This is a genomic window from Bacillus sp. FSL P4-0334 (assembly GCF_038004825.1).
GTDB classification, from domain to species: Bacteria; Bacillota; Bacilli; order Bacillales; family Bacillaceae; genus Bacillus; species Bacillus velezensis.
On sequence record NZ_JBBORX010000001.1, the window covers coordinates 804132 to 861802 of the forward strand.

51 protein-coding genes and 2 pseudogenes (1 of these 53 only partly in view) are annotated in these 57671 nt (G+C 46.5%); 13 read left to right on the top strand and 40 right to left on the bottom strand.

What is annotated here, in order from left to right; genetic code table 11:
• Nucleotides 1-18 carry the end of a NupC/NupG family nucleoside CNT transporter gene (locus tag NSQ37_RS04130; RefSeq protein ID WP_007407776.1) on the top strand. It extends 1176 nt beyond the left edge of the window, so 18 of the gene's 1194 nt are visible here — the last part of the coding sequence; its start codon lies beyond the left edge, outside the window; it ends in the stop codon at nucleotides 16-18.
• 47 nt (nucleotides 19-65) lie between these two features.
• Here the strand turns inward: NSQ37_RS04130 and NSQ37_RS04135 are convergent, their stop codons facing one another.
• From NSQ37_RS04135 to NSQ37_RS04145, 3 genes are all read right to left on the bottom strand, one after another.
• Nucleotides 66-740: a DUF3298 and DUF4163 domain-containing protein gene (locus tag NSQ37_RS04135; RefSeq protein WP_341123265.1), complete on the bottom strand. Its 675-nt coding sequence runs from the start codon at nucleotides 738-740 to the stop codon at nucleotides 66-68.
• Nucleotides 741-880: 140 nt separating this feature from the next.
• Nucleotides 881-1189: a hypothetical protein gene (locus NSQ37_RS04140; protein ID WP_038456400.1), complete on the bottom strand. Its 309-nt coding sequence runs from the start codon at nucleotides 1187-1189 to the stop codon at nucleotides 881-883.
• Nucleotides 1190-1437: 248 nt separating this feature from the next.
• On the bottom strand, nucleotides 1438-3489 hold the full coding sequence (locus NSQ37_RS04145; protein ID WP_136396722.1) for a catalase: 2052 nt from the start codon (nucleotides 3487-3489) through the stop codon (nucleotides 1438-1440).
• Nucleotides 3490-3689: 200 nt separating this feature from the next.
• Here NSQ37_RS04145 and citH point away from each other — a divergent pair, with 200 nt between their 5' ends.
• Nucleotides 3690-4970 carry a citrate transporter CitH gene (gene citH, locus NSQ37_RS04150; protein WP_025285499.1) on the top strand — a complete coding sequence of 427 codons (1281 nt, stop codon included), beginning with the start codon at nucleotides 3690-3692 and terminating at the stop codon, nucleotides 4968-4970.
• Nucleotides 4971-5011: 41 nt separating this feature from the next.
• Here citH and bglS read toward each other — a convergent pair whose 3' ends face one another.
• Together bglS and licT are read right to left on the bottom strand one after the other, a co-directional pair.
• A complete protein-coding gene (bglS, locus tag NSQ37_RS04155) occupies nucleotides 5012-5743 on the bottom strand; it encodes a beta-glucanase (RefSeq protein WP_007407782.1) in 732 nt (243 codons plus the stop codon).
• A gap of 235 nt (nucleotides 5744-5978) precedes the next feature.
• Nucleotides 5979-6806, bottom strand: coding sequence for a BglG family transcription antiterminator LicT (gene licT / locus NSQ37_RS04160; protein ID WP_025285501.1), 828 nt, complete (start codon nucleotides 6804-6806; stop codon nucleotides 5979-5981).
• 171 nt (nucleotides 6807-6977) lie between these two features.
• Here licT and NSQ37_RS04165 point away from each other — a divergent pair, with 171 nt between their 5' ends.
• Entirely contained in the window at nucleotides 6978-8228 is a 1251-nt protein-coding gene (locus NSQ37_RS04165) for an MFS transporter (RefSeq protein WP_341123267.1), read from the top strand.
• Nucleotides 8229-8258: 30 nt separating this feature from the next.
• Here the strand turns inward: NSQ37_RS04165 and NSQ37_RS04170 are convergent, their stop codons facing one another.
• The 18 genes and pseudogenes from NSQ37_RS04170 to NSQ37_RS04250 all read right to left on the bottom strand — a co-directional run bounded on the left by NSQ37_RS04170 (nucleotide 8259) and on the right by NSQ37_RS04250 (nucleotide 28183).
• Nucleotides 8259-9698 (bottom strand): DEAD/DEAH box helicase, encoded by a 1440-nt coding sequence (locus NSQ37_RS04170; RefSeq protein ID WP_209783574.1) that lies wholly within the window; start codon nucleotides 9696-9698, stop codon nucleotides 8259-8261.
• Between the two features lie 54 nt (nucleotides 9699-9752).
• Nucleotides 9753-10124, bottom strand: a complete 372-nt coding sequence (locus NSQ37_RS04175) for a hypothetical protein (protein ID WP_341123270.1) — start codon at nucleotides 10122-10124, stop codon at nucleotides 9753-9755.
• A complete protein-coding gene (locus tag NSQ37_RS04180; protein ID WP_015240866.1) occupies nucleotides 10105-10440 on the bottom strand; it encodes a hypothetical protein in 336 nt (111 codons plus the stop codon). Before NSQ37_RS04180 ends, NSQ37_RS04175 begins: the two co-directional genes overlap by 20 nt.
• On the bottom strand, nucleotides 10427-10687 hold the full coding sequence (locus NSQ37_RS04185) for an SMI1/KNR4 family protein (RefSeq protein WP_236658288.1): 261 nt from the start codon (nucleotides 10685-10687) through the stop codon (nucleotides 10427-10429). Before NSQ37_RS04185 ends, NSQ37_RS04180 begins: the two co-directional genes overlap by 14 nt.
• Nucleotides 10630-10791 carry a hypothetical protein gene (locus NSQ37_RS04190; RefSeq protein ID WP_341123272.1) on the bottom strand — a complete coding sequence of 54 codons (162 nt, stop codon included), beginning with the start codon at nucleotides 10789-10791 and terminating at the stop codon, nucleotides 10630-10632. Before NSQ37_RS04190 ends, NSQ37_RS04185 begins: the two co-directional genes overlap by 58 nt.
• Nucleotides 10792-10841: 50 nt before the next feature.
• Nucleotides 10842-11303 carry a DUF2716 domain-containing protein gene (locus NSQ37_RS04195; RefSeq protein WP_032869350.1) on the bottom strand — a complete coding sequence of 154 codons (462 nt, stop codon included), beginning with the start codon at nucleotides 11301-11303 and terminating at the stop codon, nucleotides 10842-10844.
• A 136-nt stretch (nucleotides 11304-11439) separates the two neighbouring features.
• Nucleotides 11440-11727: pseudogene (locus NSQ37_RS04200) on the bottom strand (hypothetical protein); the annotation flags it as partial.
• On the bottom strand, nucleotides 11709-11867 hold the full coding sequence (locus NSQ37_RS21210; protein ID WP_434787602.1) for a YxiF family protein: 159 nt from the start codon (nucleotides 11865-11867) through the stop codon (nucleotides 11709-11711). The gene NSQ37_RS21210 and the pseudogene NSQ37_RS04200, both read right to left, overlap by 19 nt.
• A gap of 211 nt (nucleotides 11868-12078) precedes the next feature.
• A complete protein-coding gene (locus NSQ37_RS04205; protein ID WP_057080330.1) occupies nucleotides 12079-12528 on the bottom strand; it encodes a hypothetical protein in 450 nt (149 codons plus the stop codon).
• Nucleotides 12529-12602: 74 nt separating this feature from the next.
• Nucleotides 12603-13361 carry an Imm26 family immunity protein gene (locus tag NSQ37_RS04210; RefSeq protein WP_047476017.1) on the bottom strand — a complete coding sequence of 253 codons (759 nt, stop codon included), beginning with the start codon at nucleotides 13359-13361 and terminating at the stop codon, nucleotides 12603-12605.
• Nucleotides 13362-13463: 102 nt separating this feature from the next.
• On the bottom strand, nucleotides 13464-14138 hold the full coding sequence (locus NSQ37_RS04215; protein ID WP_047476019.1) for a DUF7003 family protein: 675 nt from the start codon (nucleotides 14136-14138) through the stop codon (nucleotides 13464-13466).
• 103 nt (nucleotides 14139-14241) lie between these two features.
• The gene (locus NSQ37_RS04220) at nucleotides 14242-14934 is read right to left on the bottom strand and encodes a DUF7003 family protein (RefSeq protein ID WP_052941795.1); all 693 of its coding nucleotides are present in this window, start codon (nucleotides 14932-14934) and stop codon (nucleotides 14242-14244) included.
• Nucleotides 14935-14939: 5 nt separating this feature from the next.
• The gene (locus tag NSQ37_RS04225; RefSeq protein ID WP_341123276.1) at nucleotides 14940-21977 is read right to left on the bottom strand and encodes a DNRLRE domain-containing protein; all 7038 of its coding nucleotides are present in this window, start codon (nucleotides 21975-21977) and stop codon (nucleotides 14940-14942) included.
• Nucleotides 21978-22138: 161 nt separating this feature from the next.
• Entirely contained in the window at nucleotides 22139-23203 is a 1065-nt protein-coding gene (locus NSQ37_RS04230; RefSeq protein WP_160223359.1) for a polysaccharide lyase family 1 protein, read from the bottom strand.
• 141 nt (nucleotides 23204-23344) lie between these two features.
• Complete coding sequence (locus tag NSQ37_RS04235; RefSeq protein WP_043020892.1) at nucleotides 23345-24256, bottom strand: DMT family transporter; 912 nt, start codon at nucleotides 24254-24256, stop codon at nucleotides 23345-23347.
• 147 nt (nucleotides 24257-24403) lie between these two features.
• A complete protein-coding gene (locus NSQ37_RS04240; RefSeq protein ID WP_007407802.1) occupies nucleotides 24404-24850 on the bottom strand; it encodes a universal stress protein in 447 nt (148 codons plus the stop codon).
• Nucleotides 24851-24931: 81 nt separating this feature from the next.
• On the bottom strand, nucleotides 24932-26329 hold the full coding sequence (locus tag NSQ37_RS04245) for a 6-phospho-beta-glucosidase (RefSeq protein WP_015240882.1): 1398 nt from the start codon (nucleotides 26327-26329) through the stop codon (nucleotides 24932-24934).
• A gap of 18 nt (nucleotides 26330-26347) precedes the next feature.
• Nucleotides 26348-28183, bottom strand: a complete 1836-nt coding sequence (locus tag NSQ37_RS04250; RefSeq protein WP_043020890.1) for a beta-glucoside-specific PTS transporter subunit IIABC — start codon at nucleotides 28181-28183, stop codon at nucleotides 26348-26350.
• 671 nt (nucleotides 28184-28854) lie between these two features.
• On the opposite strand from NSQ37_RS04250, the gene NSQ37_RS04255 reads away from it, so the two are divergent.
• On the top strand, nucleotides 28855-31986 hold the full coding sequence (locus NSQ37_RS04255) for a DUF3427 domain-containing protein (protein WP_341123281.1): 3132 nt from the start codon (nucleotides 28855-28857) through the stop codon (nucleotides 31984-31986).
• Here the strand turns inward: NSQ37_RS04255 and NSQ37_RS04260 are convergent.
• Entirely contained in the window at nucleotides 31975-32364 is a 390-nt protein-coding gene (locus tag NSQ37_RS04260) for a (deoxy)nucleoside triphosphate pyrophosphohydrolase (RefSeq protein WP_021494688.1), read from the bottom strand. The two genes, NSQ37_RS04255 and NSQ37_RS04260, sit on opposite strands and share 12 nt — an antisense overlap.
• A 179-nt stretch (nucleotides 32365-32543) precedes the next feature.
• Nucleotides 32544-33950, bottom strand: coding sequence for a glycoside hydrolase family 43 protein (locus tag NSQ37_RS04265; RefSeq protein ID WP_341123283.1), 1407 nt, complete (start codon nucleotides 33948-33950; stop codon nucleotides 32544-32546).
• A gap of 241 nt (nucleotides 33951-34191) precedes the next feature.
• Here NSQ37_RS04265 and hutP point away from each other — a divergent pair, with 241 nt between their 5' ends.
• The 6 genes from hutP (at nucleotide 34192) to NSQ37_RS04295 (ending at nucleotide 41649) form a co-directional block, all read left to right on the top strand.
• Entirely contained in the window at nucleotides 34192-34638 is a 447-nt protein-coding gene (gene hutP / locus NSQ37_RS04270) for a hut operon transcriptional regulator HutP (RefSeq protein ID WP_004393292.1), read from the top strand.
• 112 nt (nucleotides 34639-34750) lie between these two features.
• Nucleotides 34751-36289, top strand: coding sequence for a histidine ammonia-lyase (gene hutH / locus NSQ37_RS04275; protein ID WP_039063838.1), 1539 nt, complete (start codon nucleotides 34751-34753; stop codon nucleotides 36287-36289).
• Nucleotides 36286-37950, top strand: coding sequence for a urocanate hydratase (gene hutU / locus NSQ37_RS04280; protein ID WP_025285522.1), 1665 nt, complete (start codon nucleotides 36286-36288; stop codon nucleotides 37948-37950). Before hutH ends, hutU begins: the two co-directional genes overlap by 4 nt.
• 1 nt (nucleotide 37951) lies before the next feature.
• Nucleotides 37952-39217, top strand: a complete 1266-nt coding sequence (hutI, locus tag NSQ37_RS04285) for an imidazolonepropionase (protein ID WP_341123289.1) — start codon at nucleotides 37952-37954, stop codon at nucleotides 39215-39217.
• Nucleotides 39210-40160 carry a formimidoylglutamase gene (gene hutG / locus NSQ37_RS04290; protein WP_132106566.1) on the top strand — a complete coding sequence of 317 codons (951 nt, stop codon included), beginning with the start codon at nucleotides 39210-39212 and terminating at the stop codon, nucleotides 40158-40160. The genes hutI and hutG overlap by 8 nt, the downstream gene beginning before the upstream one ends.
• Before the next feature lie 70 nt (nucleotides 40161-40230).
• On the top strand, nucleotides 40231-41649 hold the full coding sequence (locus NSQ37_RS04295; RefSeq protein ID WP_007407815.1) for an amino acid permease: 1419 nt from the start codon (nucleotides 40231-40233) through the stop codon (nucleotides 41647-41649).
• A 39-nt stretch (nucleotides 41650-41688) separates the two neighbouring features.
• On the opposite strand, the gene NSQ37_RS04300 is transcribed toward NSQ37_RS04295, so the two are convergent.
• The 7 genes from NSQ37_RS04300 to NSQ37_RS04330 all read right to left on the bottom strand — a co-directional run bounded on the left by NSQ37_RS04300 (nucleotide 41689) and on the right by NSQ37_RS04330 (nucleotide 47877).
• Complete coding sequence (locus tag NSQ37_RS04300) at nucleotides 41689-42990, bottom strand: pyrimidine-nucleoside phosphorylase (RefSeq protein ID WP_007614811.1); 1302 nt, start codon at nucleotides 42988-42990, stop codon at nucleotides 41689-41691.
• Nucleotides 42991-43017: 27 nt separating this feature from the next.
• Entirely contained in the window at nucleotides 43018-44199 is a 1182-nt protein-coding gene (locus NSQ37_RS04305) for a NupC/NupG family nucleoside CNT transporter (RefSeq protein WP_004393280.1), read from the bottom strand.
• A gap of 92 nt (nucleotides 44200-44291) precedes the next feature.
• The gene (gene deoC, locus NSQ37_RS04310; RefSeq protein WP_004393277.1) at nucleotides 44292-44960 is read right to left on the bottom strand and encodes a deoxyribose-phosphate aldolase; all 669 of its coding nucleotides are present in this window, start codon (nucleotides 44958-44960) and stop codon (nucleotides 44292-44294) included.
• Nucleotides 44961-45050: 90 nt separating this feature from the next.
• Entirely contained in the window at nucleotides 45051-45992 is a 942-nt protein-coding gene (locus NSQ37_RS04315; protein WP_007407818.1) for a sugar-binding transcriptional regulator, read from the bottom strand.
• Between the two features lie 70 nt (nucleotides 45993-46062).
• Nucleotides 46063-46875 carry a sugar-phosphatase gene (gene yidA, locus NSQ37_RS04320; protein WP_122504288.1) on the bottom strand — a complete coding sequence of 271 codons (813 nt, stop codon included), beginning with the start codon at nucleotides 46873-46875 and terminating at the stop codon, nucleotides 46063-46065.
• A gap of 68 nt (nucleotides 46876-46943) precedes the next feature.
• Entirely contained in the window at nucleotides 46944-47468 is a 525-nt protein-coding gene (locus NSQ37_RS04325; RefSeq protein ID WP_032867905.1) for a hypothetical protein, read from the bottom strand.
• Complete coding sequence (locus NSQ37_RS04330) at nucleotides 47458-47877, bottom strand: lipocalin family protein (RefSeq protein WP_025285528.1); 420 nt, start codon at nucleotides 47875-47877, stop codon at nucleotides 47458-47460. Before NSQ37_RS04330 ends, NSQ37_RS04325 begins: the two co-directional genes overlap by 11 nt.
• Nucleotides 47878-47987: 110 nt before the next feature.
• Between NSQ37_RS04330 and NSQ37_RS04335 the strand changes: the two genes are divergently transcribed.
• Together NSQ37_RS04335 and NSQ37_RS04340 are read left to right on the top strand one after the other, a co-directional pair.
• Nucleotides 47988-48374 carry a hypothetical protein gene (locus NSQ37_RS04335; protein ID WP_032867907.1) on the top strand — a complete coding sequence of 129 codons (387 nt, stop codon included), beginning with the start codon at nucleotides 47988-47990 and terminating at the stop codon, nucleotides 48372-48374.
• A 160-nt stretch (nucleotides 48375-48534) separates the two neighbouring features.
• Complete coding sequence (locus NSQ37_RS04340) at nucleotides 48535-48897, top strand: hypothetical protein (RefSeq protein ID WP_007407823.1); 363 nt, start codon at nucleotides 48535-48537, stop codon at nucleotides 48895-48897.
• Between the two features lie 50 nt (nucleotides 48898-48947).
• On the opposite strand, the pseudogene NSQ37_RS04345 reads toward NSQ37_RS04340, so the two are convergent.
• A pseudogene (locus NSQ37_RS04345) lies at nucleotides 48948-49339 on the bottom strand (hypothetical protein).
• Between the two features lie 129 nt (nucleotides 49340-49468).
• On the opposite strand from NSQ37_RS04345, the gene NSQ37_RS04350 reads away from it, so the two are divergent.
• Nucleotides 49469-50431 (top strand): iron-hydroxamate ABC transporter substrate-binding protein, encoded by a 963-nt coding sequence (locus tag NSQ37_RS04350; protein WP_043020879.1) that lies wholly within the window; start codon nucleotides 49469-49471, stop codon nucleotides 50429-50431.
• A 40-nt stretch (nucleotides 50432-50471) separates the two neighbouring features.
• Here NSQ37_RS04350 and NSQ37_RS04355 read toward each other — a convergent pair whose 3' ends face one another.
• The 7 genes from NSQ37_RS04355 to NSQ37_RS04385 form a co-directional block, all read right to left on the bottom strand.
• The gene (locus NSQ37_RS04355) at nucleotides 50472-50819 is read right to left on the bottom strand and encodes a YxeA family protein (RefSeq protein WP_012118831.1); all 348 of its coding nucleotides are present in this window, start codon (nucleotides 50817-50819) and stop codon (nucleotides 50472-50474) included.
• A 13-nt stretch (nucleotides 50820-50832) separates the two neighbouring features.
• Complete coding sequence (gene yxdM, locus NSQ37_RS04360) at nucleotides 50833-52701, bottom strand: ABC transporter permease YxdM (protein WP_341123292.1); 1869 nt, start codon at nucleotides 52699-52701, stop codon at nucleotides 50833-50835.
• Entirely contained in the window at nucleotides 52676-53449 is a 774-nt protein-coding gene (yxdL, locus tag NSQ37_RS04365; RefSeq protein ID WP_007614823.1) for an ABC transporter ATP-binding protein YxdL, read from the bottom strand. Before yxdL ends, yxdM begins: the two co-directional genes overlap by 26 nt.
• Before the next feature lie 143 nt (nucleotides 53450-53592).
• The gene (gene yxdK, locus NSQ37_RS04370; RefSeq protein WP_015418563.1) at nucleotides 53593-54570 is read right to left on the bottom strand and encodes a two-component system sensor histidine kinase YxdK; all 978 of its coding nucleotides are present in this window, start codon (nucleotides 54568-54570) and stop codon (nucleotides 53593-53595) included.
• Nucleotides 54567-55256 carry a two-component system response regulator YxdJ gene (yxdJ, locus tag NSQ37_RS04375; RefSeq protein ID WP_004393241.1) on the bottom strand — a complete coding sequence of 230 codons (690 nt, stop codon included), beginning with the start codon at nucleotides 55254-55256 and terminating at the stop codon, nucleotides 54567-54569. The genes yxdK and yxdJ overlap by 4 nt, the downstream gene beginning before the upstream one ends.
• Nucleotides 55257-55405: 149 nt before the next feature.
• Nucleotides 55406-56845 (bottom strand): sensor histidine kinase, encoded by a 1440-nt coding sequence (locus NSQ37_RS04380; RefSeq protein ID WP_012118835.1) that lies wholly within the window; start codon nucleotides 56843-56845, stop codon nucleotides 55406-55408.
• Nucleotides 56842-57564, bottom strand: a complete 723-nt coding sequence (locus NSQ37_RS04385) for a response regulator transcription factor (RefSeq protein WP_012118836.1) — start codon at nucleotides 57562-57564, stop codon at nucleotides 56842-56844. The genes NSQ37_RS04380 and NSQ37_RS04385 overlap by 4 nt, the downstream gene beginning before the upstream one ends.
• Nucleotides 57565-57671: the final 107 nt, after the last annotated feature.

Below are 57671 nucleotides of genomic sequence, written 5' to 3' on the forward strand. Positions count from 1 at the left end.
GGATTGTTTGTCTGGTAAAAGAAAAAAAGCGATACCGCTCCATTTTGGAGTGATATCGCTTTTTTTTATTGATAGACGGATGCAGGTACGAAAACGTCCCGGATTCCTGCCGCGTAAGGTCCGAGATCATATTGTCCGAACACAACGGCAATGCCGTTTTTCGTAAAGAAGAAAGGTCTTTCGCTATTCAGGATGATCTCTTGTTTTTTGACGTCCTGGTCAAACAGATCGTCATGTTTCTTGATGTAGCCGTAAAGATAGTCTCTCGTTTTGTTAGCTTTCGTTTTTGTATTCAGCACATTATCGAGTGTGACCCGTTTTTTCGCGGCCAGGTCGTAATTAAAGGTCTGAACGGATGTCAGCCCGTGTGCGCCGCCTGTGTAACTGTAGTCTTCCGTCTGAATGCTGAGTTTGCCGTCTTGATTATACTTCACCTTGAAATTTGTTTGGTATTCCGCTTTGTAGCCTTGTTTTTCACCGTCTTTTTTGTTTTTCACATATTCTTTGTACGATTGTTCAATATAGCGCTTGAAGTCCTGATTGACTTTCTTTTCAAAAGATGCGTTTCCCGTATTTGTGACCTCGGGGTATGTCAGCTGCTTTACATGCTTATACGTATGGCTTTTGACAACGGGCTTTGCGGTTTGCGCGGCCTCGGCTGAAGGCGCGAAACCTCCGAACGGCGCGGCTGTCAGCACGGTTAAGAGCACGGCTGCCATCATTTTGAATGCCTTTTTCATCACAACTCCTCCTTTTCATTACCGTTCCCTTTTTGAAAACGGGTTACACTCTATAGACAGCGCGGATCAGCAAATTGTTTCTGGGCCTTCTTTCACATTTTCTCCATGAAAAAAAGAGACATGGAAAATCCACGCCTCTTTTACCGTGAAGGTCTTTGCGCAATGGCTTCATAAACGGCTTCCGCCAAATCGGAGTTGCCGAACATCTCCAAAACGCCGATGACGGTTTGATCAGGAATCGGTTCTGATTCCTCCTTCGGCACGACAAGCTCTTCAGCCGTTTTTTGCAGCTCTTCGTTTAAAGGCTGTCCGGGATAAGCCTTGCTGTAAATGGCCATCGGATCAAGGTCATGATTGACGCACCATTGGGCAAACACCAAAATCATCATGTTTTCGTCACGCCGGTAATATTCTTCAAGTTGTTTTTCGGTAAACGGCTTCACTATCATTCGCTCCTCCAGAAAATCTACCCCTAAGATACACAAACACAGAGCGGAAGTAAACCAAAGATTATTTCACCATCAGTCAGAACCCTTTAAATAATGCAATGCCCTGACTCTCTAAAACTGTTGTCTGAATGTCCCGGACGGATTTGCACGGAAGCCATTTTCGTTTTCTCCCAATATTAATGCTTCGTTCAGATATTTCACTTTCACAAGAAAAAAGCGCCCCTCTCATAAAAGGCGCTTTTTCATTCTTATATGTTTCTGTCCCAATGCCGATGCTCAGCCACGGCCTTCAGAAATTGTTCATGGTTCCCGTCCGGAACAAGGCCGGGGCCGCTTTCGGTTCCGGCGGCGAGGGCGAGAAGTTCTTTTCCTTCACCGGAGGCGCCGATCGCTTTGTAATGGCTGAAAGCTTCGCTGACGAAGTCTTTAGCCGATTTTTGGGCTTTGAGGCTGTCTGTGCTTTGTTTTCCGCCCGGAATGAAAACAGCGTCGTACAGGACGGAATCCGCTGTCAGGAAAGTGGCTGACGCTTTCAGCTCCGTACCGTTTTCTCCCTTGACAGTTCCCAGCGCGGGGCTGATGATATCGGCTCTGACTCCCGCCTGTTTGCATGCGTCAAGCACTTGTTTGACTTTCTCATCAGAAAACCCGTGGTCGGTTAAAACCGCGACCTGCCTTGTCGCTGCCGTCTTCACCGTGTTTTCCTGGCTTAAGGCCGGGGAAGTGAACGTTTCATCAGATTCACGGTCCTTCGGCGGCGGGTTCACGCCGATTCCTTTCGCAACACGCTCGGCAAGCCCGGCGTCGACGTGACTGAAGACATCCACCACCTGCTGCTGCACGTCCTTGCTGTTCACTTTTCCGACTTCAAAACAGAACGCGGAGATGATATGTTCTTTCTCGGCGGGAGACATGCTGTTCCAGAACATCTTGGCCTGAGAAAAATAGTCATTGAAGCTCTCACTGCGCTGGCGGATTTTTCTGCCTTCTACTTTTTCCTGGTAATGAACGTATCCGCCTTCTTCTTCTGAGGCCGGCGACGGATCATTGTTCTGCAGGGAATTTTTATGATAGGCGACGGGGCCCTTATTAATCGTCATCCGGTGGTAGCCGTCGTATTGGTTGTTATGGAACGGGCAGACCGGCCGGTTGATCGGAATCTCGTGAAAATTCGGCCCGCCAAGACGGATGAGCTGTGTATCCGTATAAGAGAAAAGCCGGCCTTGAAGAAGCGGATCATTGGTGAAATCAATGCCCGGCACGACATTTCCCGGGTGAAAGGCGACCTGTTCCGTTTCCGCAAAGACATTGTCCTGATTGCGGTCAAGGGTCATTTTTCCGATCAGCTTGACGGGAACCAACTCCTCCGGCCACAGCTTCGTCGGATCAAGGATATCGAAATCAAATTTAAATTCATTTTCTTCGTCAATCATCTGAACACCGAGCTCATACTCGACTTTGCCGCCGTTTTCAATCGTTTCCCACAGGTCGCGGCGGTTGAAATCGGGATCTTTCCCGGCAATTTTCTGCGCTTCATCCCATACGAGGGAATGAACGCCGAGCACGGGTTTCCAGTGGAATTTTACAAAGCGCGCTTTTCCTTTCTCGTTGACGAAACGGAACGTATGCACGCCGAAGCCCTCCATCATCCGATAGCTCCGCGGGATGCCGCGGTCAGACATCGTCCACATGACCATGTGAGCCGACTCAGGGTTATTAGCGACAAAATCCCAGAACGTATCATGAGCCGTCGCAGCCTGCGGCATTTCATTGTGCGGTTCCGGTTTTATGGCGTGAACGAGATCCGGGAATTTGATCGCGTCCTGAATGAAGAACACCGGAATATTGTTTCCGACGAGGTCATAGTTCCCTTCTTCAGTATAAAACTTCGTCGCAAATCCCCTGGCGTCACGGACGGTGTCGGCTGACCCCTTGGAGCCCGCCACTGTTGAGAAACGGACGAAAACAGGCGTTTTGACGGACGGGTCTTGCAAAAATTTCGCCCGTGTATATTCCGTCATCGGTTCGTACACCTGAAAATGCCCATGAACGCCGTACCCGCGCGCATGAACGACCCGTTCCGGAATCCGCTCGTGGTCAAAGTGCGTCATTTTTTCACGAAAATGAAAATCCTCCATCAGCGTGGGGCCGCGGACGCCCGCTTTTAAAGAATGTTCATCCTCAGACACGCGAAGCGCCTGATTGGTCGTCATTTTTTTGCCGCTGTTATCAGACCGGTACTGCTCCAGCTGTTCGTCCTTTGAGTGTTCATTTACTCGTTTGTTTTGATCATCACTCATGTCAGTTCCCCCTTTTAAAACGAGACATTCTACAGCACATTTACCCGCGGCGTTCTTCATATAAACTGCTGATCCGCTCATTAGGATTTTAGGTCTGTATTTACATATGCGGTCATACACATTTTGAAATAAGCCATTTTCACAGAAATAAATTGTGAAAGCGCTTACCAAAATAGCTGTTGAACAGGGGAGGTCATATCGTGCTTGCCATACTCGGTTTTGTGATGATGATTGTCTTTATGTATCTTATTATGTCTAATCGGCTTTCCGCTCTTATTGCTTTGATTGTCGTTCCTGTTGTGTTTGCCCTGATCAGCGGATTTGGCAAAGATCTCGGCGAGATGATGATTCAAGGCGTTACAGACCTCGCTCCTACCGGGATCATGCTGTTATTCGCCATCCTGTATTTCGGCATTATGATTGACTCAGGTCTGTTTGATCCCCTCATTGCCAAAATTCTATCGCTTGTCAAAGGGGATCCGTTAAAAATCGCCATCGGCACAGCGGTTCTGACAATGACCATTTCGCTGGACGGAGATGGGACAACAACGTATATGATTACGATTGCGGCAATGCTGCCCCTTTACAAACGGCTCGGCATGAACCGTTTGGTGCTGGCGGGGATCGCGATGCTCGGTTCGGGCGTCATGAATATTATTCCGTGGGGCGGGCCGACGGCGAGGGTTTTGGCTTCCTTGAAATTGGACACGTCGGAAGTCTTTACGCCGCTGATTCCCGCTATGATTGCCGGCGTTCTCTGGGTGATCGCCGTTGCTTATCTCCTCGGAAAAAAAGAACGGAAGCGGCTCGGTGTCATTTCAATTGAACACGCGCCGTCCTCTGATCCGGAGGCTGCGCCGCTGAAGCGTCCCGCTCTCCAATGGTTTAACCTGTTGCTGACTGTTGCTCTGATGGCCGCGCTGATCACCAGCCTGCTTCCCATCCCTGTTCTTTTTATGATCGCGTTCGCCATCGCCTTGATGATCAACTATCCAAATGTCAAAGAGCAGCAGAAACGGATTTCAGCGCATGCGGGTAATGCGTTAAACGTTGTCTCAATGGTGTTTGCGGCAGGCATATTCACAGGCATTCTCTCCGGCACAAAAATGGTGGATGCGATGGCGCATTCTCTCGTTTCCCTCATCCCTGATGCCATGGGCCCGCATCTGCCGTTGATCACTGCGATTGCCAGCATGCCTTTCACCTTTTTCATGTCAAATGACGCCTTTTACTTCGGTGTGCTTCCCATCATCGCCGAAGCCGCTTCCGCTTACGGAATAGACGCCGCTGAAATCGGAAGAGCCTCCTTGCTGGGCCAGCCGGTGCATCTGCTCAGCCCGCTTGTGCCATCCACCTATCTATTGGTCGGAATGGCGGGCGTCAGCTTTGGCGATCATCAAAAATTCACTATTAAATGGGCCGTGGGGACAACGATTGTGATGACGATTGCGGCGCTTTTGATTGGGATTATTTCGTTTTAATTAAAAAAGGATTTCCGCCAGCGGAAATCCTTTTCTGTACATTATTTTTTTGTATAGCGCACCCAGTCATAATGAGCGTATAGCGGATTTACACCATTGTAGGAACCGAGCCAGTCATCGACACCTATCCCATTCCACAAGTTCATCATGATCTTTCCCGGGTTTGTCGGGATTTGGCTTGTCGCAGTATGTTTTAATTGCCCATCGACATACCATTTAATAGAGTTTGGCTGCCAATCGAACGCATACGTATGATAGGCATTGGCCGCGTCAAATCCGAGATCCGCAACCTTCTCATGGTTTCCCGCGCCATTTGTATAATAGTTAAATTGAACCTTTGTCGTGTCTTTTCCTAAAAATTCGATATCAATCTCATCCCAAGGAGTGCCATCCGTTGGACCTGTATAAGTGAAGAACGATGAAACGATCCCTGTGTTTTTAGCCGGTTTCATTCTGACTTCATAAAGTCCGTAGCCATAGGTTTGAACGGAGCGGTTCTCCCCGCAGTCAAACTTGTTATAAGACGGGCTTGTCAGCGCCAAACGCATTTCACCTGATGACGTCATTGATACATTATTTGCACGCCACGTGCAGTTGAACATATCTCCATTGGAATAACCATTTGCTTTTTGCCATAATCCGGAGTTATAGCTGTTAAAAGGTTCAAAAAACGATCCTCCTGTTTGAGCTGATGCAGTAGAAGTGATCGCACACAAACTCAAAAACAATCCAGTGACAAGAAGCAGCAGCACTCGTTTCATACGATAAAACATGTCGGCATTCCCCTTTCTTTGAAAGCGATTTCTTTATTGATCATACATGATTCCGTTAAAAGGGGACATCGGTCAGAATAATGATAATAATGAATCTTAAAAAAACCTAAATTACCATCAGCACAAACAGAAATGATCAGCGCTCATTGTAATTTAGGTTTTGCCTGCTTATCAGTAACAATCCTAACAAGATCATATGTGAATGAAGAAAAAAATGCCAACGCTTTCATTATGCTTATTTGACTACCCTTTCTATGTGAATCGTTAAATACAGCAGCTCGTCACTGGTGAGCTTGTGCTTATACGCCCTCTCAATGCATGTTTGGATTTTCTTCGTGCATTCATACGCCCGATGGTACTTTTCTTTCACTGTCTCCAGCAAAAAATCGTCCTGGCTTTCCATATGTGTGCCGTTAAAAAGACGCTGCGCGAAAAACTTTAAGTGGGTGACAAACCGATAATAGTGAAGTGATTCCTCGTTGAAGTCAATCTTAAAATGGTATTTTACGATACTCAAAATCTCTTGCATGACTTTTGTAATGTTGATGATATTGGGCATCTCTTCATTCAGCTCGGCATTGACAATATGCAGCGCAATAAAGCCTGCTTCATCCTCCGGCAGAGACACGCCAGTCTTGTTTTTTACCATGGCCAACGCTTGTTTGCCGATTGCAAATTCGTCTTTGTACAGCCGTTTCGTTTCCCACAGTAAGGCATTTTTGATATCCAGCCCTTTCTTATTGCGCTGGATCGCAAAGTTAATATGGTCGGTCAGCGACACATAGATGCTGTCATTGAGCTTTTTGCCGAGCTGTAATTTCGCATAGCTGATAATCTCTTCGGATACTTCCATACATTCGATCGGGATATCATACAAAAGGGTTTTGAACTTTTCGGATACATCTTTGTTATCGAGCGTGAACACTTTCTCAATGCGGGCTTCATCTACCGGGTCTCCCGTTTTCTTTTGAAAAGCAATGCCCCGGCCCATGATAACCAATTCCTGATTGCCTTCTTTGAGCACACTGACAACATTATTATTAATGACTTTCGCAATCTTCAATTCTGTCTCCCTCCCGCCTGACCATTTACCTGCTACACCTTGATTTTACATCCTTTTTGAACTAGGTCAATATCTCCAGGTCAATCAGAAAACGCCGTTCAGAAATCATTGTCCAACGATGAGGCAGCGGCGCATATAATGCAGAGAACCGGTTTTTGGGAAGGAGCGTGTGTGATGAAACGGTTTTCGAAAGAAGAAAGCAGCTGGATGCTGTATGATTGGGCCAATTCAGCTTATTCGGTCATTATTATGACGGCGGTATTCCCCTTGTTTTTTAAAGCCGCGGCGGCGGAAAACGGTGTCAGCGCGGCGGATTCTACCGCTTATTTGGGCTATACGATTGCCGCCGCGACTTTTATTTTGGCGATGCTCGGCCCCGTCCTAGGAACGATTGCCGACTACAAAGGATGCAAGAAACGGTTTTTTGCCTTCTTTTTTCTGATCGGTGTGGCGGGCACCGCCGCGCTGGCTTTGATTCCCGGCGAATCTTGGATGCTGTTATTAATTTGTTATACGATTTCCACGATCGGCTTTGCCGGGTCTAATGTGTTTTATGATGCGTTTCTCGTTGATGTGGCCGCAAAGGAGCGGATGAATATGGTGTCCGCCAGGGGGTTTGGGCTGGGCTATATCGGCAGTACGATCCCTTTTCTCCTCAGCATTGCCGTGATTCTTTCAGCACAAGCGGAGGTGATTCCGCTGTCCGCCCAGGCTGCCGGCCGCATTGCCTTTTTGATTACGGCGGCATGGTGGGGGCTGTTTTCGATCCCGCTCCTTCTCCGCGTCCGCCAGCGCTATTATATCGAGAGGGAGCCGCGGCTTGTAATCAGCAGTTTTAAACGGCTGGCCGGCACGCTGAAGCAGATCAGGAAGCACCGGGCGCTGTTTTTGTTTCTGCTCGCCTATTTCTTCTATATCGACGGGGTCGGCACCATCATTACGATGTCCACGTCATACGGGGCTGACCTCGGCATCAGCGCGGCAAATCTGCTGATTGTTTTATTTGTCACTCAGGTCGTCGCCGCGCCTTTTTCGATTTTGTACGGACGGCTGGCCGAACAGTTTAAGGGAAAAACGATGCTTTATGCCGGAATCGGCGTGTATATGATTGTCTGCACGTATGCTTATTTTATGGATTCCGCTTTTGATTTCTGGGTTTTGGCTATGCTTGTCGCCACTTCCCAAGGAGGTATTCAGGCGCTGAGCCGCTCTTACTTTGCAAAGCTTGTCCCCAAACAGAACGCCAATGAGTTTTTCGGCTTTTATAATATCTTCGGCAAGTTCGCTTCGATTATCGGCCCGCTTTTGATTGCCGTGACCGCCCAGCTGACCGGAAATTCGTCAGCCGCCGTGTTCAGCCTGATCATTTTGTTTGTAATCGGGATTGGCATTCTTGCGTTCGTGCCTGAGGAGACGGCGTAAAAAAAGCCTGCGCGCGGCAGGCTTTCTTTTTTATTTCTTGGCTTTATGGACTTTCAGTTTTTTGCCTTTGACCGTCGTATTTTTCATGATGTCAAGAACGTGCGGGCCTTTGCCGTTCAGAATTTCGACGTACGATGCGTTGTCCAGAATCGTGATAATCCCGATATCATCGGCTGAAACGCCGTCGATTTTCGCAATCGTTCCGACAAAATCGACCGCTCTGAGTTTTTTCTTTTTCCCGCCGTTAAAGTACAGCTTCATGATGTCTTTGTTTAACTGTTCGCTTTTGTCTGTTTTGACATCGGGGCGGGCGTTCAATTTTTCCGCAAAAGCCGCTTTCCGTTCCGCTGTTTCTTTCTTGGACGGCGCCTCCCGCTTCTGGATGCGGAAACCGATATATGTCTCAATGTCATTCAGGAACCGCGATTCAGACGGCGTCACAAACGTAACGGCCAGTCCGCGGTGTCCGGCGCGGCCCGTTCTGCCGGTGCGGTGCACATAGCTTTCTTTTTCAAGCGGAATATCATAATTGATGACGAGGCTGATGTTTTCAATATCAATTCCTCTGGCGGCAACGTCGGTCGCAATGAGATAGCGGAACTCACCGCGCTTGAATTCATTCATGACGTCAAAGCGGTCTTCCTGCACCATGCCGCCGTGAATTTTATCGCAAGGGTAGCCCAGCCTGTCCAGCTCATCGGTTAACTGGATGACCCTTTCTTTTGTCCGGCAGAATATGATGCAGCTGTCCGGGTTTTCGGTGATCAGGACATCACGCAGCAAAGATGTTTTGTCCTCTTCTTCTGTTCTGGTGACAAAATGCTCAATGTCTTTTGTCGTCAGGCCTTCCGCTTTTACTTCAATCAATTCAGGGTCTTTCATATATGTGCGGCTCAGCTTCTCGACGTCATCCGGCAGCGTCGCTGAAAACAGCATGGTGACTCTGTTTTTCGGCAGATGCTGAATGATGGCTTCCACCTGTTCAATAAATCCCATATTCAGCATTTCATCCGCTTCGTCAATCACCACATACGCCAGCCGTTCAAGCGGCAGCGTCCCTTTTTCTATATGATCAAGCACACGCCCCGGCGTTCCGGCAACGACGTGGCTTTTTTGCTTCAGTTCGGTTTTCTGTTTATCAAAAGAAGCTTTTCCGAAAACCGCCGTGGCTTTTATCCGTTTAAAACGGCCGATATTCGTGATATCTTCTTTAATCTGCGCCGCAAGCTCGCGGGTTGGCGTTAAAATCAGCGCCTGCGGTTTGTTTTCCTCCCACTCCGCAAGCTCGCAGATCGGAATGCCGAAAGCCGCGGTTTTGCCGCTGCCCGTCTGCGATTTGACGACGAGGTCTTTTTTTTGCAGCGCGGCGGGGATGACGCGCCGCTGCACTTCAGTCGGCTCGGTGTATTGCAAGCCATTCAGCGCCCGTCGGATTTCGGGGCTGATCGCATATTCATTAAACTCATTCATGACTAAACTCCTTCTCTGTCCGGCTCCCCTCATTATACGCGAAATGCCGCCGCTTTACCCTGACGTTTTGCCGGGCCATTCGGGGGACTGCTTTTTCTTCATGTCAAGCACGACCCATTTGGCGCAATAGAAGCTCATTCTTCCTTCCCCGTCATCGACATAATAGCGTATCGATTCCCAGCCGCCGTCGACCGGGCTGATACCCAGACGGATGTCGGTGATGCTCTCCAGATCATCCAGCCGGGCAGCCCTCACACCTTCAAACCGCAGCACAGCATCATACTGTCCATCAGCCAGCTTCACCTCAAAAACCGGGATTTTATCATAATAGTTATATCCGGTATAGAACATAAACTCCGTCAATTCAAAACAACCCGGCGAATCCGGCCCCAGCAGAACTGCTTTCTCATGTTTGTGCCACTCCATTTTGTGCCTCCTTCTTTTCAGCTGTTTCATATTGACGGCAATAAAAGCGGAACGTTTGGTTCTCCCACTCCTCCACGAGAAAATGCTGTCCCTCATCTCCGTCAGCAGCAGGATCAATTGTTACAATGCCTGAACCAGCAGCATGACTCTCCATTTCTTTTATTTGAACGGAAGAAACGTCTTTGCATATGAGCCTCAAACAAATGAGCTGATGTTCATACTCGAAGGAAAACACCAACTCAATTACAGAAATCTCTCGTTCCCGGAAAAGGCGGAATTCTAAAAGCTCTTGAATCAGCCACTTATTCTTTTTCATTTTCTATAAATTCTCCTATAGAAGCGGCATACAACTCAACATCGGCAGTCTCATGATCCCACAAATAAACAGTCTCCTCCATTACACCGTCCTTCTTTTTCAAGCACAGCTTATCTCCGGTTCCGTTGTCAGCAATTACGATCATATCGTCGGGCATGCTCTCTTCTCTGCACACACTGTTTTGCCTGATCACATCATCCCAAGTTTTCTGTAAGCGGCTTTGTTCACGGATAGGAAAAAAATCCATCCTCCGATTTCCGCAGGGTTCTTTTTATGAAGCAGCCGTTTATACGCTTTCGGAAAAGACGCTCTCAAGCTTTGTTCCGCAGCTCCGAACTCTTCTTCTGTCATCCTGTTATTCCTCCTCCCGTAAAAGCATGAGATTCATTCACAAGCTGTCTTCACTTTTGAAATAAGACAGGAGCGTTTCTTTCTATCGCCCTTATTAGCGGTGAGCCAAATATCGTAATGGTTTGCTGCCGCGGATCCCCCAACAGCCCCCACTGAAACTCCTGGTGAATAAAGAAACCATAGTCTCCGTTTGGAATAACGGGGACAAGCCATTCACCGAATTCATCTTTATCAATTGGCACATGAGGATTAAATAGATAACATTCATGCTGCCAGTCCAGCGCATACATAAACTCATGCTTTAACGTACAAGATTGAAATGCCTTTAGAATCTGCATCTCTGCATCTTCCAGAAAACCGATACCATTGAATCCTTGAGATACATCAAAGACCTGAAACGGCTTTGGAGGTTTCATTGAAGCAAATATACTGCCCGGTTTCCATTTCACTGCGCGATTCACCCTGCGCCACAAGCGCTCTGTCTCCTCTTCACTCAAACCATGCCAATTCATGTATTTCTGCCTCCCGCAGTTTCAAACGTTTCACCTCTGCCCGTCCCTTTTCAAAAGCTGCCTGTCAGCTTAGTAAGTAAAGCCGGTTGCTCTCATCAATCCCCGCAGCCTTATCTTGATAAGCAGCCACTTGCGTAATCTTTAACCAGTTAAAATAGCCGAATTCCACGTGAAACCGATTCATATCATTCGGTTGTGCCAGAACAGCCATTAAGATAAATTCATCGTGATGATGATGCGCCAAACTTTTGAGCATCTCCCAGCCTTCTTCAGACAAGACCCAGTGGAATTCCTCGAATAGATAATAATGTTTTTGTTGTTTAAATACTTGTTCGGGCAACGTTTTATTTTCATGAAATAAGGAATATATTTGGGATTGAAAAATCGCCAATTCCTTTGTGTTCTTTATAAAAAAGGGATGCATTTTGTACCTCTTTTCGGCGGTTTACACACAAGCTCAGAGCCGTATTCTGTGTGAAATAAACAGGCAGCAAATGAGAAGGACGGCTCCACTAAAATAAAGCTGTTAGAAAGAAGCCGGACTTCAAAATCTATAAAATCCATGAGAAAGAATATCTTTACTCACTAGATCACACGAATATATTGAGTTGTATTTCAGCGGGTTAATCACATCCAGATTCCCTATAGCCCTCAATGATTCTTTTTGTAAATTTAAAGGACTGCTCATGTTTACCTCGGCAAACGGTTTCCCGTGTAAAAGCGGTTTTGTTTGTAAGAAAAAGAGAGGCCGGGAACCTCTCTTCACATTAATAAACTAGGATTCATTTAACATTTCAATCATTTCTGCCGCTTCTAAGTACAATTCATTTATCCTGTTTTGAATTTCTTTTGCAATTTCTTCATCACTTTCTAGATCTGATAGATATCCCGCTTTCCCCGAAAACAACCTTCTTTCACAAACCCATATATCTAAATGGTCTACACAATAGCCGTCTTCATTATCGTGAAAGTCGGTGCCGTTCAAATAAGCTACAGAAAAAAATATCAGTGAATTATAGGTATTCTCAAAACAATCTGAGGGCTGTACTTCTTTTCCTATTTCTTTTTCGTTTCCGACTCTTCCAAAAGCAGCTTCAATTTTCAAACCCATTTTTCTAAACTTTTCTTGATTGTTTCTTATTTTGTTTAATGCAATCCGTTCAAATTGTTTTTCTATTTGTAAGATCTCTTTTTGTGTAATAGATTTCAGGTTGATTTTCTTCATATTACACCTCGTTCAGAACTCAAAACATTTACTACTGTCAGTATCTGTACAAGCGAATGTGAGAAATCAGTCTTTTACAATTCAGTCTTTATGATTTCTTCCATTGACATTCCTTCAAAATATTTATAGAGAATAGATTCTACAGCCGAATGTCCAAATATACCTAATGGGTTAGGGATGTCTTTGCCCGTTTTCTCATCTGCCTCTGCTAATTCATCTTCTGATGCAAATGAATCGCCTTCACTTATGAGATATTTACCGTCTTCATATAAAACAAATTTTAATTGAGAATGACTGTTTTTCTCTATTATCTCTTGAGGCATCTTGGATATTACTTTCCAATCTCCTTGCAGAAAACCTGTGTGCCCGGTATTAGCCGCAAATATTTTCTTATTTTCTTCTTTCATTAGACGAATGATTTCTTCTCTGCTAAGTGTATTTTCAGTGAAAATATTATAATACTGAATAAGAATGTCATCGTCTTTATTTTTTGATAGATCACCTTCAATAACCCAAGCATAAGTATACTTCCCGATCTTATCCAAAGGTATTTGAATAACAGCTCCCGGTATTACTTTAGCTATTGATTTCGCTTTCCTGGTCGTTGCCTTTATTTCTACTATTCGCTTATCAACTAACTCCGTGAAAGAAGAATCTCCATTTGTATTCATAACGGTAACTAAAGTTGCTAAGAATTCTTCTAATATCGGTTCTCTATCCAGCTCTCTCTTATATAATTCACAAAATTTTTCTACAGCATCAAAACATATATCTAAGCCTTCATCACTAAGTAAAACTTTCTTGTTTTTATATTCTTCTTCCCAATATCCCAATAGAACGGCCTTCTTTCTTTTCTATTTCATACCGCTCATTCCCTGAATAATATCGTGTCTGAATTCTGTACGCCCAGAGGTTAAAAAGGTTTCCTTCATCAACTACTCAATATCGTAATCCTCCCACTCCCTCCAGTTATTATTTACATCACCTACATCAACTGAACCTGCGCCTTTTTCAAGATATTGCGCAAATGATTGAAAAGAAATTAATTGGCTTGGATCTGTTAGGTAATCAGGATATTCCCAATCCTCTGTTTCGAATACTCCTTCTGCTTCGCTTTTTAGATCCAGTATATTTAATAGTTTTTTTGGCTTTATCCAAAGCGCCTCTCTAAAAGAAGCATCCTCAAACAAATTCCTGAAATAAGTTTTCCAAGCCCTTTCTTTTGTACTCTTTTGGAATTCATTTCTTTGGTGAATATTTACGCAATAACGAGACTCTTTAATTTCAATTTCCACTACTTCGCTTAATTGTTGAAAATCACTTTCACTATATGTTATTTTCTCACCTGCTTCAGTCTTTAAGGCGAAGTCATCAATTATTATCGATTTGTAGTTGTCTGAAAAACAGTTACTATAGGTATGAATAGCCAGAAAAGGTCCTTTAGAATCTACTTCGAAGCAATGAATTGCCAGTAACCAATTGTCATCATTTAATCTTAATAAGGTACATTTACTCCCAACATAATTAGATTCACGCCATTCAAAAATTGGTCGGTTTAATTCACTAAATTCATCATCTAATAGGCTAAGAATTTCTTTACTTTTAATCAAAATTCATTCTCCTTATTAAATTATTTTTATATTTTATCTTCCACATAATAATTTATTTAATATATAACGGATTATTTCCAATTACTGCATGTCTATAATATCTTCAAAAGTATTGAACAGAATCTGTGTGTGCCCATTTTGGCCACTCTGTGTTACCATCATCATGTTTTTGAATATATGCTATCTCTTGACGGGAAATTGCTTCGGCAATTGATTGAAAGAAAGGAGACAAACTAGGCAAATCTTTTTCTCCTTCTGGATGCATCCATAATTCTGTTGAATACAATTGTTCATACTCCGAAGAGAGACCCGCTATTTCCAGTTGTTCTTGTTTCGTCAGCCAAAGTGTGTCAAGAAATAATCTATTTTTGGTCATATGCCTCAAACATGTAATCCATTCATTCTTTGGGGAAATCTTATCTTTTATTTCCTGCTCAATAAAAAATTGAAATGTTTTCTCTCTAAGAGACACATTGATTTGTTTACTTGTAAAACCCGATTCTATATCTTCCAATTCCAGCAAATTTCCTTTTTCATCTGCAAATAAAAACGGTTCATCATCTAAAAAACTTACTTCATTATTTGTTAATTGATTACCCACCGCATAAAAATCAATAGCTGGTCCCAATCTCGACAATCCAAACAGCTGGAACGTTAAAAGCCAGTTATCTCTTTCAATAAAAATCGAAAGCTTCCCTTTTGCGAAGTCAAAATTCTCATTATCAAGAAACGGAAACTCTTCCTTATTGAATGAATCGTTAAGCAATGCGAGAATGGCTTCTTTTTTTCCACCCAACATCCTCACCTCCGTTGATGTCTTTTTCTCAGAATAGCACTAGTATATCCTCCTTGTTTTCGTGAACAAGTTTGACAATGAGGATATAGCCTTTGTCGCTGGCCTTTCTTCCTTAATTTTGATACTGGTTGGTGATCCGCAATCCAATTTCTGCTTTTAGTTCCAGGGTGCCTTCTACCACAAGTATGACAGCCATATTTATTCCCAATTTTGTTTAATACTCTTCTTTCCTTTTTATTTAACCTGCTACTTGTACTTCTTGCAGGAATTGACCTTCTAGCGTATTTACCAGGTTTTAAATACTTCTTGGCGGCCTTCGCAAATCCCAAAGCCTTCTTAGCACCTTTAAACACTTTCCCGGGCCCAAAGTTCGAAGCCGCTGCCCAGGCTGCACCTCTCCATCCTTTACCTGATTTATAGGCCTTATATCCATCATAGGCTGCAAATCCGGCATTTACCACAAGCCACACCCAATGCCCGTCCGGATCGACGTTCATGACCGGGTTGTTGTTTCCGTAAGCATACCCATTCTGATCTAAAGAATCGCCGTCACTGCCCGGGTCTGGGTCTAGTGATAAGAATACGCCGTTTCTTGGTTCGTAGTAGCGGGCCATGAGATAGTACAGGCCGGTTTCTTCGTCGTATTGGTAGCCTGCGTAGCGGTAGCGGTTGTCTTTTACTTCGTCGCTCGCTTCGGTTTTTGTCGGATTTCCCCATGCATCGTATTGATATTTGGCAACGGTTTTTCCGGTGCTGTCTGAGATGGCGATGACGTCGCCGTGTGCGTTGTAGTGATAGAAATATTTCTTGCCGTTCTTTGTATAGGATAACAGCTGGCCGCTGTCACCGTACGTGTATGATTTAGTGACGTTGTTGTCGGCGTCTGTTTCATACAGGACATTCAAGCTGTCTCCGTCGTAGAAGTAGTTCGTGACGTTTCCGTTGACGGTTTTTTGGATTCTGTTTCCTTTTTCATCGTATTTGTATGTTGCGAACGGCTTGTCTTCGCCTTTTTTCGTGACGGCGGTCAGGTTGTCTTCCGCGTCCCACGTATATGTGTATTTGCCGTCGGATGTGCGGTTGCCGTTTTTATCGTAGGACAGGTCTTCGTCATTCACCTTCGTCAGCTGGTTCATGATGTTGAAGGAAGCGTTGACTGATTTGCTTGCGCCGTCCTTTGTGGTGGTAACATTTGTCCGGTTGCCGAAGCCGTCGTACGTATATTGAATGACGGTGCCGTCTTCATGAGTTTCTTTGACGAGCTGGTTGAGCTTGCCGTATTCGTACTGCACCTTTCCGCCCGCTGAGCTGTCGATGACCGTGCGGTTGCCGTTGGCGTCGTATTCATAGCTTTCCCGGAAGATGCTGCCGCCGTTTTTCGCTCCGATATGAAGAGAGCTGACGAGATTCCGCTCATCATATGAAAAACTCGTGCCGACTTCATTGCCGCTGATGAATGTCTGGACATTGCCGTTTTCATCGTAATCAAATGTATAGGCTGAAGTGCCGTCTTTCATTTCAATCATTTGATCAAGTTTGTTGTACGTAAAGCTGTTTGTTCCTTTTTGGCCGCCGTGGCTCCATGAGAAAGTTTTCAGCTTATCCGAATCAGCCGGATACGTCCAGCTTTGGCTGCCGCCGCGGTCGGTTAATTCGGTCAGGCGGTTTTTGTTGTCAAAGGTGCGTTTTTTCGTTGTATTTTGTTCTTTGTTTGTGACCGACGTTTCATTGCCGTTTTTGTCATAGGTAAAGTTGTATTTTTCAGTGCCGTTATACGCTTTTGACTTAACCCGGTCGGTGCCGTCATAGGTCAGCGACACTTCATTGCCGTTGGCGGAAACGGTTTTCGTCAAGTTGCTGTTGGCGTCATATTCACTCTTCAGTACATTGCCGAGCGGGTCGGTTGTTTTGACGAGCTTGCCCATGACGTCATATTCATATTGATAGGTCTGGTCTGCGCCGGCCCGAATCGTTTTTGTCAGCTCATTTCCTTCCTTGTCATAGCTGTGAAGGATGGATGTGCCGTTTGACAAGGTCAGCTTTGTCAGCTGGTCGGCCTGATCGTATTCGTAGGCGGTTGTTTCGCCTTTCGCGTCGGTTTCAGACATTTTCTTTCCAGTCTCGTCATATGAAGCAGTGCTTGCATACCCTAGTTCGTCTTCTTCTTTTGTGACGTAGTTTCCTTTTTCGTCATAGGTGTTTTTCGTCAGGATGCTTCCTTCGATTAAACGGATATCATCAAACCACGCCGTTCCTGTGGCGCTTTTTTGGAACAGAATGCTGAGTTCGATTTTATTGATCGGCTTTGTTTTCGGAATGACTGCCGCTGCCCGGTTCCATTCCTGTGTCCCCTGCGGGAATTTGGCGGTGTAGACGCCCGTCGTGCCGTCCGCATAAGTGACGTCAGCCTGAAGAGCGTAATCATTGTCATTCGTAAATTTTACGCCGTCAGCCTTGGACATCCCCGTCAGCGTGATATATACCGGCTTATCGTCCGCGCTTTGGCCTAATGTAACGGTTTGTTTTGCGGCCGCATTGGCTTGTGATGCATTTGTGCGGGACGCTTTTAATGAGCTGTCATCATCGAAGCCTTCATCAAGGTCAGCGGCGGCTCCGCTTGTGCTCCAGCCATCTGTTTTGGCCGTGAAACTGCTGTTTTGCACCGGGTTATAGCTTGAAGAGACTTCGCCTTTTTCCAGCTGAACCTGATCAAACCACGCTTTTCCTTTACCGTCCTTGTCGTTATGATCCACTTCCATATAGACGATGGCTTTTCCTGCATTGGCCGGTGTTGTAAAGGTGATCTGCCGTTTCGTCCAGTCATTCTTTCCGGCTAATGCGCCTGATTCATTGTGAATCCATTGAATGCGTTTTTGGTCTTTGTCACGCAGATCAATGTTGAAATACGCTCTCGCCTTCGTCAGATCCGTTTTGATCTGGCCGCTGAGTGTATACGTCGTATTCGGCTCAAGCTGCACTTCCTGCGTTGCGGACGTATGGCCGTGCTCTGTTCCGGCTGAAGCGGATTGTGACGAGATCTCCAATGCTTTTTGTCCGGACAGCGCGCCGCTTCTTGCTTTTACAGATGCGATGCTTCCGCTGTCTCTCGTAGCAGTGAGATTCCAGCCAAGCTTTGTTCCTTCAAAGCTGCCGTCTTTCAGCAGGCTCGCCGAAGCTGCCAGCTCTTTGCTTGATTGAATGAGATTTCCGTACTTGTCATACACGGCGGCGGATGAGGATTTTCCGCTTTGATCCGTTTCAGAAACGGCATCAAGTCCGTCGTACGCAATGTCAGTGACGTTCCCCTCGGTGTCCTTCATTTTCGTTACGTCATTGTTTTTGTTGTACTGATACGTTTCGGTGCCGTAGTTGTCTTTTACGGCTGTGACGTTGCCGTCTTTATCATATTGATAGCTTTCTGTCGCTTTGCCCGCATCCGCGTCGTTCGGATCGGTGTCCTGAATGACGTTGTTGCCTTCGTATACAGTGTTGGTCGTGATTTTCAGCCCTTCGGCATCATCGATCATCTGAATCGGGTTGCCCGCCTCATTATAGCCGTACTGCACTTTGCGGCCGTTCGGCTGCGTCATGAGCAGCGTTTTTTTGTCCGCGTCATAGCTGTAGTCGTACGTTTCTTTTTTCGCATTGACGGCTTTGGCCAGACGGTGGCCGCTGTATTGGTATTCAGTGAACAGCGGTTTGTCATCCGTGCTGTTTGCGGAATACTGCTTGACGAGGCGCCCTTCGGCATCATAGTCGTAGCTTGTGACGCTGCCGTCAGTATCCGTCACCTTTTTGAGAAGGTCTTTGTCATATGAATATGAAATCTTTTTGTTTTTCGGCCCTGTAAGAGATGTGACATGGCCGTTTTCATCATAGGTAAATGTCAGCTTGCGCCCTGATGCGTCTGTTATGGCGGTCAGCTGATTGCTGTCGTTATATTCGTATACGGTTGTATTGTTGTGTCCGTCAACGATTTTTTGGAGCTTGCCGCCTTTTTTGCTGAAATAAGCGTTCGTCTGATCTTTTGTTTTTAATACAAATTGGTCGCTTGTTTCCGTCAGTTCGAGATAAACGCCCGTCGGCGGCTGATACGTGCCGTCAGATTTTTTCGTGAAGACATGTGTTGTCGCGTCCTCATCAATATAAACGGCTCTGCCGTCTTCAGAAAGGATCGACGTTTCCGCATCGGCATACCAGCCTTGGCCGAACATATGGTCAGAGCTGTCAAGGCTGTTGAAGGTCCGGGAGAGCCCGAGCCCCGGCCCGCGTCCGTCGATTGACATATCTTCCTCATTGACGATGACATTTCCCGTCGCGCCGTTCAGCTGTCCGTCCGGAATGTCGATAATAGACCAGAATTCTTCCGTTCCGAGGAATTCCGCCCCTTCATGGAAAACAGGGTTAAAAGGTGCCGTCGGTATGCTGTCACCGTTTGCGTCATAGGCGGTCAGCGTGAAGGAATAGTTCTTCTTCCCTTTGTAATTGCCGTTTGCGTTTTCGTAAACAGGTGAAGGGTCAAGCGCCAGTTCGCCGCCCTTTCCGTCCGTGTGAAGCTGGAATCTTCCCGCTTTCACTTCATCGGCTGACGGCCAGATGCGTTTGTTTTGGGTCGTCCAATGATCGGTATCCCCGACATCGAATGATTGATAATCTTTTCCGTTGTAGATGTTGATTTTGTAGCCTTTGGCGTTTTTGACTTTATCCCATATGAGATTGACATAACCCGTTTGGCTCGATTTCGTGTTCGTATAGACATAGCCTGTCAGGTTTTTCGGCTTTGCGATATCAGGCAGCGCCGGACTCGCTTCCGGTGAGGCGATCGCTTCTCCGTCTTTGTTATAAGCAATGACTTTAAATCCGTAGGTTTTCCGGTTCGCATCTCCGCCGGCGTTTTTATAAACGGGGCCCGGGTTGATCGGCAATTCCGCGCCTTTTTTGTCTTTCAGGTGAAGCGCATATTTTCCGGCGCTGATTTCCGCCTTTGTCGGCCAGATGTTTTGGTCTTTTGTGGACCAGGATGTTTTATTTCCGAGGTCAAGCGTTTCAAAGCTTTTGCCGTTAAAGACTTGCATTTTATACCCGGCTGCGCCTGATACGGCTTTCCAGGAAAGATCAAACCAGCCTGTGGCGTTGTTGTTATTAAAGCCTTTCGTGCTTGGTTTCTGAACTCTTCCGATATTCGGAATGACGGGCTTGGCGGCCGCAGACATGGCGCCTTCTCCCTGGTCAAACACCGCGCTGACCGCAACCCAGTAATTTTTACTTGCCGGATAGCTGCCGCCGGCGTTTTTATAGACCGGCGAAGGATTAAGCGCTAATTCAGTTCCGCCTTTTCCGTCTGTATGCAGCTTATATTTGCCGGAGTCGATTTCCGCTTTTGTCGGCCAGATGTTTTTTCCTTTTGTGCTCCAAGAGGTTGCATTGCCGACCGGAATGGCCTGATATTCTTTCCCGTTATAAAGCCAGACTTTATAGCTTTTGGCGCCTTCAGCTTTTTTCCAGCTGATATTGAAAAATCCTGTCGAATCTCCGTTATGATACGCTTTGACAGACGGCGTGTCCGCCTTCGGAATCGTGTATGTCACTTCAATGTATGGTTTTTTAGCAGAGTTTGCTGATGACATCAGCTTCTTCCAATATTCTTTTCCGTTGCCGTTTGCGTGAAGCTTAAAGCCGTAATTGGCGCCGCCGCTGTTCCACGACTTGACTGCGGAGGTGACATCGAAGCTTGCCCATTGGCCTTTATAGACCTCGGCTTTGCCGATGTTTTTGGAGCCCGGCTTGTTCTTCCACGTAATCTTGGCATTGTCGTAATTGCTGTTAACGGTGTCGAGCCAAAGCCCCGTCGCCTTTGATCCGTAATAGGAGTGGGCTGTGTACGCTTTGAGCGTCGCTTTCGTTACCGTCATGTTTTTGATCGGCTTTAGATTATCAAACTTCATAAAAGCGTAGTTCGTTCCGGTTGTGCCGTCATAATATCCAGTTTTCAGCACGTACGCTTTCAATCCGGCGTCCCATTTCTGCGAAGCGGCAGAGTAGTTTGTCGTCGGGTACGCGCTCATGACAAAGGTATCGGACGACACAGATACTGATGTTGAAGGGTCAATAGATACCGGATAAACCCGCTTGGGATCTTTCAGCCATTTTTCATCGGCCGTTACATGGAGCAAGTACCCTTCACTGTTTTTTTCAAGCTTGAAGCTGACATCTTCTGACCTGCTGACTTCACCTGACTTTTCGTCGAGATCTGAGTCGGTCATAAAGGGCTTCGGCACGGTGTAGACGACATTGTCTTTATCATCAGAAAACGCGATAGAGCCGTCTTCCTGTTCTTTAGCCTGAAGATCGGTTTTGATTTGAAAGGTGAAGGAATTGTAGCCTTCATATTTGTGAAGCACAAGGTCTTCTTTTATGTTTTCGTTAAATGTGTAGGTTTGTAAATCAATTGCAGGAAACACTTGCTGATACGTAAGCTCGTTGCTGTCTTCCCTTACTTTTGCTGAGGCATCTGTCGGAGTAATTGCAGCCTGATCGGGGCCTTTTGCGCCGGTTAATGAGTATGTGAGCTTATGATCATTGTGTTCAAATGTAGCGTATAATCCGTTTTTCATTTGCTTCAGAAAATCGGAATTCAGCACTGTATTTTCCGTTCCGACTTCCTTTGAGCCGGTTTTCAATTCAGGAGAAACGTCTTCCCAGTCCGCATTGGCGGTTTCTTTCGTATGAATGGGGTCTGTGTAGATTTCCTGTTTGTACACACCCTCGCCTTCATAGTAAAGCTTTGAATTCTCAGTTCTTTCAGACGTGATCTCACCGTCTTGATTAATATCTTTTTGATCAAAAGGCATCTGCTCAGATGCTTTTTCCGCCGGAAGATCTTTTTCCGGGTCTGCAGCCGGAATGGCGGCGGTTTTCGCTTGATCTTGTTTTTCACGCGTTTCTGCCGCAAACACATCGGCAGGCGCAATGGAAATTATCAGCGTTGCCGCAAGAGTGCCGGCCAGCCATTTTTTCCACTTGTTCTTTTTTCCTATTTTCATAGGTTCTCCTCCTTCTTTTGTAATATAGGCTTAACAATAGTAATATTATTGAAATTGTTTATCAATATTTTCCTAGGTATTTAAGGTTATTTTAAGGATTATAGGGATTTTGAACCTTTTATTCATATAAAAAAACCGCCGGCTGCCGGCGGTTTTTCGTATTATGGATAGCGGAGATTTGTATTTTGCGCTCCCGCGTAGGATTGGGCGAAGTTTTTGGCGTCCTGGGCTGAAAGGGTGCCATAGCTGTAATTTGATCTCGGATTCCAGCCGGTGCGCGGTGATTTCGGGGCTTTGAGCGACGGGAATGAACCGGTGTCGGTGAATTGGGCCGTCCCGTAGTCGTCTATCATTCCGCCTTTTTCATTTCCGTTACCGAAATAGTTGGCTTCTGAGAAGACAGTCGCGTTTGTATGAATGGTGAATCCTAAATTGAAATTGGTCACATAGTTGTTTTTCGCGTGAAAATAGCCGTATCTCATCAGGCCCGGTGAACGCACATAGACGTTATTAAAATAGTTGTTGGTGATCGTCATATGCGGATAGCCGATATAATTGCGTCCTTCGTTATCATCATTCGGATAACCGAGAATCAGGCCGTACAGATGGTCTGTGAATTTAGAGTTAGACAGCGTCACAAAATCCGCTTTGGCGCCGACATACAGAAGCTTTCCCAAATCACTGTGGCTGTTCGGATTGTAGCTGTGTCCTTCAAACCAGACGTGGTCAATCCAGTAATTCTGTCCGTTCGCTATGTACATCGGAATGTCGTTGTTGCCTGTAATGGCGGCACTATGGCTGATAATGAGATTTTTGAAAATCACATTGTTTGAGCCGGAGCCGGTGGTCAGATAGACGTTGGTCAGCCTGTGGCTGGTATAAGAGCCGACGATGGTTTTATTGGCGCCGACTGTCACAACGGCTTTACCCGGGGAAGAAATATCACTTGTGATGACGATGGTTTTGCGGTCCGTTCCGCCCGCATTGTTTTTCAAATCATTGAGATTGCTGACGTAGACGACGGGGCCGCCCTGGCCGCCCGATACGGCGGATTTTGCTTTTCCGTTATGATCCTTCGCATTGCCCGCGAATCCGGTAAGTCCCTGCATCACATCCGGATAAGCCGCTGCCGCTTCTGCCTGCTTTGATGCGGAACATACGATGGCCAGACAAAGCGCAAATCCGAATGCAGCCAAGAAAGCGAGATGACGCGTCTTTTTTATCATGCCCTTCACTCCTTTAATTTCTTAAATTGTAAACACAAGAAGTATTATACAATTACTATCCTCTTTTTCCATGATCTGTTTGTCTGCTTTTTCGTTATGGCTGAAAAGCCCCAAAATAAAAAAAGCAGCCGGTACGGCCGCCTATATACGGGTGCTGTCTGCCTGAGTTTCCGCCGGCACGGCTTTTTGCTTTCGAATCAGGGACAGCGCCATTCCAGCAAAAATCAACACAATCCCCAAAGATTGATAAAGGTCGGGGCGAAATCCCGTAAATACGGTGTCAAGCACAATCGCCACCGCCGGATCAAGAAATACGATGATTGAAATAAACCGGGTGGATAAAAACCGCAAGCTGTCAAAAAAGAGCAAATACACAATTCCCGTATGGATGATACCGGTCGACACAATCATGATCCAGTTCACATGCGACAAATCAGAAAAAGCGCCGAAACGGACGAACGGGAGAAGAATGATAACGCCCAACCCGGTCTGCAAACAGGTGACCGCATATGGACTGAGACTGTTGATGCCTTTCCCGGCCAGTGTCGTAAAAGCATAAAAAAGGGCGGCCAGCACGGCCCAAATAATACCCGATCCCATCAGCTGAGAAAATGATGTATTTCCGTTGATGCCGGAAATCAGAGCGGTGCCCAGAAAACAAATTACGATGGAACTGACTGACACCATATGCAGTTTCTCCCGGTATATAAGGCTCCCCAGAAGAAGGACGAGAACCGGAGCCAAATGATAAACGGAAATCGCTATCGTCACTGATGTCTCCTCAAACGATTTAAATAAAAACACCCAGTTCAGCACGAGAAAAAATCCGCAGGCCAGTGTCTGCAGCACCTCCCGCCGGTTCCATTGTTCGGTGCGGTACCGTCCGGAACCAAACCAGCAAACGCCCAGAAACAATGAGGCGCACAGACATCTCACAAAGACCAGTTCAATTGAAGGCACATTCGTATGTTCCGAGAAAAAGCCGATTGATCCGAAAATGACCATGGAAATGACCATTTTGATGACGGCATTTGATGTTTGTTCAGCTTGCATTGATTTGCTTCCTCCATATCATTGACTGTTTATTCAGACAAATACTAACAGCCATTTTACTTGATTCAGAGGAAGATTTCACCCTATTTTTCGAAAGCCGGCGGTCTTTTCTCATGAAAAAAACCCCGCATCAGCAGGGTCTTCTGTTTAATGAACGATCAGTACAGGACAAGGAGACAATTGTGAGACCTTATGGCTCACGCTTCCGAGCATCATTTCTTTAAATCCGCTGATTCCGCGGCTTCCGACGACAATCAGATTGAAATGCTGTTCTTTCGCTATGTTTAAAATTTGATGCGCAGGTTCGCCTTGGACGTACAGGCTTTCCGCGTTTACTCCGCTTTCAGCCGCTTTCTGCTTGGCATCTTCCAGAATGGCCGCTCCTTTTTGCTCGACTTCATGTTTGATGTCTTCAATGAAGTTTTCCGGAACATAGACAATCCCGGTTAAAGCTGATGTGGAGACAACGGCTTCACGTCCCGCATAGAGAATGGTGAGTTCAGCCTGCTGTTCTTTCGCCAGATGGATCGCTGCGTCCAGGGCTTTATTGCTCATGTCTGAACCGTCTACTGCTGCAAGAATTTTTTTAAACATATGAATCCCGCCTTTCTGCTTTTATTGTCCTCCTCTCTTTGCTGAATGTCAATTTTGCCGGCTTTCTCCGGAACATTGCGCTTACAGACTTTCTCCGTTTGTGGCGATGACGTCTTTATACCAATAAAAACTTTTCTTTTTCTTTCTTTCAAACGTGCCTTTTCCGTCATTGCCGCGGTCGACATAGATATAGCCGTAGCGTTTTTTCATTTCTGCCGTTGAGGCGCTGACGAGGTCAATCGGCCCCCACGACGTGTAGCCGATCAGGTCGACGCCGTCTTCAATCGCCTCTCTTGCCTCTATTAAATGATCACGCAGATAATTGATGCGGTAGTCATCCTGAATGGTTCCGTCCTCCTCCGGCTGATCAACCGCGCCGAGTCCGTTTTCGACGATGAAGAGCGGTTTCTGATAACGGTCGTACAGCGTGTTTAAGGTGATGCGCAAGCCCTTCGGATCAATCTGCCAGCCCCATTCGGAAGATTTCAGGTACGGGTTTTTCACGCCGCCGAGAAGATTTCCCTTAGATTGCGCCAGATCCTCAGGCGCCGTGCTGGCCGTCATCGACATGTAGTAGCTGAAGCCGATGTAATCCACCGTATGTTCTTTCAGGAGCGCCTCGTCCCCTTCCTTCATCTCGATCGTAATTCCGTTTTCTTTAAAGAAGCGTTTCATATAGCCCGGATAGCTGCCCCTCGCCTGTACATCAGAAAAGAACAGCGTGCTCCGCTCTTTTTGCAAAGCAGCATATACATCCTCCGGCTTCGGCGTCATCGGATACGTCGTCGTCGCGGCGATCATGCAGCCGATCTGTGAATCCGGGATGATCTCATGGCCTGCTTTTACCGCCAGCGCGCTCGCCACAAATTGATGGTGGGCCGCTTGGTACATCGTGTTTTGTTTATTTTCGCCTTCCCGGAATATAAGACCGCCGCCTGTAAACGGAGCGTGAAGAACGACGTTGATCTCATTGAAGGTCATCCAATATTTCACCTTGTCTTTATAACGGGTGAAAACCGTGCGGGCGTACCGCTCATAGAAATCGACCGTCCGGCGGTTTCTCCATCCGCCGTAGTTTTTCACAAGACCGAGCGGCATCTCATAGTGAGAAATCGTGACGACCGGTTCTATCTGATGTTTTCTCAATTCGTCAAACAAACGGTCGTAAAATTGCAGCCCTTCTTCGTTCGGTTCTGTTTCATCACCGTTCGGAAAGATTCTCGTCCACGCAATGGAGGTGCGGAACGCTTTAAAGCCCATCTCCGCAAACAGGGCGATATCCTCTTGATAGCGGTGATAAAAATCAATCGCGTCGTGATACAGATTCAGCGCATCGTCTGTCTCATGAAACGGAGACATAATGCCGTCCGGGGAGACATCCGCCGTAGAAAGTCCTTTGCCTCCTTCTTTATAAGCTCCTTCAATCTGATTGGCAGCCGTTGCGCCGCCCCATAAAAAACCTTCCGGAAATCTCTTCATGTTTTCTCCACCTCTTTTTCAGGATAACGCCAGAAGCGCTTCGTTCGGTTTGACCATTCCGCTTTTTTTCACGTCTGTAAATGAATATTGATCCGTATTCGTAATGATGACCGGCGTGATCACGTCAAAACCGGCAGCCTTTATCTCGTCGATATCAAAAGTAATCAGCAGATCTCCCGGCGCGACAGTATCGCCTTCTTTGACGTGCATCTCAAAATGCCTGCCATCCAGCCGGACGGTATCAAGCCCGATATGAATGAGAACCTCGGCTCCCCGGGTGCTCGTAATGCCGATGGCGTGCTTTGTTTTAAATACGGCTGTCACCCTCCCTTCTACGGGAGAAACCGCTGCGCCCTCTTCAGGCAGAATCGCAAAACCTTTTCCCATCATTCCGCCGGAAAAGACGCTGTCGTTCACTTCGCTTAATGCTTTCACTTCGCCTTTAATCGGGCTGTGAATGATTTCTCCGCCTGCCGTCACCCCCGGCGCTTCAGACGCTTTGTCCCGTTCGGACTGTACATCCTCAAACCCGATCAGCAGTGCCGCCGCAATACCGGCCGCAAACGAGATAAAAAGCCCGATCAGCGCGTAAAGAAACGTCGGCCCGATAAAGACCGGAATGCTCGGCAGACCGGCGTTTCCGCCGACAATGTAGGAAGCGACGCCCGTTACACCGTAAAAAGCTCCGCCTGCCGCGCCGCCGATTAATGCTGCCGCGAACGGTTTTTTCAATCTCATGTTAACGCCGTACATCGCGGGTTCGGTAATGCCCATCAATGCCGTAATGCCCGTCGTAAACGCCAGCGATTTGAAGGTTTTGTTTTTTGATTTTAAGAAAACCGCAAATGACGCGCCGGCCTGCCCCATATTCGCCAAAAACATCGCAGGCAGAATGTAATCATGTCCGTTTTGGGCGATGTTATTGATCATGATCGGCACAAGCGCATAATGCATACCGGTCATAATAATGAGGGAAAATGTGCCGGCAAGAAGAATCATCGCGGCAATACCCGCATGATTGAACAAATCATTGACGCCGACAGACAGGTAATTCCCGAGAATCGCGCCGAGCGGGCCGACTGTGATCAAGGTGACAGGCACGACGATCACAAGCGTAAGCATCGGAACGGCAATCAATTTCAAAGATGAAGGCGTGATTCGGTCAATTCCTTTCTCTACATAGGACATCAGCCATATCGCCAGCAAAATCGGGATCACTGTCGATGAATACGTGGCAGCGGTTACAGGAAGACCGATAAAGGAGATGCTTTTCCCTGCTCCAAGCAGGGCCGTTAAATCCGGATGCAGAATCGCACCCGCCACAGCGGCCGCCACGTACGGATTACATCTGAATTTTCTCGCCGCGCTTACCGCAAGCAAAAGCGGCAGAAAATAAAACGCACCGTCACCGACAGCCGTGAGAATGCTGTGAGTCTGGCTCTTCTCCGACAACCAGCCGAATGTCACCGCTAGCGCGACAAGCCCTTTTATCATGCCGGCTCCGGCAATGGCCGGCAGAATCGGTGTAAACACACCGGAAATCACGTCAAATACGGCACTCAGCACATTTTTCTTCTGCTTCGAAGTTTTGTTTGCGCTTTCATGACTGAGCCCGCTGCTCTCCATCAAAGCCTGATACACCTTCGGCACATGATTGCCGATAATGATCTGAAATTGCCCGCCGCTGATATTTGTCCCCATCACGCCTTCCGTCTGTTCCAGCCCGCTCCGATCTGCTTTCGCATTGTCATACAAATTAAAACGAAGCCGCGTCATGCAATGGATGACACTCTGAACATTCTCCTCCCCGCCGACAAGTTGTAATATCTCTTTTGATATTTTATGATAGTCCATGAGTATACCTCCTTAAAAATGGGGGAACCGCCGGACGAAAGGTGCCCGCCTTTCTCCGGCTTTTTTTGTTATGAAATCAGCATCACCTCCGAAAAAAGGGTATAAAAAAAACCCAAACTGCACAGAACACGGGAGTCTCCCCCTGTCTGACGCAATTTAGGTTTTGCCTGCGGTTTGCAGTAACAATCCTGGGTGAATGATATTGGGTTGATATGTATACTTTAGCACTGGATTTATTGGGTGTCAACGCTTACATTTTTAAAAATATACTAGTCAAATATATAAAGGCATTAAAATATTGTTCCCATCTACTATATTAACTAAAAGAACCCTCATGTTAAGTACCTCTGATAAAGTAGCTTTAAGTTAAATTGCGCCCTAATTCCTCTTCTCTACTTTAATTTCACACTTCTCTAGTTTGTCCACAACGGTTAAAGTAGTACCTGCTTCCAGTTGATAAGAGCAAATACTAGATCATGCAGTCAATTCAAGCCCATTACCTCAACAGTAACCTCATTTTCAATGCAAGAATATTCCATACTCCACCAAACTACCTCATCGTTATTTTTTAAATGCTTAATAAATAGGACTTTATTCTCTTCTTTTTTAGTATTACCTATTGGTAAGAGTAGTGATAAAATGGAATTATTGATATAAAAAAGGAGATTATGATGAGAAATCATAGAGGCTTCCATGAGGAAATTCAGCAACAACAAAAACTTTATCCAACATCACATCGCATTCAACCGGTTAGCCCTAAAGAATATGCAGAGGTTTTGACTTTACATACGGCAAAACAACTGAGCGAGACATTTCAAACACTTGTGGATCAAGATCAATATGAACAAGCGATTCAGCTGAGCGAGAAAGTTGCCTCTCAGCTTGGACAACATACGAATTTTTCATTACCACTTTCCACAGTGCTTTATAGTTTAAACGAAATGGAACTTCCTATTTCAGAGGAATTTTCTCTACATCGTCTGAAACTGCTAGGAAATCATCAAACTCATGATAACTTTTTCAAAGCATTAAAACACGAGATGTTAACGGCGGATCGGGTAGACTTTATGGTTAGTTTTACAAGGTGGTCTGGTGTTCAGCTTTTGATCCCTCCGCTTCAGGAGCTTGCTAAAAGACATGTCCCTGTACGCATCATTACATCTACCTATATGGGTATTACAGAACCGAAAGCGTTAAGACATCTTCTTCAATTTGAAAATGTTGAGTTGAAAATTGTAAATGAATATAAAAAATCTTTCCATACGAAAGCATACTTATTTGAACGCTGTTCTGGACAGCATAGTGTCATTGTAGGATCTTCAAATCTATCACAAGCTGCCCTTACGACCGGGTATGAGTTAAATGTTAGACTACCTGAAACCAGATATCTCCCCGTTTATCAACAAACAAAAGATTTGTTTGACACTGTTTGGAATGAAAAGACACAGCCTGTTGACGAACAATTTTTACAAGCCTATGAGGAATTCCAAGCAGGAAGCCAAAAGGTAAGTGCTTCCTTTGCTGCTCAAAACTCTCTTTACAAAACGAAAATGTCGCCGAATGCCATGCAAAAGGAAGCGTTACGAAACCTTAAAAAAACAAGAAACGAAGGGGAAACAAAAGCAGTCATCATCGCCGCCACTGGAACCGGAAAAACATTTTTAGCAGCATTTGATTTTGAGCAATTTAAACCAAATAAATATCTTTTTCTTGCCCACCGGGAAGAGTTACTTACAAAAGCAATCGAAACATTCCAGAAAGTCACCAATAATCATGAAGATTTTGGTTTATTGACTGGAACGAAAAAAGAAAGAGATAAGCGTTTTTTATTTAGCACTGTACAAACGCTACATAAAAAAGAAACATTGGAATCCTTTTCAACAGATGAATTTGACTACATTGTGATTGATGAATTCCATCATGCAGAAGCATCTACCTATCAAGCTGTTTTAAACTACTTTACACCAAAGTTTTTATTAGGTTTAACTGCAACACCAGAGCGTCTTGACGGTAAAGATGTGCTTCAGATTTGTGATCATAATGTTGTTTACGAAATTAGACTCCGCGATGCTCTAAAGGCAGAGCTACTTGCACCATTTCACTATTTTGGAATTTCAGATCACACTGTAGATTACGAAAAAGTAAAAGTGAAAAATGGACTGTACGAAGAGAAATCGCTAGTAGATCATTTAAAAACTCATAAACGAGTAGAATATATCATTAAGATGATCAACATGTATGGATTCCACGGCGAGAAAATGGTTGGCTTAGGTTTCTGTACAAACGTCGAACACGCAATATATATGAGTGATGAATTTAATAAATTGGGATTTTATACAACTTACTTAACAGGAAATGATTCTCCTGCAAAAAGACAAGAGGTCATTCGTCATTTGGAGGACCCACACCACAGTTTAGAAATTATATTTACAGTAGATATTTTCAACGAAGGAATAGATATTCCAAAGCTCAATCTACTATTGTTCCTTAGACCAACAGAATCACCAACGATTTTCATTCAGCAATTAGGACGGGGACTTAGAAAAACTGACGACAAAGAGTTTGTAACGATACTGGATTTTATCGGAAACTATCAAAAGTCATTCGTTATTCCACTCGCACTATCTGGACAAACAAGCCAAAAATCGTTTGATAAAGATTCCCTCCGAGTGGCCGTGACGCATGAGTTTTCAGATTTACCTGGGGGATCTTATGTTGACCTTTCAGCCGTAACGAAGAAAGAAATTTTAAATAAGATCGATCATATTAAACTAAATTCAGATGCCATGCTGAAAACGTTATACAAGCAATTTAAACAAGAGCTCGGACGCTCTCCAGAATTAATTGATTTTCTATACTCTGAACAGGCACCTGGGCTTACCTTTTTTATAAAGAAATACAAATCGTGGGTACAGACCAAAAAGAAAATGGACGATTTGAATGCTACAGATGAAGGAATTCTCAATAACCCCTTGGTTGTAGGGATAGTAGCAAGATTAGAACAGCAATTACCTATTAAATGGCCTTATGAATGGTTAATTTTACAGAGCGGTTTTCACAAAAATATCATCACAATAGAAGATGTAAAAGAATCGTTAGAAAAACAGTTTCATATTCAAATCACAACAGATACACATGATGACCTCATTCAGCGAGCAATGGAGCGTTTAACGAAATCAGATCAAAAACAGAATTGGTGCTTTGGTACATTACAATGTGATACATTCAAGTTAGATCCAGAAGTGAGCGAGATATTAAACGATCCATTATTCGGACCGTATATTAAGGAGCGCGTCCACTATGGACTGATTGAATTTAGACGTATGAACAATATAGACGCCCTTGCTTCAAAAGAGATTAAGCTTACAATGTATCAAACCTATACAAGAAATGAGCTCATTTATCTTTTTCAGTCAACTGATCAGGAAGGGACTTGGCGAGAGGGTGTACGTAGAGTTAAAAATCACTATTTAATCTTTATCAATTTGAATAAGTCAGAAAAAGTAGAAGATCATTTGCTATATAAAGATTACTTTATTGATCCTAGCCATTTTCACTGGCAAAGTCAAAACCAAACCTCACATACATCAAGCGTAGGGCAAAACTTTATTCACCATAAGGAAAAAGGATACCATATTCATTTATTTGTGAGGAAATTCACTGAAATGCACAACATCACTTTACCATTTATTTATGTAGGAGAAGCGGATTACGTATCAAGCCACGGAGACAAGCCAATGAATGTCAAATGGAAGCTCCATCAGCCTGTCCCAGAAAACTTGTATGTGGATTTAACGAATTAAGGCAGATACGGTCGGAAGATCAGCGGGTGCCCACTCTAGTGATTCTAGCTCACGTATAGGCACCCATCTGAATTCCGCATGCTCTTTTGCTACCGGCTCCCCTGATACAATCTTCGCTTTTATTGAAATTAAATTGACGATGACCTTCTCATATTCATGATGAATATCGGCTATCACATCGCCCGCAACAATTTTACAGTCAAGTTCCTCTTCAATCTCTCTTACAAGTGCTTCTCGTGCATTCTCCCCTTCTTCAAGCTTTCCACCAGGAAACTCCCACAGATTAGGAAGAGACATTGTTGGAGAACGTAGAGCACATAGAATTTCATTGTTTTCATTTTGTATGACTGCGGCGGCTACTTTTATTGTTTTTTTCAAAATTAAACTTCCTTTCGCTTTTTCTTAGGTATGTATTCAAATTCTTCAATTTTATACTGTTCACTGTAAACGATAGAGGTTGAATCCATCATAATTCAAATGGTTTATTAAAAGCAATAGAAGGTCATTCTCCTAATTAGCAAGAAAAAAGCACCCTCCAAAATGGAGTAGGTGCTAATTCACTTCACTCCCCAAACAGCCTCCCCATCACCGCTCAGCACACTAAACGTCACAACTTCTTTCTCTCTCGCTGAGTCCCATTCTTTCAGGAAGACGCCGTCATAATTTGTGCCGTTCAGGTTAATTCGGGCTTTGCTGCTGTCCGTTTTTGTCCAGGTTCCGGTCATTTCCCCGGAAATGGTGCCGTCGTTGTTAAGCTGGATGTTTTTTGGGGTTTTGATCGTAGCTGTGATGTCTTTTCCGTGCTGGATGAGTTTGTAGGTTCCGGATGCGGCGGCCGCCGGAATGTGTGTATCCGGTTCTCCCGCATAGCGGTATGGCGCTGCAACGGGCCATCCGTCTTTGTTCATGTACAGCCGATGCACTCTGACTTCGTGCTCTTCGCCTCTGTTCGGGAAACGGGTGTGGAAAATGAGGTATGATCGTTTCGTTTTCCCGTCGTAAAACACGGAGTTGTGTCCCGGTGATATGTAGCCTGTGCCTTTTTCAGATTGTGAGGCGAAGCTGTAGCCGCCCATGAGTTTGACCCCGTACGGTTCAATTGCTTTGTCGTCGAAGAAGCTGCCGTCTTTTCCTTTGGCATCAAGCATGTCATGGCCTGCGGCGTCATAGTACGGACCGTCCGGGTTTTTAGAGCGCGCCACACGCATATGATAACCGCCGGCTGTGTCAAGTCCGCCGAATGACAGATACAGATAGTAATATTTCGTTTCCGGATTGTAGCTGATGTACGGGCCTTCGATTCTGCTGTGATTTCCGCCGAGCAGTTTTTTTCCGTATCCTTGGTTCGGGAGCGGGAAACCGGTTTTCGGATTCATTTCCAGTATAAAAATCCCTCCGGAGTAAGAGCCGTACACCATCCAGAGCTTGCCTTTATGGTCAAAAAACGTTTGCGGATCTACGACGTTCGGGTGAACGTTTGCATTATACGTCGTGCCGTCTTCGCTTTTTCCTTCCATGCCCGATTTCAAAAAGATGCCTTTGTTTTTGTAGGGTCCTTCGATTTTGTCACTCACGGCGACACCGAGAGCGGATCGCGGCGAGTCTCCTTTACAGGCGTTATAGTACATGTAATATTTCCCATCAGACAGCCGGGCGACGTCCGGCGCCCACAGCGTATCAGACTGGGCCCAGTCGAATGTCTCTTTTAATTCGGTGTAGACGTTCGGGATCAGGGGATTATTGGGATTGACGCTTGAAGACATCTGCTGCCACTTCATCAGGTTTTTCGACTTGGCGGAAGCCAAATGTGAGCCGAATACATAATATGTATCTCCTGTTTTAATGACGGACGGATCATGCACGCTGACCTCTGAAAAAACCGGATGCTGGGCTTTTGCCTGCGGCAGAGTGAATCCGATGACCGCTGCTGAGACCAGGCACACACGAAAGAAACTGGTTTTCATTTTCTGAAATCTCCTCGCTCTCTTCTTTTCTTAAAACGCTTTCAAGACAACGCTCCATTTTATGATGCGGATGGCGGAAATATGTGATCAACAGCGCCGGCTTCGCGATGTACCGCTTTACTTCGATAACAATCTGATTTGTGAAAGACTGGAAAAAAAGTTTTGACTTCTGAATCGCAAACACTTAATATAAAAAACAGTTACTAGTTATCAGAATATTTAAGAATTGAGTGAAGCATATATGACCTTACACAAAGACCGCCGCATCGGGCGACTGTCCGTCCTTCTTCTGCTTCATGAGACTGAAGAAAACCAGCAGATCAGCCGGCTGGAACGGGACGGCTGGAAAGTCTGTCTCGGCAGGGTGGGTTCAATGGATGCGCATAAAGTGGTAGCTGCAATTGAAACCGCTTCCAAAAAGAGCGGTGTCATTCAATCTGAGGGTTATCGCGAATCACATGCGCTGTATCATGCCACAATGGAAGCTTTGCACGGAGTGACGCGGGGCGAAATGCTGCTTGGCTCGCTGCTTCGTACCGTGGGCCTGAAGTTTGCCGTCTTGCGGGGAAATCCGTATGAAAGCGAGGCGGAAGGCGATTGGATCGCCGTTTCACTTTACGGCACGATCGGGGCTCCGATTAAGGGGCTTGAGCACGAAACATTCGGAGTCGGAATTAATCACATATGAATCAGCCCATAGATTTCAGATGATAGGGGGCTATGCGTGAAATATCATTTTCATGGCATAGCTCCTTTTTGTATGGGCGCTTTACCAAAGTAAAGGAAAAGGGGTTGAAATGATGGTGACGTTAGACGGTTCCTCACTGACAACCGCAGATGCCCAGCGTGTGCTGTTTGATTTTGAAGAGGTTCAAGCATCTGCCGAAAGCATGGAACGTGTGAAAAAAAGCAGGGCGGCGGTTGAACGGATCGTTCAAGAAGAGAAGACCATTTACGGGATTACGACGGGATTCGGCAAGTTCAGCGATGTGCTGATTCAAAAAGAAGACGCCGCGGATCTGCAGCTGAATCTGATTCTTTCTCACGCGTGCGGCGTCGGTGATCCGTTTCCGGAATCTGTATCGCGGGCCATGCTGCTTTTGCGCGCCAATGCCCTGCTGAAAGGCTTTTCCGGCGTGCGGACTGAGCTGATTGATCAACTGCTCGCGTATCTCAATCATCGCATTCACCCGGTCATCCCACAGCAAGGGTCACTGGGGGCGAGCGGGGATTTGGCGCCGCTTTCTCATCTCGCACTGGCGCTTATCGGTCAAGGCGAAGTCTTTTACGAAGGGGCCCGGATGCCGACAGCTCATGCTTTAGAACAGACAAACCTTCAGCCGGCCGTCCTGACCTCTAAGGAAGGGCTCGCGCTGATCAACGGAACGCAGGCCATGACCGCGATGGGGCTGATCGCTTACCTTGAAGCCGAAAAGCTGGCCTATCAGTCGGAACGGATCGCGAGCTTAACGATCGAAGGCCTTCAGGGTATTATCGATGCGTTTGACGAGGACATTCATGCCGCCCGCGGTTATCAGGAACAGATGGATGTCGCAGAGCGAATCCGCTATTACTTGTCAGACAGCAAGCTGACGACCGTCCAAGGGGAGCTGCGTGTCCAGGACGCCTATTCGATCCGCTGTATTCCTCAAGTCCACGGCGCATCATGGCAGACATTAGCGTATGTAAAAGAAAAATTAGAAATTGAGATGAATGCCGCGACAGATAACCCGCTCATTTTCGAAGACGGCGCCAAAATCATCTCAGGCGGAAACTTTCACGGACAGCCGATCGCCTTTGCCATGGATTTTCTCAAAGTGGCGGCGGCCGAGCTTGCGAATATTTCTGAACGCCGGATCGAACGGCTTGTGAATCCGCAGCTGAATGACCTGCCGCCCTTTCTGAGCCCTCAGCCCGGCTTACAATCCGGAGCGATGATCATGCAATATGCGGCGGCCTCCCTCGTGTCAGAAAATAAAACCCTGGCCCATCCCGCCAGTGTCGATTCCATTCCTTCATCGGCAAACCAGGAGGATCACGTCAGCATGGGAACCATCGCCTCAAGGCACGCCTACCAGATCATTGCGAATACGAGACGGGTGCTTGCCGTTGAAGCTATTTGCGCGCTGCAGGCCGTGGAGTACCGGGGTGCGGAACATTGCGCCTCGTACACAAAACAGCTCTATCACGAAATGAGAAACATCGTGCCGTCCATACAAGAAGACCGCGTGTTTTCTTATGACATCGAGCATCTGAGTGACTGGCTGAAGAAGGAGTCTTTTCTGCCGAATGAGCATCACCAAAAACTGATGACCAATGAAGGGGGACTTACAAGATGACTGATGTAAAGAAATCAATCCGCGCCGGCCGCGGCACCGAACTTGAATGCTTAGGATGGGAGCAGGAAGCCGTGCTCCGCATGCTCCGAAACAACCTTGACCCGGAGGTTGCCGAAAAGCCGGAGGATCTGATCGTATACGGCGGCATAGGCAAGGCCGCACGAAACTGGGATGCTTTTCACGCGATTGAGCGTTCCCTCAAAATGTTAAAAGATGATGAAACACTGCTGATCCAATCCGGAAAACCGGTCGGACTGTTCCGCACGCACAGCCGCGCGCCCCGCGTCCTGCTGGCTAATTCGGTTCTCGTGCCGAAATGGGCGGATTGGGAGCATTTCCATGACCTTGAGAAAAAAGGGCTGATGATGTACGGGCAGATGACGGCCGGCAGCTGGATTTATATCGGCTCACAAGGTATTTTGCAGGGCACCTATGAAACCTTTGCGGAGCTTGCGAGACAGCATTTCGGCGGCAGTCTGAAAGGAACCCTTACGCTGACGGCCGGACTTGGCGGAATGGGAGGCGCCCAGCCGCTGTCCGTCACGATGAATGATGGCGTCGTCATCGCCGTTGAAGCGGATGAAACACGGATTGATAAACGGATGGAAACAAACTATTGCGACCGTAAAACCGCATCAATTGACGAAGCGCTGCGCTGGGCCGAAGCAGCCAGACAAGCCGGAGAACCTTTATCGATCGGCCTTCTCGGTAATGCGGCTGAGGTGCATCATGAGCTTTTGAACCGCGGCGTCCATATTGACATCGTGACCGATCAGACTTCAGCTCACGACCCGCTGATCGGCTATATTCCGGCAGGATACTCACTTGAAGAGGCCGACCGCCTGCGCCGGGATCAGCCTGAATTATACGTAAGGCTTTCCAAGCAGAGTATGAAAAAGCATGTGGAAGCCATGCTCGCCTTCAAGAAAAAAGGTGCCGTCGTCTTTGATTACGGCAACAATATCCGCCAGGCTGCCAAAGATGAGGGTCTCGCCGATGCTTTTGATTTTCCGGGATTCGTTCCCGCCTACATCCGGCCTTTATTTTGTGAAGGAAAAGGGCCGTTCCGCTGGGCCGCGCTGTCGGGTGACCCTGAAGATATATACCGCACGGACGCTTTATTAAAAGAGCTGTTTCCCGAAAATCAAGCCCTTCACCGCTGGATTGACATGGCACAGAAAAAAGTCACATTCCAAGGCCTGCCGTCCCGTATTTGCTGGCTCGGCTACGGTGAACGGGAAAAGATGGGGCTCGCCATCAATGAATTGGTCAGAAACGGCGAGCTGAAAGCCCCGATCGTCATCGGAAGAGACCATTTAGACTGCGGATCTGTCGCCTCTCCGAATCGGGAAACAGAAGCGATGAAAGACGGCAGCGACGCGGTCGGCGATTGGGCGGTGCTGAACGCGCTGATCAACACGGCCTCAGGCGCAAGCTGGGTTTCTTTTCACCACGGCGGGGGCGTCGGCATGGGGTATTCCCTTCACGCGGGAATGGTCGCGGTCGCTGACGGCAGCATCCTTGCGGAACAACGGCTTTCCCGCGTTCTGACAAGCGATCCGGGAATGGGCATCATCCGCCATGCGGACGCAGGTTATGAAAAAGCGGCTCAAGTCGCCGAGGAACAAGACATTATGATACCGATGAAAAAGGAGCGGTAACATGCCGAAACAAATAGATACCATACTCACCAACATCGGCCAGCTGCTGACGATGGAATCCGGCGGCCCCCGATCAGGCGGAAGCATGCAGGATCTTCGTGTCACGGAAGATGCTGTCATCGGCATTTCCGACGGGCGCATTGTTTTTGCCGGACATCAAGGAGCGGAGGAAGGATACGAGGCAAGAGACATCATCGACTGCGGGGGACGGCTCGTCACCCCCGGCCTCGTCGATCCCCATACCCATCTTGTATTCGGAGGGTCCCGGGAAAAAGAACTGAATTTAAAAATTCAGGGCATGTCCTATTTGGATATTTTGGCGCAAAGCGGCGGTATTTTGTCAACGGTCAAAGACACGAAAGCCGCTTCCGAAGAAGAACTGATTGAAAAAGGGCTTTTTCACCTCGGACGCATGCTGTCATACGGCATCACGACGGCAGAAGTAAAAAGCGGCTACGGACTCGACAAAGACACGGAGCTGAAACAGCTGACCGCGGCGAAAAAACTGGGCGAACGCCAGCCGGTCGACCTTGTCACAACTTTTATGGGGGCACACGCCATTCCGCCTGAGTACCGGAACAGCCCTGACGAATTTCTGAATCGCATGCTGCAGCTTTTGCCTGAAATAAAAGAAAAAGGCCTCGCGCAATTTGCCGATATTTTCACAGAAACAGGCGTCTTTACCGTCAGCCAGTCGCGGGACTACCTGAAAAAGGCGTCTGAAGCTGGTTTCGGCCTGAAAATCCATGCTGATGAGATTGACCCGCTCGGCGGCGCGGAATTGGCGGCAGAGCTGCATGCTGTTTCTGCCGATCATTTGGTGGGGGCGTCTGACGAAGGCATCGAAAAGCTAGCGGCGTCCGGAACAATCGCCGTCCTGCTGCCGGGCACAACTTTCTATCTCGGCAAACACACTTATGCGAGAGCCCGGGAGATGATTGATGCGGGCGTACGGGTCAGTTTGGCGACTGACTTCAACCCGGGCAGCTCACCGACGGAAAATCTCCAGCTCATTATGTCGATTGCCGCGCTTCATTTAAAAATGACCGCGGAAGAAATCTGGCACGCTGTCACCGTTAATGCCGCGTATGCGATCGGAAAAGGCGAAGAGGCCGGACAAATTAAAGCCGGACGGGCGGCTGACATTGTCATTTGGGAAGCGCCGAATTACATGTATATCCCGTATCATTACGGCGTCAATCATGTCCGCCGTGTCATCAAGAACGGAAAGACGGTCGTTTCAAGGGAGGGAGCCGCTCTTGGATAAGTATCCGTTTCTGCAAAAAGCCGGCTCCCTCTTCAACGACCGCCATGTGACAAGGATCGGCGATGTGACGGAAGCGTGGGCGGGACAACCGATCAAAGGGCCGGCTTTGATCGGCGTTCCGCTTTCTAAGTCGTCAATCAGCCATTCCGGCGCCTGCTTTGCACCCGGTGCGATCCGCCGGGCGCTCGGCGGGATTTCCGCTTATTCCGCGGAGCTGCGGGAGCATGTCATTGACCATCTGTACGATATCGGCGATATTCAGATTCACGTCACGGATGTCGTCACATCTCACGAACACATTTATCGGACCATTCATGACATTCTGACGGACCAGCCTGACTGGGTGCCCGTCATTCTCGGCGGCGACAACTCCATTAGTTATTCCACCATTAAAGCCATTGCGGAAACGAAAGGAACAACAGCCGTCTTTCAATTCGACGCCCACCACGACGTCCGCAACACAGAAGACGGAGGACCGACAAACGGCACGCCATTCCGCCGGCTGTTAGATGAAAATATCATAAGCGGACAAAACCTGATTCAGCTTGGAATCAGGGAGTTCAGCAACAGCTTGGCATATGAACAATATGTAAAAGAGCGGCAGGCAGACGTGCATACAATGGAGATGATCCGGGAGAAAGGGCTCCTCCGAACGATACAAGAGGTCTTGCCGGCCGTTCAAAAAAGAGCCGACGCCATTTTTATTTCGGTTGATATGGATGTGCTGGATCAAGCTCATGCGCCCGGCTGCCCCGCGATCGGCCCAGGAGGCCTGTATACCGAAGAACTGCTTCAGGCGGTCCGGTTTTTAGCCAGTGAGGCTGACATCTCGGGTATTGAGATCGTTGAGGTTGATCCGACACTTGATTTTCGCGATATGACAAGCCGGGCAGCCGCACACGTCATTTTACATGCATTAAAGGGATTTAAATTGTCACGTTAAAGTCAAATCCGGCACGCGTGCTCTCGGCTGCCGGAAGATTCTCACGCCACGCAAAAAGGGGGAGATCACGATGGATGTTGATCAAGGCGGCAATCAACTCAAGCGCACGATGAAAAGCAGGCACTTATTTATGATTTCATTGGGAGGGGTCATCGGCACGGGGCTGTTTTTGAGCACAGGGTATACATTGAGCCAGGCCGGGCCGGGCGGGACGATCGCCGCTTACCTGATCGGGGGCTTGATGATGTATCTTGTCATGCAGTGTCTCGGAGAATTGTCAGTAGCCATGCCTGTGACCGGTTCATTTCAAACGTATGCGACAACGTTTATCGGGCCGTCCACGGGTTTTATGGTCGGTATCATGTATTGGGTGAATTGGGTGGTGACGGTAGGATCGGAGTTTACAGCTTCCGGTATCCTCATGCAGCGCTGGTTTCCTCACAGCAGCGTCTGGATGTGGAGCGCGATTTTCGCGGCTCTCCTTTTTGCCGCCAATGCATTCTCCGTTAAATTGTTTGCAGAAACGGAGTTTTGGTTTTCAAGCGTCAAAATCGTTACCATCCTTTTATTTATCATCTTAGGCGGCGCCGCGATGTTCGGTTTGATTTCATTGCACGGTTCGGGTGAAGCTCCGATGCTGTCGAATTTCACCTCACACGGCGGGCTGTTTCCGAACGGCTTTCTTGCGGTTTTCATCGCAATGATTTCCGTAAGCTTCGCCTTTTCAGGGACGGAGCTGATCGGAATTACCGCGGGTGAAACCGCCAATCCGGCAAAAGATATTCCGCGTTCGATCCGAAATGTCGCCTGGAGAACGGTCATCTTTTTTATCGGTGCCATTTTTGTGCTGTCCGGACTGATCTCCTGGAAGGAAGCCGGTGTGATTGAAAGTCCGTTTGTCGCGGTCTTTTCCCAAATCGGTATCCCATACGCCGCAGATATCATGAACTTCGTGATTTTAACGGCTTTGCTTTCGGTCGCCAACTCCGGACTGTATGCTTCCACCCGGATGCTGTGGTCTCTTGCGAATGAAAACATGATCAGCGCCCGGTTCAAAAAAGTCACGCCGAAAGGCATTCCGCTGAATGCTCTGCTCGCCAGCATGGCCGTTTCCTGCATATCCTTGATCTCAAGCATCGCCGCCCCGGGCACGGTCTACGTGGTGCTCGTGGCAATAGCCGGATTTGCCGGCGTCGTGGTGTGGATGAGCATCGCCCTGTCTCAGCTGTTATTTCGAAAACATTATGTGAAAAACGGCGGACGCGTCTCGGATCTGACCTTCCGCACACCGTTATACCCTCTCGTTCCGATCGCCGCTGTGATCTTATGTTTCGCTTCATGCGTAGGCCTTGCATTTGATCCCAATCAAAGAATCGCCCTCTTCTGCGGAATTCCTTGTATGATCCTGTGCTATCTCATTCGTTTTTTGAGAAAGAAACAGCCGAAACAATCCGTCCGTGACATTCATTTGGATAAAACCATGCCATAAAAAAAGGCACATACTGATGAGGTATGTGCCTTTCTTCTCTTATTCCGTAATCAGCGTATGAATCAGTTTCGGCGCTTCCGCTTTTTCTGAGATGCGGATGTTGTCATAGACTTTGGCGGTCACGTCGTCAACGTTTTCGCGGTTGGCGTAAAGGGTGACGAGCGGCTCGCCTTTTTCGACGTTGTCACCGACTTTTTTGCGGAGCATAATGCCGACGGCAAGATCGATTTCGTCCTCTTTTGTCGCACGTCCCGCGCCCAACAGCATCGCTGCGACGCCGATTTCGTCAGCGACGATTTCTGAAACGACACCCGCTTCTTTTGCCGGAACGTCAATTTTGTACGCCGCCTGCGGAAGTTTGGACGGATCGTCAACGACAGAAGCGTCTCCTCCCTGATTGCTCAGGAACTCTTTGAACTTTTCAAGCGCTTTGCCGTTTTTCATGACTTCCTGCAGCTTCGTTCTCGCTTCTTCCAATGTCTCAGCTTTTTTCGCCAATACGACCATTTGGCTGCCGAGCGTGAGGACGAGTTCGTTTAAGTCTTCAGGGCCTTCCCCTCTTAATGTATCAATGGCTTCTTGTACTTCCAGGGCATTCCCGATCGCAAAACCGAGCGGCTGCGACATGTCAGAAATCACGGCCATCGTCTGGCGGCCGACGTTGTTTCCGATGCGGACCATTGCTTTGGCGAGGTTCACGGCGTCTTCATCCGTTTTCATAAACGCGCCGGCTCCCGTTTTGACGTCAAGCACGATGGCATCTGCTCCGGCGGCGATTTTTTTACTCATAATTGAGCTTGCGATCAGCGGGATGGAGTTCACCGTACCCGTTACATCACGCAGCGCATACAGCTTTTTATCGGCAGGCGTCAAATTGCCGCTTTGTCCGATGACGGCTACCTTGTCGCGGTTCACAAGCTTGATGAATTCATCTTTTGACAATTCTACGTGGAAGCCTTCGATCGCTTCCAGCTTATCAATGGTTCCCCCCGTATGGCCAAGACCTCGGCCGGACATTTTAGCAACGGGAACGCCGAGCGCCGCGACGAGCGGTGCGAGTACGAGAGTTGTCGTGTCGCCGACCCCGCCCGTAGAGTGCTTGTCGACCTTAATGCCTTCAATGGCGGAGAGATCAATCGTTTCCCCTGAATTCACCATCGCCATTGTCAGATCGGCGCGCTCCTGATCTGTCATATCCTGAAAGTAAATCGCCATAGCCAGCGCACTTGCCTGATAATCAGGGATGCTTCCGTCCGTGTATCCTTTTACGAAAAATTGAATTTCTTCTGTTGTAAGTTCTTTTCCATTTTGTTTTTTTACAATAAGATCTACCATTCTCATGATCTATCACCTGTCCTTCATTTATGTTCAGTGAATCAATCCGACGATCGCCGCTGTCAGGAAGCTGACGAGCGTTGCGCCGTACAGCAGCTTCAGCCCGAACCGCGCGACGACGTTTCCTTGTTTTTCATGCAGCCCTTTCACCGCACCGGTAATGATACCGATAGAGGAGAAATTCGCGAATGAGACAAGGAATACAGATACCACTGCCTGTGTATGCGCACTGAAATGGAAATCGCCGGACGAGAGCGTCTGCATCGCCACAAATTCATTCGATACCATTTTCGTCGCCATAATGCTTCCGGCGCTCACCGCTTCATTCCACGGAATACCGGTTAAAAACGCAAATGGCGCGAATACATATCCGAGCAGCGCCTGGAATGTAATGCCGAAGACCGCATTAAAAACGCCGTTGACCAGGGCAATGAGTGCGACAAATCCGATCAGCATCGCCGCTACGACAACGGCGACTCTGAATCCATCCATTATATACTCACCGAGCACTTCAAAAAAGGATTGCTTTTCTTCTTCAGGAACGACGATCAAATCCTCTTCTTTGCTGACGGTGTACGGGTTGATGATAGAAGCGATGATAAATCCGCCGAATAAGTTCAGCACAAGCGCCGTCACGACGTATTCAGGCTTCAGCATCATCATGTAAGAACCGACGATCGACATTGAGACCGTCGACATTGCGGATGCGCAAAGCGTATATAAGCGCTGTTCAGTAAGATAACCGAGCTGTTTTTTCAAACTGATAAAGACTTCTGATTGCCCTAAAATCGCGGATGCGACAGCGTTGTAAGATTCGATTTTCCCCATTCCGTTCACCTTGCTTAACGCAAGACCGATATACTTCGTGATGAAGGGGAGGACCTTCCAATGCTGCAGAATTCCGATTAAAGCGGATATAAAGACGATCGGCAGAAGCACGCTCATGAAGAACGTCGTCTGTTTCGCATTCACAAGCCCGCCGAATACAAAGTTAATCCCTTCTGAGGCATATTCCAGCAAGTAGTTAAATCCTTTTGCAAAACCGCCGACAAGAAAATTCCCGATACCGGTGTTGAGGAGAATATAACCGAGAATCAGCTGCAGCACCAGCATGACGGCGATCGGCCGGATTCTGATTCTTTTTTTGCCGTTGCTGGCAAGCCAGGCAAGACCTAAAAACACAATGATTCCGATAATTCCGATGAGATACTTCATATGTGTTCTCCTTTTATTTGTATTCGCTTACAATTTTTTATGCATCAACAAAGAAAGAGGATGGCGGAAGCTTTCGGCTTCCGCACTGCTGATTAATAGTCGCTGCTGCCGCTGTCTCCGCCGCTCACGATAGAGACGCCCGCACTTGCGCCGATCCGGCTCGCGCCCGCAGCGATCATGCTGTCAACATCAGCTTTTGTTCTGATGCCGCCTGATGCTTTGACCCCGATGTCCGGTCCGACTGTTTTTCTCATGAGAGCAATGTCTTCAGCCGTTGCCCCGCCTGTAGAAAAACCGGTAGACGTTTTGACGAAATCGGCGCCTGCGGATACCGCCAAGCGGCACGCGCGCTCTTTTTCTTCATCTGTCAAAAGGCATGTTTCGATGATCACTTTGACGAGCGCTTTTTTATCAGCTGCTTCAACTACCGCGCGGATATCAGCTTCAACCGCTTCATCATCGCCGTCTTTTAATGCGCCGATATTGATGACCATGTCAACCTCAGTTGCCCCTTTTGAGATGGCATCCTTCGTTTCAAATGCTTTTGTTTCCGATGTCGTTGCGCCGAGAGGAAATCCGATAACGGTGCAAACGTCAACTCCAGTGCCTTTCAGTTCCTCCGCTGCGAGTTTGACCCAAGTCGGGTTTACACAAACGGAAGCGAATTTATATTCTTTTGCTTCTTTTATCAGTTGTAAAATATCCGCTTTTTGTGTATGCGGTTTCAAAGCAGTATGGTCTATTTGACTTGCAATTGACATTGTATGCACTTCCTTTTTCCTAGGATACGTTTAGAATAACCGAATTTTGAACATATGTAAATTGGTAATTGAAATTATGTTCATGAATTGTCACAATTCTTGAATGAGTTTTTTGGCCGTATGCTGATCGGTAATCAAAACGTTGGCGTACTTTCCTTTCAGGGCACCGTGAATGGCCTTGCATTTTCTGCTGCCGCCCGCCACCAGAATCGAACGCTCTTTCATTTTCAAGTCGCTTAGCTCGACTCCGATCGTCCTGCCGTTAATGCTGCTGCTGCAAATCCTGCCTTCCTCGTCAAAAAAGCGCGAACAAATATCGCCGACTCCGCGTGCTTTCAGCAATTGTTTCTCTTCTTCCCGGAAATAGCCGAGTCTGAAAAGCAGCGCCTCATCCCGGACGGTTCCGACCGTAAACAGGGCGATATTGGCTTGTCTGCCCATTTCAATGATCCGCTTAATATGTCTGTCCCGCTCGACCATCTGTTTCACATCGGCGCTGTCAAATATAACCGGCAGCGGCAAATACCTCGGCATCGTCTGAAATGCTTCGGCGAACAGCTGAATCGTTTCAGACGAGTACGTATTGACATTGGAATGACTGATGCCGCCTTTCAGCTGCACGACTTCAACGCTCTTTACCTGCTTCGGCTCCATGCGGCTTGCGATCTGGTACATCGTCGTCCCCCAGCTTACGCCGAGTATATCGCCGTCCTTTACGGTTTTATGCATATAGTCTGCGCCATAGCGGCTTAAGTAATGTGTAATGGCCTGGTAATCGTCACTTGGAGAAAAGACGACGTGCGCCTCAAGCAGCCCGTATTTTTCTTCCAGCTTTGCGCCGAGTTCGTCCAGATCCTCAAACGGGTCCATGACGCGAATTTGAACATACCCTTTTTCCTTTGCGTACTGAAGCAGCCTTGAAACGGTGGGGCGTGACAGATCAAGCCGTTCGGCGATCTGCTGCTGGCTGTAATCTGATTGATAATATAGTTTTGCCGCTTCTATGCTGAGCTGCTGTTTTTCACGATCCATGTCGCGCCTCCCCTCTCCGCTTATCATATCACCAAAACACGCGGTAAAAAAGCACCCTCTGATGGGGTGCCTATTTTTTCAGCACAAGCTCCTGAATCGCATGCGCCACGCCGTGTTCGTTATTTGATTTCGTTTCAAAATCAGCAATCTCCCTTACTTCCGGGATGGCATTGGCCATTGCCACACCGCAGCCGGCCCACTGAATCATGGACATGTCGTTGCCGTTATCGCCGATTGCCATGACGTCTTTCTGTTCAATGCCGAGTTTTTCGGCCAGCAGCTTGACCGCGTTTCCTTTACTGACTTTCGGGTGAAGAATCTCATGGAAGAATGGCGCGCTTTTGACCATTGTGTATGTTTCCTTGAATGATTCCGGAATGGAAGCGATCGCTTTCTCCAGCTTGTCCGGATCGTCAATGAACATGACTTTCGGAATCAGAATATCCTTCGGCACTTCATCGATCGTGCGGAAATGAAGCGGCACTTTCGTAATGTATGATTCGTATACCGTGTATTCACTGATATCCCGGTTCGGCGTGTACAGATTGGCTGTGTCAAAGTAATGCATCGGAGTATCCAGCTGTAAGCTCAGCTCGTAAAGCGACTTCAAATCTTCAAAGCCTAATGACTGCTCGGCCACGATACCGTTTGTATACGTATTTTGGACGAGTGCGCCGTTATAGGCAATCACAAAGTCGCCTTCTTCCTGTAAGTTCAGCTCTTCCAAATACCGACGCACGCCGCCGATCGGCCGGCCCGTGCACAGGACGATATTGACCCCTTCCGCTTTGGCGGCATCAAGCGCCCCGCGGACTTCAGCCGTCACTTCATGATGATCGTTTAGTAGTGTTCCGTCCATATCTATTGCGATTAACTTGTACATCCTGCATCTCCTTTGTATCCTTTTCTTCTTATTCTTTCATCATATCGTTTTTTCGTTTCAATGAAAAATCAAACGGACAAGTTTCTCCGCCTTCTCTTCGTATACCGGGCCTGCCTCCGGATGCGGGGCCGTCTTTTCCCCTTGTCAGCTTGTTCGCCGCCGTCATCTGTTTTCTGCTTCAAGAGCATCAGCCCCGCCGCAAAGAAAGGGATGGCCGCTATGTCCAGAAGGGCAAGCTTTATTCCCATCGCTGCGGGAAAGTATGCCCATAATGAACGGCTGTTCCGCCTGATCATGATATAAGAAACGATTTCCAGCAGGATAAACAGAGCGTTCACCCACAAGTAAATGAGCAGCGCCGCAAACAGAAACAGCAGGAGCGTATTCCGCAGCGTGCCGGAAAACAGAAGAGCGCGCATCATATCAAAGAATGAAAAAGACTGCATGCTTCCGTTTACGACATTGGGATTGTAAATGGTAAAACGCCCGAACTGATCAAAAAGCATAAAAAATAACCATAACAGTGAAAACCATTGAATGATATGTACGATGACACCCGTCAAAACGAGTCTGTCGGCAGCCTTATTTCTCATGTGCATCCTCCCCGCCGGTTTTTATTCTTGTCATTGTCTTTGTTTCTCCGTATATCTTCCAAATGAGCGTATCGTTTTTTCCTCTTTTCAACGTGCTTTTGACGGGGTGCGGATGTCCGAGGTATTCAATCTCGATCGTCCCGTCCGTGTTCTGAGAGATCACCTTGTACACATCTGAGGGCATGGCAACCTCGCCGCGGCCTTGAATGACCTGCTTTGTCAGCACGCTGTCTTTCGTAAACGTGACGGTTTCAGATCTGACCCCGTCCATCGGGCCCGGTTTCAGCCCCGCATCCCATGTCCCGTAATAAAAAGGGGGTTCGTCTGCTTTCTTTTGCGAGCAGCCTGTTATCATGACGCATCCGAAAACAAGAACCGTCATGATGAAAATCCGTATGTTCCGCAACATGATCACCTTCCTTTGAAGCTTTTTTACGCCTGTAACTTAGGCGGATGCCGTGGCACTGTGCAATTGACTACATAGTGTATAAAGACTTCACTAGATAAGGAGAATGATGAATGAACCCATATCAGTACTACACCCCGCCTGCCTATTTCCCTCAGCAGCAGGAATACGAAGTGAACCACGTTGAGTATGAGCCGTATCAGCAGCAGGAAAGCTATTATTATGCGCCCCCTCAGTCCGAAGAGCGGCAGCCGACAGGTTTAGAACGGAGAGTCGCCCAGCTTGAAAGACAAAACGCCGAGCAAACGAGAGAGCTCACCCGCCTCTCACAAGAAGACCAGCGCCAAAACCGGGAAATCACGCGTATGAATGAGCAGATCAGACGGCTGAGCCAGTCCATTGAAATCCATACCCGCCGCTTAAACCGTTTGAATCAGCGCCTGCGCGCAGTCGAAAACAGACTCAATATTCCTTTTCACGCTACAGAAGGCGGCTTCTGAGAAAAAGGGCCGGAATACAAAGCTCGACAGGCCATCCCGAGCCTTGTATTCCGCTCTGTACATAACAGGTAAATATTTGAATCCTTTTCTTGCATGAATGCCTCTCCTATTCTTTCACATGATAAATGTGTAAAATCAATCACTCCAGGAGGTCTTCATGATGTATCAAAACCAATACAGCGGAAATCAGCTGCAGCAATGCCGCCAAACAGCACAGCAGCTTATTCAGCAGACACAGCAAAGCAGTCAGCAGTACAAGCAAATGCTCCAGCAGGAACAGCAAAACATTCAAATGCTTCAGCAGATGCTTAACCATGAACAGCATGCCGTTCATACCATTCAGCAAGCGCTGCAGGGGCATGAAGCGGCCATTCAAAAATGCCAGCAAATCGTGAATGTGTGCAATCAGCTTCAGCAGGAAGTAAGCGGACACATGCCTGCACCGATGGCAAACGCTAATGTTTCTTCATTCCCGCAAACACAGCATCACACACCGTTTCAGCAGCATTCATACCAGCAATAGGCCGGTCATGCAAATGACAAAGCGCGAGATACCGGCTTTGTCATTTGTTTTTATCTCTGTTTTGTCAGATCAATGCGATGAGCGGGTTTTCCGCCGAATTTTGCTTCAGCCTCATGCCTTACCGCTTCATACGCTCTTGCTTCGACGTTTTGTTTAAACACATCAAGCTGTATCAAATAAGCCGCCCGCACTTTCAGCCCGTGAATGATGGAGATGACCCATAAAGGCAGCACGATATACACGCCCGGCGTGCTCGGCAGCACAAAAGCAATTGCTAAAATAATAAAATAATAAGTCCGTATTTCAGCCATTTTTTGTTCTTAGCCCGGTAGCCGATATAGAAAAAGGCCAAGAAAGCGGTCAGCGCAAACGGCGCAAAAGTCAGCAGCAGCCACCAGCTGTGCAGCACTTCCCACCAAGTCCCTCTTTTCGTAATCAACATTCATTCCTCTTCCTTTACTACTATAACATGGATAATCAAGGAAGGTTTTCTATAAAAAACATAGACGGAATGACGTCTTCCTGCTATATTAATAATGATAATCATTATCACTGAAATAGGGGGATCATTATGAAGAAACAATCATGGCTGATCGGCCTGGCACTTCTGCTTGTTTTCGCATTAAGCGCTTGCAGCGGCGCGAAGGAAAACAACGGATCGGCATCAGGCAAAGGAAAGACAGACATGCGTACATATGAATCAACAAAAGGAAATATTGACATACCCGCACATCCGAAACGGATCGTCACTGACTTTTATGCAGGTGAGCTGCTGTCCGTTGACGCAAATGTCGTAGGGGCGGGCTCATGGGCTTTCAAAAATCCGTTTATCAAAAAACAGCTGAAAAACATCACAGACATCGGCAATCCCGTCAATGTGGAGAAAGTGATGCAGCTGAAGCCTGATTTAATCGTGCTGATGAAGGATGACCAATACGAGAAACTATCGAAAATCGCACCGACGATTGTCATTCCTTTTAACACCGCAAAGAATACGAAAGATACGGTCAGCCTATTCGGCGACATTGCCGGGGCGAAGGATAAAGCCAAAAGCTTTATGGCAGACTTCAACAAAAAAGCCGAAGCGAATCAAAAGCGCCTCAAAAACGTGATAGGCAAAGACGAGACAGTCGGCCTTTATGAAACGACGGATAAAGGCGAAATCTGGATTTTCAATGACAATTCCGGCCGCGGCGGCCAAGCCGTTTATAACGCGCTCGGATTGAAAGCGCCGGCCAAAATTGAAAAAGACATCATGAAAACGGGCGCCATGAAACAGGTTTCCCAAGAGGTCATCCCTCAATATGCGGCTGATTATATGTTCATTACCGATTACAATCCGAATGGAGAAAGCAAAACATTTGAGCGTCTGAAAGATTCATCCGTTTGGAAAAATCTCGATGCCGTAAAAAACAATCGTGTCTTTATCAACGATTTCAACACCTTCTATCCTTATGACCCGATTGCCGTCAGCAAACAGATGGATATCATCACCGACATGCTGATCAAACGGGCTGAAGAAAATAAAAAATAAAAAAAGCGGCACAGTCATGACACTGTGCCGTTTTTCCTGTTCACTTTAATTTTGACTGTACGGAGCCCGGCATATCTTCAAACCTGACTTCTTCCCAGGTCTCGACATACTTTCCTTTCGCCTTCACCTTCAAATACGCGTTCTTCCGAAGGTCTTTCGCGGCGTAAAAGGTCACTTCTTCTTTTTTCCCGGATGCGTTGTATCCGTCTAATGTATACTCAGTACCGCCCGGGCTAAGATGTTTGCCATCTCGATCAATCTGCACATAGACATCTTGCTGGTGAATAAACGGATTAAATCTGTCTGTAACATCGTTATGAAAAAAGAGAAGTCCGTATATGACGGCAGCGGCCGCCAAGACGGCCAGGATTGCCAATGCTTTTTTCATCTTTGCACTCCCCTTACTTGTTCATTTTTTTCAAATAGCTTGACCGCACTGTGAGGAAGAACAGAAGCTGAAAAATGAAAAACCCTCCGATGGTCAGACTGAGCGGCCCCGCTACATCGGAATAGCCTTCCACGGCCAATGTTCTCAAGGCAAACAGGGTATGCATGACGGCAATGACGAATGGGAAGAAGAACAAAATCGCCAATTGTATCGTCACGCTTTGTGCCATTTCACGCTCACTCAGGCCGATTTTGGCCAATGAACGGTAGCGCTCCCGGTCCCCATCTAAATCGGTGAACAGCCTGAAATATAAGAAACTTGCTGCCGCGACAAAGAAGACGATCGCGATAAACAGGCCGATAAATAAACTCAGGCTCGGCAGCTGCACCGTATCATAGTACGTCCCGGCTTTTGCCATAAAATCAGAATGCACGTCGATATAGTTGCCGTAAATCTCATTTTTCAAGGATTGGCTGATCCCAAGACTGTCTTTCCAATGATCATAGCTGTAGCCGTATAATGATCCTTTTTCACCGAGTGATTTAAGCTGATCAAAGGTTTGATCGTTCACCGCAATGACGGCATTTAATGAAATCAGCGGTTTTTCGACTTCTTTTACCGTCAGTTTTTGGTCAGACGGCTTGCCTTTTTGGTTCAGCAGCTTCAGCTGATCCGGTGCTTTGTTTTTGAAATTGCGGTCATACGTGCCCGGGAAATAGACAGCCTCATCATGTTTCAGGCCGTTCAGCTTGATATGGAAGTATGTTGACACATCCGATTCGCTGATCATGTAAACAGGCGGAACAGTATCTCCTTCCTGATAGCGAATATAGGAAACATTTATTTTGTCTTTCTTATACGTAAAGCCGTGTGTTTTCAGTTCATGGTCAATTTTTTTCAAATGAGTCTGTTCTTTTGGGTTGCCGCTGTAAGATAAATACTCCATCTCATAAGCGGACTCTTCCGCCCCGACGGTCGATTTGTACATCGCGAGCACGCCTGTCGCCGTAAACGCTACCGCGGAAATAATGCTGACAATAAAGAACAGGCGGGCGTTGTCTTTTAAACGATAGACAAGGTCAGAAACCCAAATGACATTTTTCCCGCGCAGATAAAAGGTTTTCCACTTCTTCAGCGCGCGCAGAATCCAGATGCTGCTTTGGCTGAAAAAGAAATACGTACCGATGACGGTAAGCAGTAAAATGATGAACGGTTGAGTCCCATGGACATTGCCTTTTAAAACCATGCCGTACCCGCCGCACAGGCAGGCGATGCCGAATATAGACAGAAGCACGGACGGCTTCGGCTCCGGCTTGATCTTGTCAGTGCCCTTTATTAATTTGATCACCGTATTTGATCTGACAAAAAGGATCGTGAACTGCGATAAAAGGAAAAATAAGAGCAGAAATCCGCCGGCCGTAATGCCGAGCGCTTTCCAAGGCATGTACAGAGGCAGCGCGTCCATTTCTAAAATATAAGCGCCGACCGTAAAGAACGTTTTTGAAAAAATGAAGCCTCCGATAATCCCCGCTGCGATCGACATGACGCCGATGATCATGTTTTCCGCCGTAATGAGCTTTCTCAGCTGCACCGGCGTAATACCCTGCATCAGCAGGATTCCGAATTCTTTATTTCTCGATTTCAAAAATGCGTTAACCGAATACAGAACAAATAAGAAAGAAAAAACAAAGATCATCCATTCCGCGGCGGTTAAGCCTTTTCTGGCGATGTTATTCAGGTAGCCTTCCTTTAGTGCCGGATGAAACAGGAACATCGCAAAGGTAAAGAAAATCAAAACGGAAAAAGCGCTGCTTAAAAAGAAAGCAAGATAGGCCCTTTTGTTTCTCGTGACGTTTTTATAAGCGAACTGAAGAAAGGTCATTTGCGTTTCCCCCCAGCATAGACAGCACATCAAGAATCTGCTCATAAAAGACTTGGCGGTTTTCCCCGCGGTAAATCTCATTAAACAGTTCGCCGTCTTTTATAAAGATGACGCGGCGGCAGTAGCTTGCCGCAACCGGATCGTGGGTCACCATCAAAGCCGTGATATGATCATCCTGGTTCAGGCTCTGCATCGTTTCCATGACGTCTTTTGACGCTTTGGAATCAAGGTTTCCCGTCGGTTCATCGGCCAGAATGAGTGACGGCTTATGAATGACCGCTCTTGCGATGGCGGCCCGCTGGCGCTGTCCGCCGGATACTTCAAACGTCCGTTTGTTGAGCAGGTCTTCGATTCCGAGCTTTGCCGCGATGCCGTGCAGTTTTTCTTCCATGACAGACGGCGCTTCTTTTTCAAGCGTTAACGGCAGCATGATATTTTCACCGATCGTCAGTGTGTCCAGAAGGTTGAAATCCTGAAACACAAATCCGAGCTGCTTGCGGCGGAAATGAGCGAGCTTTGTCCGCTTCAGCCGGTGCGGGTTTTCTCCATGAATCAGGATATCGCCTGAATCCGGCCGGTCGATCGTTGAAATGATATTCAAAAGCGTTGTTTTTCCGGAGCCGGACGGTCCCATCACCGCCGTGAACCCGCCTTCTTCTATTGAAAACGAAATTTGTTTTAAAGCTTGATAGGACACTTGTCCTTTATAGGTTTTATTTATATGTTTGACTTCAAGCATATTCGCCATGAAAATCCTCCTTATGGTTTTATTCTTGTTGGTCTGGGCTGCTTTCATGTAGTGCCGGGGCATTTAACATAAAAATCCCCTTGACATAAATCCATGTTATCAAGGGGAAACAAAACGAGCTATGTTGTTTTCTTAACGCAGTCTTACATTTTTGTAAGAAATGAAAATCGGACCGATGTCCCTTCACCGGGGGACGAGCTGATGTCCACCGTATGATTGAGCTTGCCCGTAATTTCTTTGACGAGATGAAGGCCGATTCCCGTAGATTCTTGGAAACGCCGTCCGTTTTCGCCGGTGTAATAAGGGTCAAACACCCGCTTGATATCTTGCGAGGGTATGCCGACACCGTAATCTTTGACTTCAAGCACCGTCCTGTCTTCATCGCGGAAGACATTCAGCTCCAGTCTGTCACTCTTGCCTGCCGAATACTTGACCGCATTTGTGACCACTTGGCCGATCGCAAATTTGAGCCATTTGGCATCGGTGTAAATCTGATGATCATCGCGAATATCCATTTTCGGATAGACCCGGTATTGAATAAAAAATCGTTTATAGCTTTGAATGACCGATTGGAGAAGCTCTGATAAGGAAACCGCTTCAACTTTAAAATCCCGCTCAAACAGGTCGAGCCTTGAAGAATAAAGAAGCGTCTCCAGCCCGAATTCAATCTGCCGGACCTCTTTTTTGATTTGTTCAAAGACGGGCTCATCCTCTTCCTGAATGATTAAATTAATGACCGACAGCGGCGTTTTTACTTGGTGCACCCATTGGTTCATATACGTCACCCGCGCGTCAAGCTTGGCTTCGGTCTCATGGAGCTTCTGGTGCTGCATCCGGGTCAGCTCCATCTGCTTTTCATACAGCTCTGAACAAAACACTGAAGAACCGAGATACGGGATGTCCGTCCCTTCCTGCTCCGAGCTGAGCCAATGATACACACCGCGGTCTTTGTACCAGCGATAGGCAAGATATCCCGCCAAAATAAGAAGCTGCACGCCCAATATGTAAAACAGGTGGGAAAAAGAATGAAGACCCGCAAACCAGTAATAAAAGAAAACAAACAGCCCCTGAAGAAGAAAAAGCAGAATCAGCACGGCATGAGACCGGAGAAACAGCTTCATGACAGCGCCCTCAGCTGGTAGCCTTCGCCCCGCACCGATTCAATGGAAACAGGCGCATTCAGCTCCCGCAGTTTTTTTCTGAGCCGCGTGATATACACGTTAAGCGTATTATCATCGACGAAAATATCGGTGTCCCACGTTTTTTCCATGAGCCGGTCTCTTCCCGTCACCTTTTCTCCCCGCTCCAGCAGCACTTCCAAAAGCTTGCTTTCTTTTTTAGAAAGCTCGCTTTTTTCGTCCTGAAAGCGCAGTTCAAACCGTTCCACAAAGAGCTGCACACCGGCATATTCAACCACTTTCTCTCCCTGCTTGGCGGCGTACTCTCCGTATGCCCTGCGGATCTGGCTTTTGATTTTCGCCAGCACAATATCATAAGAAAACGGTTTTTCGATATAATCATCTCCGCCGTTTTCAATCGCCATTACCTGATCCATTTCCCCGCTTCTGGCTGAGATGAAAATGATCGGGCTTGTAGAATGCTGGCGGATCTGGCGGCACCAATAATAGCCGTCATAAGACGGCAGATTGATATCAAGCAGCACCACATCAGGCTTTTCCCGCAAAAAAACATCAAGAACAGCCGTGAAATCCGCAGCGGCCACGGTTTGATATCCGTATTTTTCAAGGTAATTCTGCAATAGTCCGCGAATGTCTTCACTGTCTTCCACAATCATGATTTTATTCATGCAACCATCCTCCAAAAGGATACGGCTTTTCGGAGCCCTCATTATTTGATGCCCCCATCATAATGCTTTCATCGGTTCTCTGCAACATGAGAAAGCGGGCCTTTATAAAAGACCCGCTTCTCCCTTTCTCAATGTAAGATCGATTATTTCTAATTGACATTGTTATACTTAGATGGCGGACTCGGAAAGGTAATTTTAAATCTTGTGCCAATTCCCGGCTGACTATATATATCAATATTTCCCCCATGTGCCTTGATAATTTGTTGAGCAATAGCCATTCCTAATCCAGTCCCTGAGTTATTTGACGAAGCGCTTGTCCCTCTGAAATACCGATCAAATAAACATTCAACCGTCTCTTCGTCCATTCCTATTCCATCGTCTTCTATTATAATTTGTATTTCATTGTCATGTAACACGTCATGATATAATATGACCTTTATTTTAGTGCCCGGAGGATTATGTTTAATACAATTAGCAATCAAGTTTTCAACTGCGCGCTTTAGGTACCTTTCATCCATATTAAAAAGTATCTTATTGTGACTGGATTCTATAGCGAATCTCTTATTTTCTGACTCCGGTAGCAACTTCATTTTTTCTAAAGTGTCATGAATTACTTTCACTACGTTTTTTTCTTCAAGATGGATTGGAAGCGACTCATTTTTCAATTGAAAAGTTAAGTTGAAATCTTCAATCAGCTTTTCCATATATTCGACACGTTCTTCCATTATTAAGGAAAAATCACGCACTTGCTGATTTTCCCACTCATATTCATTTGAAGATAAAAGAACCGTATATCCCTTAATAACCGAAAGAGGGGTTTTTAAATCATGTGAGACACCGGCCATCCACTCTTCTCTTGTTTTTTCCAACAACTCTCTCTCAGCCTTATTCCTTTGAAGCGTTGAGGTAAGTTCAGACAGAGCTTGCATTAATTCTTGATAGGTCTTATATCCAGATTTATTATGTCTATATTTGCTTGAATGAAACTTCCAATCATAAGGTTCTTCATATTTTTCTTTAGACAAATTCTCAATCCAAGATACAATAAACAGCAGGGGAGCACCTAGTTTTTTTCCGTAAAATATTGCAATTACAATCCCTGCCATAATAATAGAAACTATCCACAAGTTATTCACCCAATAGAAAAAAGGGTTATTTTTTTCCATCGGTTTTCCCCATACCCATGTTAAATCCTGATTGTTTTTCGTTTCATACCACGTAGATAATTGATAACCTTTTTTGGCAGGATACATGTAATCTGATATTAACTCTCCAAGAATATAATGCTTAGGTATATTTTTAGGTTTATTAAAAGAAAAAACCTCATCTCCTTGTTCATCTAAAATTTGAATCCACATTCGGTTCTCTAATAAATCTTCTTTTGCTTTCGTATTTATTGAAAATTGTTTATCTGCAACAACTGTTTGGTCAACAATTTTTTTTAAGGATAAGTGCGGCGTTTCCATTTTATTCTGACCTAAGACGAGGCTGAAAAATATGATACTGCCCACAATGAGCAGACCCCAAATAAACATGAGTAAAAAAAGTCTCGATACGAAGTAAAATGCTATCCTATTTCTCAGCTTCAAAATAAATCCTCATCTATAGGCTCTGCTTCAAATATATAGCCCTGTCCTCGAACCGTTTTAATCCATCTTGGTCTGCTCGGGTCTTCCTCTAATTTTTCACGTAATCGTCTTACATGTACCATTACAGTACTATCTCCGCCATAAAACTCCCCCCACACATCTTTATAAATTTGGTGTTTACTTAAAATTTGATTGGGATGTTCACAGAAATAAATCAGAAGTTTCATTTCCTGAGCAGGGCAATCGATTCTTGTCCCGTTAACAACAAGTCTGCCGGTATTGGGATCTATTTTAAAATATTCATAATCGTATACCTGTTTTAGAGGGTAAGAAGAAGAGAGTTGAGTCATTCTCTTTAATTGGGCTTTTACACGAGCTACAATTTCTAGTGGATTAAATGGTTTAGTAATATAGTCATCCCCCCCAAAACTAAACCCTTGCAATTTATCTAAATCTGTTGTTTTTGCCGTTAAGAAGAGTATCGGCACATTTGTATGGGAGCGTATTTTGCTGCATAAGGTGAAGCCATCAGTGTCCGGAAGCATGACATCTAATAAAATAATATTTGGAAGTTCCTGATCGATTTTCAGAAGGGTTTCGCTCCCTGTCATAGCTGTGGAAATATTGCTGAAACCTTCCTTTTCAAAGCAAGTTATTAATAAGTTTAAGATATGTTCGTCATCATCCACCATGAGGATTTTGTTCTCTTCTAACGTCATAAGTTACCCTCCTTTTTATTTCTTATTTTATATGAGATCAATGACATAAAGGTCAGAAAAGGAAAGAATTTAACTTTCGTTAAGGGTTCAGAATATTCTTTTAAATT

Excerpts from the sequence above, each read along its gene's own strand:
- hutI (WP_341123289.1), top strand. The coding sequence starts at position 37,952 with ATGCCGAAACAAATAGATACCATACTCACCAACATCGGCCAGCTGCTG.
- NSQ37_RS04180 (WP_015240866.1), bottom strand. The coding sequence starts at position 10,440 with ATGAAAAAGAATAAGTGGCTGATTCAAGAGCTTTTAGAATTCCGCCTT.
- yidA (WP_122504288.1), bottom strand. The coding sequence starts at position 46,875 with ATGTACAAGTTAATCGCAATAGATATGGACGGAACACTACTAAACGAT.
- NSQ37_RS04315 (WP_007407818.1), bottom strand. The coding sequence starts at position 45,992 with ATGGATCGTGAAAAACAGCAGCTCAGCATAGAAGCGGCAAAACTATAT.
- NSQ37_RS04385 (WP_012118836.1), bottom strand. The coding sequence starts at position 57,564 with ATGACGTTAGAAGAGAACAAAATCCTCATGGTGGATGATGACGAACAT.
- NSQ37_RS04305 (WP_004393280.1), bottom strand. The coding sequence starts at position 44,199 with ATGAAGTATCTCATCGGAATTATCGGAATCATTGTGTTTTTAGGTCTT.
- NSQ37_RS04225 (WP_341123276.1), bottom strand. The coding sequence starts at position 21,977 with ATGAAAATAGGAAAAAAGAACAAGTGGAAAAAATGGCTGGCCGGCACT.
- NSQ37_RS04235 (WP_043020892.1), bottom strand. The coding sequence starts at position 24,256 with ATGCAAGCTGAACAAACATCAAATGCCGTCATCAAAATGGTCATTTCC.
- yxdL (WP_007614823.1), bottom strand. The coding sequence starts at position 53,449 with ATGGCGAATATGCTTGAAGTCAAACATATAAATAAAACCTATAAAGGA.
- NSQ37_RS04240 (WP_007407802.1), bottom strand. The coding sequence starts at position 24,850 with ATGTTTAAAAAAATTCTTGCAGCAGTAGACGGTTCAGACATGAGCAAT.
- NSQ37_RS04255 (WP_341123281.1), top strand. The coding sequence starts at position 28,855 with ATGAGAAATCATAGAGGCTTCCATGAGGAAATTCAGCAACAACAAAAA.
- deoC (WP_004393277.1), bottom strand. The coding sequence starts at position 44,960 with ATGTCAATTGCAAGTCAAATAGACCATACTGCTTTGAAACCGCATACA.
- NSQ37_RS04190 (WP_341123272.1), bottom strand. The coding sequence starts at position 10,791 with ATGACAGAAGAAGAGTTCGGAGCTGCGGAACAAAGCTTGAGAGCGTCT.
- NSQ37_RS04245 (WP_015240882.1), bottom strand. The coding sequence starts at position 26,329 with ATGAAGAGATTTCCGGAAGGTTTTTTATGGGGCGGCGCAACGGCTGCC.
- NSQ37_RS04265 (WP_341123283.1), bottom strand. The coding sequence starts at position 33,950 with ATGAAAACCAGTTTCTTTCGTGTGTGCCTGGTCTCAGCAGCGGTCATC.
- yxdM (WP_341123292.1), bottom strand. The coding sequence starts at position 52,701 with ATGACCTTTCTTCAGTTCGCTTATAAAAACGTCACGAGAAACAAAAGG.
- NSQ37_RS04340 (WP_007407823.1), top strand. The coding sequence starts at position 48,535 with ATGTATCAAAACCAATACAGCGGAAATCAGCTGCAGCAATGCCGCCAA.
- NSQ37_RS04175 (WP_341123270.1), bottom strand. The coding sequence starts at position 10,124 with ATGGAGTGGCACAAACATGAGAAAGCAGTTCTGCTGGGGCCGGATTCG.
- NSQ37_RS04230 (WP_160223359.1), bottom strand. The coding sequence starts at position 23,203 with ATGATAAAAAAGACGCGTCATCTCGCTTTCTTGGCTGCATTCGGATTT.
- NSQ37_RS04195 (WP_032869350.1), bottom strand. The coding sequence starts at position 11,303 with ATGAATTGGCATGGTTTGAGTGAAGAGGAGACAGAGCGCTTGTGGCGC.
- NSQ37_RS04300 (WP_007614811.1), bottom strand. The coding sequence starts at position 42,990 with ATGAGAATGGTAGATCTTATTGTAAAAAAACAAAATGGAAAAGAACTT.
- NSQ37_RS04355 (WP_012118831.1), bottom strand. The coding sequence starts at position 50,819 with ATGAAAAAAGCATTGGCAATCCTGGCCGTCTTGGCGGCCGCTGCCGTC.
- NSQ37_RS04145 (WP_136396722.1), bottom strand. The coding sequence starts at position 3,489 with ATGAGTGATGATCAAAACAAACGAGTAAATGAACACTCAAAGGACGAA.
- NSQ37_RS04295 (WP_007407815.1), top strand. The coding sequence starts at position 40,231 with ATGGATGTTGATCAAGGCGGCAATCAACTCAAGCGCACGATGAAAAGC.
- hutH (WP_039063838.1), top strand. The coding sequence starts at position 34,751 with ATGGTGACGTTAGACGGTTCCTCACTGACAACCGCAGATGCCCAGCGT.
- yxdJ (WP_004393241.1), bottom strand. The coding sequence starts at position 55,256 with ATGAATAAAATCATGATTGTGGAAGACAGTGAAGACATTCGCGGACTA.
- NSQ37_RS04335 (WP_032867907.1), top strand. The coding sequence starts at position 47,988 with ATGAACCCATATCAGTACTACACCCCGCCTGCCTATTTCCCTCAGCAG.
- NSQ37_RS04135 (WP_341123265.1), bottom strand. The coding sequence starts at position 740 with ATGAAAAAGGCATTCAAAATGATGGCAGCCGTGCTCTTAACCGTGCTG.
- hutU (WP_025285522.1), top strand. The coding sequence starts at position 36,286 with ATGACTGATGTAAAGAAATCAATCCGCGCCGGCCGCGGCACCGAACTT.
- NSQ37_RS04325 (WP_032867905.1), bottom strand. The coding sequence starts at position 47,468 with ATGAGAAATAAGGCTGCCGACAGACTCGTTTTGACGGGTGTCATCGTA.
- NSQ37_RS04250 (WP_043020890.1), bottom strand. The coding sequence starts at position 28,183 with ATGGACTATCATAAAATATCAAAAGAGATATTACAACTTGTCGGCGGG.
- NSQ37_RS04350 (WP_043020879.1), top strand. The coding sequence starts at position 49,469 with ATGAAGAAACAATCATGGCTGATCGGCCTGGCACTTCTGCTTGTTTTC.
- bglS (WP_007407782.1), bottom strand. The coding sequence starts at position 5,743 with ATGTTTTATCGTATGAAACGAGTGCTGCTGCTTCTTGTCACTGGATTG.
- NSQ37_RS04185 (WP_236658288.1), bottom strand. The coding sequence starts at position 10,687 with ATGGATTTTTTTCCTATCCGTGAACAAAGCCGCTTACAGAAAACTTGG.
- NSQ37_RS04140 (WP_038456400.1), bottom strand. The coding sequence starts at position 1,189 with ATGATAGTGAAGCCGTTTACCGAAAAACAACTTGAAGAATATTACCGG.
- NSQ37_RS04330 (WP_025285528.1), bottom strand. The coding sequence starts at position 47,877 with ATGTTGCGGAACATACGGATTTTCATCATGACGGTTCTTGTTTTCGGA.
- NSQ37_RS21210 (WP_434787602.1), bottom strand. The coding sequence starts at position 11,867 with ATGGATTTTATAGATTTTGAAGTCCGGCTTCTTTCTAACAGCTTTATT.
- NSQ37_RS04205 (WP_057080330.1), bottom strand. The coding sequence starts at position 12,528 with ATGAAGAAAATCAACCTGAAATCTATTACACAAAAAGAGATCTTACAA.
- hutP (WP_004393292.1), top strand. The coding sequence starts at position 34,192 with ATGACCTTACACAAAGACCGCCGCATCGGGCGACTGTCCGTCCTTCTT.
- yxdK (WP_015418563.1), bottom strand. The coding sequence starts at position 54,570 with ATGAAGCTGTTTCTCCGGTCTCATGCCGTGCTGATTCTGCTTTTTCTT.
- NSQ37_RS04170 (WP_209783574.1), bottom strand. The coding sequence starts at position 9,698 with ATGAATGAGTTTAATGAATATGCGATCAGCCCCGAAATCCGACGGGCG.